The following is a 57,295-nucleotide window of genomic DNA, read 5'->3' as shown; positions in this document are numbered from 1 at the left end:
GGTACGGCATATCCGGACGCGGTGGCACAACACGCGAATTACGTTCCGTGGCGACGGGCACTATGCCCGGCCGGAGGCCATGGCGTGGTGCGAGACCAACGGCATCGACTACATCTTCGGTCTGTCCGGCACCAAGCCTCTCGCCAGAAAAGTCGACGAGGTCGCCGACGACATCCGCACCCGACGCGCCATCGAGAACCTGCCGGTTCTGCGTGGCTATACCGAGACGCGCCACAAGGCAAAGTCCTGGGATCGCGAACGGCGCACCGTCGCCCGTATTGAGGCGACGATGCTCGGCCTCGACATCCGTTTCGTCGTCACCAGCCTCGATGTCGGCTCGGCCGAGTGGATCTACGACAGCCTGTATTGCGCGCGCGGCCAAGCCGAGAATCTGATCAAGCTGCATAAGACGCAGCTCGCCTCCGACCGCACCAGCTGCCGTTCGGCGCTCGCCAACCAGGTCCGTCTCCTGCTCCATACGGCCGCTTATTGGCTGATGCTGACCGTGCGCGAGGCCATTCCCAAAGTCCGGGAATTGGCCGCTGCCGAGTTCGCGACGCTGCGTCTTCGGCTCTTGAAGCTCGCCGCCCGTGTGGTCGAGACCTCGAGCCGCATTCGCCTTGCGTTTGCCGCGGCATGTCCCGAAGCCGACCTGATCTGCGGCTTGCCCGGCGCGCTGCTGCCGCTCGGTCCTTGACCGGCGGGGCGTCCGCCCCCGTTCGCCCAACCCATCCCTCAAGCGCGTTGCAAAGTACCGGTCGTCAGGCGGCGAAAAGCCGAAGGCAATCCTGTGCGCCTCGTCAGACAAGATGTGCGGCCGCATCAATCGGGCCCAAAAGCCGCACTCTCACGAATAGGACGGGCTAAAGGCCAGAACCGAGAGGCATCTCCGTAGCTACTTTTGGAAGCGTTTGGTTCAGGAATTGCGTCGCTCCCATGCGAGCCTTATCGTGCCGAACAGATGCTCGACTGTCTCGCGATGCTGGCGCATCGCCTCTGTGTTTGCATCAAGGCGCTGCTGCACGGCCTCGAACAGACGCTCACGCTTGCGTGCTTCCAGAGTGCCGATCTTGTCCTTCAACTTCGCTGCCGGCACCCCCTCAAGGATAGCTTGAATCGCCTTATCTAGCTCGCGCTCAGTCCACTCCCGGCATCGTGACGCTGCGACCGCGCCCCGTCCCCGAGCTTCCGCATCTAGGAACCAGAGCCACGAAGGCGAGGTCTTGCCCTCCGGACAGGCTGACGCGATCGCGTTCGATGACCCCGGCGGCATCGGAGTGGTTTCCGGCGAACCACACCTGCTGCAGCCAATCCAGATGCTTGAAATTTCGCGCAAGGGCTGCCCCGCACATTCAGCGCGAGAGCAGGCCTTTGTCGGGCACTTGCTGCGCCCGTTGTCGGCATTGAGACTCAATGCCAGAAACCTGACACTACGCGCAGCTATGTAGTGCCTGCTGAGCCTGCGAATTCACTTCGGCACGCGATTTGCTCTGTTCACGGTGTGGGACCGGTCCGGAGGCTATAATGGCGGACACATCGGGGGCACGGTCGAACCTCCTTCACCAATCCGTACGGTCAGTCGATCTATGGCGATGCCGACAGGTTCGATGTCACCCGGCGGCACAACCCGCACCTGTCGTTCGGCCAGGGGCCGCATTTCTGCCTGGGCGCAGCGCTGGCGCGTCTGGAATTGGGCTGCGCCTTCCCCGCGCTGTTCGTGCGGCTGGAGCATCTGGCGCTGACCATCGCCGCGGAGGACGTCGTCTACATGCCGTCTTACGTCATTCGCTGCCCGCAGCGCCTGCCGGTCACCTTCCGCTCTTCCATCGCTTAGAGAGTGAAGTGCCACCATGTCCGAACAACAACCCTTGCCGACGCTGCCGATGTGGCGCGTCGATCACATCGAGCCCTCGCCCGAGATGTTGGCGCTACGCGCCAACGGTCCGATCCACCGCGTGCGCTTCCCCTCCGGGCACGAAGGCTGGTGGGTGACAGGCTATGACGAGGCCAAGGCGGTGCTGTCCGACGCGGCGTTCCGGCCCGCGGGAATGCCGCCGGCGGCATTCACCCCGGATTCGGTGATTCTCGGTTCGCCGGGGTCGCTGGTGTCGCACGAGGGGCGCGAGCATGCCCGGCTACGCGCGATCGTGGCGCCGGCCTTCAGTGACCGCAGGGTGAAGCTGCTCGTGCAGCAGGTCGACGCGATCGCCGCGCACTTGTTCGAGACGCTGGCGGCCCAGCCCCAGCCCGCCGACCTGCGGCGCCACCTCTCCTTTCCGCTTCCGGCCATGGTCATCAGCGCGCTGATGGGCGTGCTCTACGAGGATCACGCCTTTTTCGCCGGGCTGTCCGATGAGGTGATGACGCACCAGCATGAAAGCGGCCCGCGCAGCGCGTCCCGCCTGGCCTGGGAAGAACTGCGCGCCTACATTCGCGGCAAGATGCGCGACAAGCGCCAGGATCCGGACGACAACCTGCTGACGGATCTGCTCGCTGCGGTCGACCAGGGCAAGGCGAGCGAGGAAGAGGCGGTTGGCCTGGCGGCGGGCATGCTGGTGGCGGGGCACGAGAGCACCGTCGCACAGATCGAATTCGGCCTGCTAGCCATGTTCCGCCATCCGCAACAGCGCGAACGCCTGGTCGGCGATCCGTCCCTGGTCGACAAGGCGGTAGAGGAAATCCTGCGCATGTACCCGCCGGGCGCGGGCTGGGATGGCATCATGCGCTATCCGAGGACCGACGTGACCATCGCGGGCGAGCATATTCCCGCGGAGAGCAAGGTGCTGGTCGGCCTGCCGGCAACGTCGTTCGATCCGCACCATTTCGACGACCCGGAAATCTTCGATATCGAACGCCAGGAAAAGCCGCACCTGGCTTTTTCCTACGGGCCGCACGCGTGCATCGGCGTGGCGCTGGCCAGGCTGGAGCTCAAGGTGGTGTTCGGTTCGATCTTCCAGCGCCTTCCCGCGCTGCGCCTGGCCGTGGCGCCGGAACAACTGAAGTTGCGCAAGGAGATCATCACGGGCGGGTTCGAGCAGTTCCCGGTGCTCTGGTGATGTCGCGGACGCCACGGGCGATCTCGATCTTCTCCGCAATCTGCCGCGCGCCGGTCAGATCAGCCCGCCAACAGGTAAGCAGGATGGACGTGCAAGAAACCACGGCAGCATGCCGGGACGCCTTCGCCGAACTGGCGTCGCCAGCGTGCATCCACGACCCGTATCCGTTCATGCGATGGTTGCGCGAGCACGATCCGGTGCATCGCGCGGCGTCGGGCCTCTTTTTGTTGAGCCGCCACGCCGACATCTACTGGGCGTTCAAGGCCACGGGCGATGCGTTTCGGGGTCCGGCGCCCGGCGAACTGGCGCGCTATTTCTCGCGTGCGGCGACCAGCCCGTCACTCAATCTGTTGGCGTCCACGCTAGCGATGAAGGACCCACCGACGCATACGCGTCTGCGCCGGCTGATCTCGCGCGATTTCACCATGGGCCAGATCGACAACCTGCGGCCGAGCATCGCGCGCATCGTCGCAGCGCGCCTGGACGGCATAACGCCCGCGCTGGAGCGCGGGGAGGCGGTGGACCTGCATCGGGAATTCGCGCTGGCCTTGCCCATGCTGGTTTTCGCCGAACTGTTCGGCATGCCCCAAGACGACATGTTCGAGCTCGCTGCCGGCATCGGCGCCATTCTGGAAGGCCTGGGCCCGCACGCCAGCGATCCCCAGCTCGCCGCGGCGGACGCGGCCAGCGCCAGGGTGCGGGCCTACTTCGGCGACCTCATACAGCGCAAGCGCACCGATCCCCGCCGCGACATCGTGTCGATGCTGGTCGGCGCACATGACGACGATGCCGACACACTGTCGGATGCGGAGTTGATCAGCATGCTGTGGGGCATGCTGCTGGGCGGCTTCGTCACCACTGCTGCGAGCATCGACCATGCGGTCCTGGCGATGCTGGCGTATCCCGAACAGCGGCACTGGCTGCAGGGAGACGCCGTGGGGGTGAAGGCATTCGTCGAAGAAGTCCTGCGCTGCGACGCGCCCGTTATGTTCAGCTCCATCCCGCGTATCGCCCAGCGCGACATCGAACTGGGCGGCGTGGTGATTCCGAAGAACGCGGACGTGCGCGTGCTGATCGCGTCCGGCAATCGCGACCCGGACGCCTTCGCCGATCCCGATCGCTTCGATCCCGCGCGGTTCTACGGCACCAGTCCAGGCATGTCGACCGACGGGAAGATCATGCTGAGCTTCGGCCACGGCATTCACTTCTGCCTCGGTGCGCAACTGGCCCGGGTGCAGTTGGCCGAGAGCCTGCCGCGGATCCAGGCCCGCTTCCCCACGCTGGCATTTGCCGGGCAGCCGACCCGGGAGCCCTCGGCGTTCCTTCGGACGTTCCGCGCGCTGCCGGTGCGGCTGCATGCGCAGGGGAGCTGAGATGCGCGTCATGGTCGACCAGGATCTGTGCGGAACCAGCGGGCAGTGCGTGCTGACGCTGCCGGGCACCTTTCGCCAGCGCGAACCGGACGGCGTGGCCGAAGTGTGCGTGGCGACGGTCCCGCATGCGCTGCACGCCGCCGTGCGGCTCGCGGCCAGCCAGTGCCCGGTCGCCGCCATTCGGGTCATCGAAAGCGACGCTGGCGATGGCGAGCGCGCCAGCGCCGACCCTGCGCCTTCTCCATCGGAGGCCGAGCGGCATGCCGCGAAAGACCAGCACAATCTAGGATGACACGATGGGACGGTTTGAAGGCAAAGTGGCCGTGGTGACCGGCGCCGGCGCCGGCATCGGCAAGGCATGCGCCCTCGCCATCGCGCGCGAGGGCGGCAGAGTGGTGGTGGCCGACATTGATGGCTCGGCGGCTATCGCCTGCACCGCGCAGATCGCGGCCGAAGCGGGCCACGCGCTCGCCCTGGCGATCGACATCGCCGATGCGCAGGCGGTGGCAGCGCTGTTCGAGACGGCGGAGCGGCACTTCGGCGGGGTCGACCTGCTGGTGAACAACGCGAGCGCGATGCATCTGACCCCGCGCGACCGCGCGATCCTCGAGCTGGAGCTAGCGGTCTGGGATCAGACCATGGCGACCAATCTGCGTGGCACGTTGCTCTGCTGCCGGCAGGCCATCCCCCGGATGATCGCCCGCGGCGGTGGCGCGATCGTCAACATGTCGTCGTGCCAGGGGCTCAGTGGTGACACCGCACTGACGTCCTACGCTGCGTCGAAGGCGGCGATGAACATGCTGTCGGCCTCACTCGCCACCCAGTACGGTCATGCGCAGATCCGCTGCAACGCGGTTGCGCCGGGTCTCATCATGACCGAGCGTCTCCTCGCCAAGCTAGACGAGGGTATGCAACGGCATCTGCGCCGCCATCAGCTCCTGCCGCGCGTCGGCCGCCCCGAGGACGTGGCCGCGCTGGTGACGTTCCTGCTCTCCGACGATGCTTCGTTCATCACCGGCCAGGTCGTGTGCATCGACGGCGGCATGCTGGCGCATGTGCCGACGTACGCCGACGGTGGCAACAGCCGCGCCGCGCGGCCGGCCGGCGACACCGCCGAAGCGGCCGCAGCGCCATGCGGCTGACGGACATGCTGCTCAACCCGCTAGACCGTCGACGCCGCCTGCGGCACGACATCCCGGTCGTGCCCGGCGCTTTCCCGCTGGTCGGGCATCTCCCCGCCATCGCCAGAGGCCTGCCGCGCCTGCTGCGGCGCGCGGAACGGACGCTGGGTAGCTACTTCTGGCTGGATTTTGGCCCTGCCGGACACCTGATGACCTGCATGGATCTGGATGCGTTCGCACTGCTCCGACACAAGGACGTGTCCTCGGCGCTGATCGAAGAGATCGCGCCCGAATTGTTCGGCGGAACGTTGGTCGCACAGGACGGCGGGGCGCACCGGCAGGCGCGCGATGCGATCAAGGCGGCGTTCCTGCCCAAGGCGCTGACCCAGGCCGGCATCGGCGATCTGTTCGCGCCCATCATCCGGGCGCGCGTGCAGGCGTGGCGCGACCGCGGCGACGTAACCATCCTGCGCGAAACCGGCGATCTGATGCTCAAGCTCATCTTCAGCCTCATGGGAATCCCCGCGCACGACCTGCCGGGATGGCATCGCAAGTACCGGCAACTGCTGCAGCTGATCGTCGCGCCCCCGGTCGACCTGCCAGGATCGCCCTTGCGGCGCGGCCGCGCCGCCCGCGACTGGATCGACGCGCAGTTGCGCCAGTTCGTCCACGACGCGCGTTCGCATGCCGCGCGCACCGGGTTGATCAACGACATGGTGAGCGCCTTCGATCGCAGCCACGAGGCGCTCTCCGATGACGTCCTGATCGCTAATATCCGCTTGCTGCTGCTTGGCGGCCACGACACCACCGCCTCGACGATGGCCTGGATGGTGATCGAGCTGGCGCGGCAGCCTGGGCTGTGGGACGCGCTGGTCGAGGAGGCGCAATGCGTGGGCGCGGTGCCGACCCGGCACGCCTACCTGGCGCAGTGTCCCGTCGCCGAGGCGCTGTTCCGCGAGACGCTGCGCGTGCATCCGCCGACCACGGTCCTGCCGCGTCGCGCGCTGCAGGAATTGCAACTCGGTCAACGACGCATTCCCGCGGGCACCGATCTGTGCATCCCGCTGCTGCATTTCTCGACCTCAGCGCTGCTGCACGAGGCGCCTGATCAGTTCCGCCTGGCGCGGTGGCTGCAACGCACGGAGCCGATCCTGCCGGTGGACATGCTGCAGTTCGGTACCGGCCCACACGTCTGCATGGGCTACCACCTGGCATGGCTGGCACTGGTGCAGTTCTGTATCGCCTTGGCGCTGACCATGCACGAGGCCGGGGTGCGGCCGCGGCTGCTGAGCGGCGTCGAAAAAGGCCGGCGCTATTACCCGACCGCACATCCGTCCATGACAATCCGCATCGGATTCTCATGAGCTGGCATCGCATGCCCCGTGTGGCGAAGCATCGGCGCCGGCAACACCGCGGCGGCTCGCCGCTCGCCGTGGCCGTCTCTGTCAGGTACAAGGACATGAACAACATGCAGACCGGTTCCACGCCACACGACGACCGAACTGGCGTGTCCGCGCTTAGCGGATTGGGCGCGCAGGCGCTTGGCGCATCCAGCAAGCTACTACCGGAGACCTGGATGCAGGACGGCGCAAAGCGGGTCGGACAGGTGCTGGCGCGTCATCTCTGCGCCGAAGACGACGGTGAGACCGAGCTGATGGCGGCAATGCGCTACGCCACCTTGCATGGCGGGAAGCGCACCCGCGCCTTGCTCTGTCTGGCTGCCGGCGCACTCGCCGACACGCCGGCGCGCATGCTCGACGACGTCGGCGCCGCCATCGAGATGATGCACGCCTGTACCCTGGTCCACGACGACCTGCCCGCGATGGACGACGACGTGCTTCGCCGCGGCCTTCCGACCGTGCACGTCAAGTTCGGCGAAGCCACTGCGATCCTGGTCGGCGATGCCCTGCAGGCGCACGCCTTCCTGACCCTGGCGAGCCTGAATGCGCCGGGCGACAGCCGTATCGCGCTCGTGCGCGAACTGGCGCAGGCGGTGTCCGCCGAGGGTGCCGCAGGCGGGCAGGCCATAGATCTGTCGCTGGTTGGAAAGCACGTCGAGCTGGACAGGATCGTGGCGATGCACCGGATGAAGAGCGGAGCGCTAGTGCGCGCGTCCGTTCGCATGGGCGCGCTATGCGCTGTCGGCGTGAATGCCGCGCACGCTGCACTTTATTGTGCGCTCGATCACTACAGCGCCTGTTTCGGCCTGGCGTTGCAGGTGATCGACGACATTCTCGACGTGACAGCGGATACCGCGGCGCTGGGCAAGACCCCCGGCAAGGACGCGGCGGCGCAGAAGCCGACCTGCGCGTCGATCATGGGACTGCAGGAAGCACGCCAGTTCGCGCTGGATCTGTTGCGCGATGCCGGCGAGGCCATCGCGCCGCTGGGGCCGCGTGCGGAACGGTTGGCGCAACTCATACAGCGGGCCAACGCGTATCTGTTCAAGCACGCGCCACGCGCATGAGCGCGCCCGTCCGCATGGAGTCGCCCCTGTGCCGCTGCGATCGGCCGGCGGCAGAGTGCATCCTGCACTGTGTCCGAGTCCGCGGCGCCGATCGCAGCGGTTGCCCGCCGCGGCGCACGCGGCGCGCTGCGCGCAAGCCTATGCGGCGGACCGGCGACAGCATCGGGGCGCGTCGCCGCGCCAGAGCAGGGCGGCCGTCCGGCGCTGCCTATGCGACGGGCCTGCGGCGACATGCGCGGCGGCTGCCCGATCCCGGTTCTCTTCAACCGTCTGCAAAAGGAACATCCCGCGTGAACGCGCTGTCCGAACATATCCTTTCCGAATTGCGCCGCCTGCTGAGCGAAATGAGCGATGGCGGCAGCGTCGGTCCGTCCGTCTACGACACGGCGCGAGCGCTGCGCTTCCACGGCAACGTCACCGGTCGGCAGGACGCATACGCGTGGCTCATCGCGCAGCAACAGGCCGACGGCGGATGGGGAAGCGCGGACTTCCCGCTGTTCCGCCATGCGCCCACGTGGGCGGCGTTACTGGCATTGCAGCGTGCCGATCCTCTTCCCGGTGCTGCCGACGCAGTCCAGGCTGCAACGCGGTTCCTCCAGCGCCAGCCCGATCCCTACGCGCATGCGGTGCCAGAAGACGCGCCGATCGGCGCGGAGCTGATCCTGCCGCAGTTTTGCGGTGAGGCCGCATCCTTACTGGGTGGCGTGGCGTTTCCGCGCCATCCTGCGCTGTTCCCATTGCGGCAAGCGTGCCTGGTCAAGCTCGGGGCGGTGGCGATGTTGCCGAGCGGCCATCCGTTGCTACACTCCTGGGAAGCCTGGGGGACGTCGCCGACCACCGCATGCCCGGATGACGACGGCAGCATCGGCATCAGTCCGGCGGCCACCGCCGCGTGGCGTGCCCAGGCCGTGACACGGGGGAGTACGCCGCAGGTCGGGCGCGCCGATGCGTATCTGCAGATGGCATCGCGGGCGACGCGCAGCGGCATCGAAGGTGTCTTTCCCAACGTCTGGCCGATCAATGTGTTCGAGCCATGCTGGTCGCTGTACACCCTGCATCTGGCCGGGCTTTTCGCGCATCCCGCGCTCGCCGAGGCGGTCCGCGTGATCGTCGCGCAGCTCGACGCCCGTCTGGGCGTGCACGGTCTGGGCCCGGCCTTGCACTTCGCGGCTGATGCGGACGATACCGCCGTTGCGTTGTGCGTCCTGCACCTTGCAGGCCGTGACCCGGCGGTCGATGCGTTGCGCCATTTCGAAATCGGCGAGCTGTTCGCCACCTTCCCCGGCGAGCGCAATGCCTCGGTGTCGACCAACATCCATGCCCTGCATGCGCTGCGACTGTTGGGAAAGCCCGCCGCGGGCGCCAGCGCGTACGTCGAGGCCAATCGCAACCCGCACGGTCTATGGGACAACGAAAAATGGCACGTTTCGTGGCTGTATCCCACCGCGCATGCGGTCGCTGCGCTGGCGCAAGGCAAGCCCCAGTGGCGCGATGACCGCGCGCTGGCGGCGCTGCTGCAGGCGCAGCGCGACGACGGCGGCTGGGGCGCGGGTCGCGGGTCCACGTTCGAGGAAACCGCCTATGCGCTGTTTGCGTTGCACGTGATGGATGGGAGCGAAGAGGCGACAGGGCGCCGGCGCATCGCGCAGGTGGTGGCGCGTGCGCTGGAGTGGATGCTCGCCCGCCATGCGGCGCATGGATTGCCGCAGACGCCGCTGTGGATCGGCAAGGAACTGTATTGCCCCACTCGGGTCGTGCGCGTGGCCGAACTCGCCGGGTTGTGGCTGGCGCTTCGTTGGGGGCGGCGCGTCCTGGCCGAGGGGGCAGGAGCGGCGCCATGATCCAGACTGAACGCGCGCTGCAGCAGGTGCTGGAGTGGGGACGTTCCCTGACCGGGTTCGCCGACGAGCATGCCGTGGAAGCGGTCAGGGGCGGCCAGTACATCCTGCAGCGCATCCACCCGAGCCTGCGCGGCACCAGCGTCCGCACCGGTCGCGATCCGCAGGACGAAACGCTGATCGTGGCGTTCTATCGCGAACTGGCGCTGCTGTTCTGGCTCGACGATTGCAACGACCTTGGCCTGATCGCGCCGGAGCAGCTCGCCGCGGTGGAGCAAGCGCTGAGGCAGGGCGTGCCGTGCGCGCTCCCCGGATTCGAGGGTTGCGCTGTGCTCCGCGCTTCGCTGGCCACGCTCGCCTACGATCGTCGCGACTATGCTCAGCTTCTCGACGATACCCGGTGCTACTGCGCGGCGCTGCGCGCCGGACACGCGCAGGCGGCAGCGGCGGAACGCTGGTCCTACGCCGAGTACCTGCACAACGGCATCGATTCGATCGCCTACGCGAACGTGTTCTGTTGCCTGTCGTTGCTGTGGGGGCTGGATATGGCGACCTTGCGCGCGCGTCCGGCGTTTCGCCAGGTCCTGCGGCTCATCTCCGCGATAGGGCGTCTGCAGAACGATCTGCATGGATGCGACAAGGACAGGTCGGCCGGCGAGGCCGACAACGCGGTGATCTTGCTGCTGCAGCGCTATCCAGCTATGCCTGTGGTGGAGTTCCTCAACGACGAGCTGGCCGGCCATACGCGCATGCTGCACCGGGTGATGGCGGAAGAACGCTTTCCCGCGCCGTGGGGACCATTGATCGAGGCCATGGCGGCCATCCGCGTGCAGTACTACCAGACCTCGACCAGCCGTTACCGCAGCGACGCTGCGGGGGGAGGCCAGCGCGCGCCGGCCTGAACGCGCGGGAGGCGGCGGCGTGCGCGCGCTGCCGTCGGCCCGATCCGACGCAACGCCGTCGCCCGATGGAGCGAGCATGAGCGACAGCGACCTGAGACTGCACGTCCACGACCAGTTCGCCAACGGCCGGCGCTTCCGCATTCTCAACATCGTCGACGACGTCACTAAGGAATGCCTGGGCGCCATTCCGAAGACGTCAATCCGGGGCGGCGGGTGGCCCGCGAACTGAAGGCAGTCGTTGAGCGACGCGGCAAGCCAGGAATGATCGTGTCCGACCATGGCACCGAGTTCACCTGCAACGCCATGCTGGCCTGGAGCAAGGACACGGTCATCGACTGGCACTTCATCGCGCCGGGAAAGCCGATGCAGAACGGCTTCATCGAGAGATTCATATAGACGGCCGCGCGGATGCAAGGGCTTTCAGCAGCAGTTTGGATATCGGTCGGGTGCGTTCATGTATACGGCCTATCATTGCGACCGATAGCATGGCCGCTGGCCCTGATGAAGATCGCGGATCGAGGCCTCATCGACGGGTCGCGCTTGTTGCGCTTAAAACTCTTCTGTCAATCGGCCCTTTAATTGCGGATTATTGTCAACTCTCTTTTTGAAGCCATTCGGCAAGACGGTAGCGCTCGACCCGTCGGAGCGGGTCGGGTTGCGGAGACGGGGCGAGCGCGGCTGGGAGATCGATAGCCAGCTCGGTAGTCGTGGGCCGATTGGCCGTTACCTAAATCTCAATGTGATCAGCTGGCCGTCGCTGGGGTCATGGTCCTTTCCGAGGTCGCAGGCGCCTCATGATGATGTCCGGATCGGGTGCCTCATCGTTTGCAACGGCGTGCGGGCGAGCCCGCCACCAGCCGATTGACCGAGTCACCACGACCACCGTCCCAGCGGGACATCGCCGGGCTGGCGGACCAGGCCAGGAACTTGCAGAATAAGGTCAGGCCGGCGCGTGGCCCCAGTCGAACGACGTGCCATCCACCCAAATGCAGTGGAGGATCACAGCGATCTTGCCGGCAATGGCGACCTTTGCCTTTTTCAAACCGACCCGCTTCACGTGCTTCATTCCCCAGGCCTTGAGGGAAGACCATTGTTTGGTCCGATAGAGAAGGACCGTCGCTGCCTCGAATAGGTAGGTTCGGAGAAGCCTGTCGCCCCATCGGGATATCTTGCCACTAGTGTCAGTTTCACCAGATTGGTTGCGCCGAGGTGTGAGGCCGAGATAGGCGCCGACTGTCGAGGCCGATCGGAAGCGGGACGGGTCATCGATCGTATGGCGGAAGGTCAAGGCAGTAACCACGCCAACACCAGGAACCGTCATCGGGCGACGCGTCGTCTCGTTAGACTTTGCCAATCGGCGGACCTCGTCGTCGAATTTGCTTGGCTGCTGGCAGATATGCTCATGAATCGACAGGAGCGGCTCGACCACGTTGAGGAGTTGATGATCTTCGCCCAATAGCTCGCCGACCTGGTTACGAAACTGTTGGCCAATTGCGCGAGGGAATAGAATAGAACCCCACATTCCTTGATCAGACTGCGGACCTGGTTCTCAATATCCCGCCGCATGGACACAAGGCGAGATCGCGCGACAAGAATCGCTCGAACCTTCTGGCTCTCCTCGCTCTTGATCTTGACTTCTCGATACCATCCAACCCGCACGAGTTCGGCAAGGCCCCGAGCATCATTCCGATCGCTCTTGTTCCTGCGAACAGACAGTGCTGCGTGTGCATGCCTTGCATCGATGCAAACGACGGGCAGTTCAACCCTACGAGGCTCGTGCCAAAGCCAGCTTGCCATCGCGCCCGTCTCAAAGCCGATACGCTCCGCCAAATGGCGCATGCTTGCGAAGCAACTTGGACAGATCGCCGGGATCAGACTTGGCCTTCCCCTCAAAAATCGCTTGACCAGTCTCGTTGACCACGCAAACCGAAGTCTCTCTTTGCGAGACATCCAGGCCGACATATTGCCTCATGACAGCTCCTCCGAATCGCTTGATTGCGAGAGCTCGACGATAACGGAGCTTTTATGCCCAGGGCGCTGACCGCAATTGCGTCATCGTTTGCAAATATGACCCCCTGCATTGCCGCACTAAAAATGTTACCGGACAACTTCCCTGTCGGGTCTGGGGCGGAGCTGCCGAATCAGTTCGGTGGGTGGCGGCTATGGCAGGGCAGATCAGCATACGCGCAAAGCGAGATCACATCAGCGCTGGCCGAGCGTTATCGGTCGAGCGGGCGGTTCGAGAAGGGACGGATCCTAAACGAGCTGTGCGCCGTTACGGGCTGGCATCGCAAGCATGCGGTGCGCGCACTTCGGCGGCGCAAGACAGTTGGGCCGGGCGACGTCGAGGCGTCCGAAGAGCGCAAGCGTAGATATGGCGCGACGGTCAAGGACGCGATGACGGCGCTGTGGGAGGCGTCGGATCGGGTGTGCGGCAAGCGGCTCAAGGTGATGATCCCGACTTTGCTGCCTGCTCTCGAGCAACACGGCCGATTGCAGCTTGGCCAGTCGGACCGTGATCGTGTTCTGGCCATCGGCGCCGCCACCATCGATCGCCTGCTCGTCGATGTGAAGATCGCAGCGAGCGGCGGCAGGCGGCGCCGTGCCGGATTCTATTCGGCAATCCGGCGCGAGGCCCGATCCGCACATTCAATGACTGGAACAGCCCGGTGCCCGGCTTCTGCGAGGTCGATATGGTCGCCCACGGCGGTACGTCGGTGGCTGGCTCGTTCATCCAAACCCTGACGCTGGTCGATGTCGCCACCGGCTGGACGGAGCGAGTTCCGACTCGCAACGGCTTTGCGGTCACGTTTGGTGTGAGACATCGCCCAGCGCCTCGGCCAGCAGGGGGCCGGTCCAGCGCGCAAACCCTTGCGGTGGCGGCTTATCCAGCAGCTTCAGAATCCGCTTGTCGGTCGTCTTCGTATAGATCGGCTGCTTGCCAGGCCGCGGCTTGTCTTGCAGCCCTTCAAGGCCATGGTCGGCATAGCGATGCCGCCAAAGGCTGACAATCCGCGGCTGGACCCCAACTTCCTTGGCGATCGACCGGGTGCTGCGCCCATCCGCCGCCAACAGAACTATCCGCGCCCGCTTCAAATCGCGCTGCAACGTCACCGGTGAGCGACAGCACGCCTCAAGCACCTTGCGATCTTTCCTCGAAAGGTGGACTTCTCTTGCTTCGGGTATCATCCCGACCTTGAATCACGACTCACGTTCCAAGAAAAGTGGGTACTAGACTCTAACATTCGTCGAACGCGTCGTTAGGCCGCAAACAATTACGAGAGAGAATCGGAGCTATGCGGGATTTTGGGTGACGAGGCGATCAGGCGGCGTGGTTTTCCGGCACTTGGATGACCTCGATGCCGTTTTCGAATCTGACACCTGCGCTGACCTTCGGCAACTGATTTGTGCCTTTCAGCCGCCGCCAGGTCTTTGATGCGGCGCAGAGCAGCTTGAACACCATCAACTTGGCAGTCGTTGACGATAACGAACCTTTCGTGCGCACCGTTCTGTGCCGGACCGTCGCGAACACGCTTTCGATGGGATTCGTCGTCCGCAAGTGGTCCCAATGCTCGGCGGGGAATTCGTAGAACGCAAGCATTGCGTCGCGATCTTTCGTCAGGCACTCGACCGTCGTACTTCGCTCCGTATTTCTCGGCAAAGACATCGATCGCCACTTCGGCCGAAGCTCGGTTGGACGCCAAATAGACCTCGCGCAGATCCTTCTTCATGCTGGCCTGTACCGACACTGCGACTTTGTTCAAGATATTCGCGGTTTTGTGCACCCAGCACCGCTGATGTCGCGTGGCGGGAAAGACCTCGTCGAGCGCCTTCCAGAAGCCGAGCGCGCCGTCACCGACGGCGATTTCCGGGGCGATCTTCAGCCCACGGGTTTTCGCCTCGACGAGCAGTTCGTGCCAGCTCTGCGTGCTCTCGCGCACGCCGACCTGGAAGCCGATGAGTTCCTTCTTGCCTTCCGGCGTCGCGCCGATCAGCACCAGCATGCATTCGCTGTGGTCTTCCATGCGAGCCTGCAGGAAGACGCCGTCCGCCCACACGTATACGTACCGGCGCGCCGACAGATCGCGCTTCTGCCAACGCTCGTACTCGAGCTGCCACTCCGTCGTCAGTCTGGAAACCACCGCCGGAGAAAGATTCGGCGCATCCTTGCCCAAGAGCGCCGCCAGCGCCTCCTGGAAGTCGCCCGTCGAGATGCCTCGCAGGTACAGAACCGGCAAAAGTGCATCCAAGCTCTTCGTGCGCCGTGCCCACAACGGCAGGATCGCCGAGGTGAAGCGGATCCGCTCGCCATCGCTGGTCACCGCGCGATCGCGAATCTTTACCCGGGCGACTTCGACGGCGCCGATCCCCGTCTGGATCGTCCGCACTGGACCATGGCCGTGCCGCACGAGGCGGTCGCGGCCATCGGGAAGCTTCAAGCCCTTCATCGCGGCGAGAAACGCCTCGGCTTCCATCTCGACAGCCTGCGCAAGCAGCTGCCGAGCACCAGATCGCAAAATATTCGTCAGTGGATCGTCGATCTCATCGGGCTGACGCAGTGGGACAATGTTGCTATGCTCGTTCATGGCGTATCGCTCTCCTTGAGGTTCTGGCAGGCTCGACACCCGCCTCGATACGCCGCCTATCTCATTCCGTCATCACCCAGTTTCCCGCATAGCTCGGCTTATCGGGCCTGCTGATGGAATTGCTGCGGCATATCGCGCGCGGCGATGCGGTGACGCTCGTGCCCGTGCATGAGATCCTGACCACGCAGCAGGCGGCGGATATACTGAATGTTTCGCGTCCGTTCCTGATTTCACTTCTGGAACGAGGTGACATCAATTACACAACGGTGGGCCGTCATCGCAGGGTCAGGTCAGAAGACCTGTTTGCCTATAAACGCGTGCGGGACGAGAAACGCAGCAAGGCTCTCTCCGACCTAGCCGAACTGGACGCAGAGGACATGTAGAGCTTGTTTGCAGATCGATTTACCGCGCCTGCACTCTTGCGAGCACTCTCAAACGTAACTTGCTGCTGACCTTGGCGGAGGCGGGATTTTTCCGTCTTCGCTGGTCGGGTCCAATCCTCGACGAAACTCAAGCTGCCATCGAAGAAATCCTAAGCAAGAAAGGCCGCACTGATGCGGCCGAACGAGCGGCGAACCGGGTCACGCGCCAGCATGGAAGCTTCGAGGATGCCATGGTGACTGACTTTGATAACTTCATGTCCGCCGCAGGACTGCCAGATCCCGACGACGCTCATGTCATCGCTGCGGCCATCAAGACGCAGACCGCCATGATCGTCACAGAAACCCTGAAGGATTTTCCCGCAGCAACTCTCGCCGCATTGAACATGGAAGCGAAGTCGGCCGATCAATTCATCGCGGATACCATTGCACTCGATGAAGCCCGTGTCATCGCAGCGATCCGGCGGATGCGCGAACGCTTCAAGAAATCAGAGACAACAGCCGAAGCATTGCTGCTGTCGATGGAGGCCGCTGAGCTGCAGGAGACGGTGGACCTGCTGAGGCCTTACGTCGAATCTCTCTAGGTTAGTCCGAGTACTGGTACTTGGGCCAGAACTGGTACCAGCATCATGCTACCAGGCGGCGGAATTTCCGGCCTGCGGCCCGAAGCCAGATATGGTGATGAGCGAGCAAGAAAGTCGAACCATGTTGTTTCTCAATCAGCACACTGAATACCGCACCTCCTTGGATGCATCGGATGCGGAAATATTGAGCGTCGAAGCCGCTCGCGAAGTGGAGCGGTTTCTCCGGCATCGCGATGGCCACAAGGAAACTCCACTCGTCTCTCTGCCAGGCCTTGCTCGTGAGATCGGCGTAGCCTCGATTCATGTAAAAGACGAGGGCCATCGGCTCGGTCTTGGCAGTTTCAGAGCCTTGAGTAGATCCTATGCCGTGATCCGGCTGGTCTTGGAGGAAGCAACTCGGCGGCTCGGCCGAGCTGTTGACGTCTCGGAGCTTCAGACACCTGACGTGATCGCCGTGGCTCAAGAGATGACTGTATCCTGCGCCACGGATGGAAATCATGGCAGGTCAGTCGCGCAAGGTGCCCAACTCGTTGGCGCGAAATGTGCCATATTCGTCCACTCAGGCGTCAGCGACGAACGTATCGACGCAATCGCCCGTTTTGGTGCCCAGATGATCCGGGTTAACGGCAACTATGGCGACTCGATCGCCGAAGCATCCCGAGTTGCCGCACCACGATCTCCGATACCTCCTGGCCGGGCTATGAGCGTATCGCCAGCTTTGTGATGCAAGGATATACCGCTCTCTTGAGCGAAGCACTGCGCCAGCTCACCAAAATCCCGAGCCACGTGTTCGTCCAGGCCGGGGTTGGTGGAATCGCCGCAGCTGTAGCAGGACATCTTTCGGTTCTATTGGGCGAGAACCGGCCGTTCTTTACGGTTGTCGATCCCTCGCGAGCTCGCCGCGGCTGCGAAGACCGCCCCCGTCAATGGTCCGAACCTCGGCCGGCGTTCTCCGGACGCTGCCGTTTCTATCGACGTCTTGCGGCGAGGAACGGGCAGATCTTAGGGGACCTCTTATCGCTTCGGTGTCACTACTGCGGCTCTTTGGCGCGGAAACTCCGATTGCCCAAAGGGCTGGCCGCTACCCCAATGACAAAGTCTCGGTGACCGTGCATTCGAACAGATTTCCTATTCATCGGGCAGCGGACGCAAGAGCAAACGCTCAGCGAAATACAACGCTTTCGCTGCGGTCAACTACCACTGCTAGCAATTGATCGAACTAGGGATTTGTTCAATATTCGATGAAGCGGCTGCTGCGGTAACCTTTTCGAAGTCGCGTGAAGATCAAACGGGAGCCACTCGCTGCTACCCATAGATGATGACGGATCCAGCTAGCGGTCGCCGCTCGCGCTGGTCTGCCTGGTCGAGCGAACAGTGTGGCCTAGGGCTACGCAAGATGGGGCCATGACTGCAATGATCTTGTCGGAAAATGTCATTCCTCGCGCCGATGTCATTAAACGCGCAGTGCGCATCGGCGCAGAAATCCGAAATGTCAAACTGTCAGGCGATTTACCGGAGCAGACGATTGCCTCGATCAATGGGCTGCTGTTGGAGCACAAGGTCATCTTCTTTCGCGGCCAGCTCCACCTCGATGATGCGGAGCAGGAGAGCTTTGCCATTCGTTTCGGAGAGTTGACACCTCATCCAACGCTCGGTGCGATCAAGGGAACAGCGTCGATCATCGAGCTTGATTCCACCCGCGCAGGTAGCCGGGCGGATCTCTGGCACACTGATGGAACCTTCGTCGATGCCTACCCTAAGATCGCCGTGCTGCGAGGCATTGTGATGCCACCTTTCGGTGGCGATACGGTCTGGTCAAACACCGCCTCGGCCTACCTCGACCTAGCGCCGCCGCTCCAAGGGCTTGCAGACAGGCTATGGGCCGTTCACAGTAACGCCTTTGACTACGCAATACTTGCCCGCGTCAGCGAGCTCGACAAGAAGCACTTGGACGAAGTCTTCACTAAAACAATCTATCGGACTGAGCATCCCGTTGTGCGCGTGCACCCGGAGACTGGCGAACGCACGCTCGTGCTCGGCGCTCTGGTGCAAAACTTCGTTGGCCTGCCGAAATACGATGGCCAGAAGCTGTTCGATTTGTTTCAGTCTCATATCACTGCGCTCGAAAACACTGTGCGTTGGAGTTGGAGGGATGGTGATGTAGCGATCTGGGACAATCGCGCTACACAACATTATGCAGTGAATGACTACGGCGACCAACATCGCCTCGTTCATCGCGCAACCGTCGCCGGTGAGGTGCCAGTCAGCATCGATGGTCGGAGCAGCGTAACGCGCATAACGGGACCCAAGGAGCCGACCACTAAGCTGTCTAGATAGGCGACAACATTGGCTGCGACACGCACAAATGGAAACTCTGCGGTTATGCGCTCAATCGCTGTCTGCAATATTCGGCAGCTAGCCTGTCTTATTCGTAAGAGGCGCCCGAGAGGCTGGCGAGCGTGGTGTAAAGCGCTGATACGGCGTAGGATTCGGTTGTGAAGCCAACCCCATCACCTCCAACCGCGAACGCCACGCCCGCCATGACCGACGATACGATTCCGCCCTTCTCGTTTCCAGCCATTCACGCCAAGAAAGTCACAGCTGCCTTCGATGGTGGGCGCCTAACCTCGAACGGGGGCGTGATGCTTCTGGCGATGGCCGAGCGGCGTCTCGGCTTGGCCGACAATCTGGCCCGGGTGTTCCCGGATCGGCGCGATCCGACGCGGGTCGTGCACAGCCTTGTCGATATGTTCCGCGCGCGCATGTTCGCGATCTGCTGCGGCTACGAGGACGCCGACGACCTCGATCATCTGCGGTCCGATCCCGCATTCAAGCTGGCCTGCGGACGGCTGCCGGACACGGGCCGCGATCTGTGTTCCCAACCGACGCTGTCGCGGCTGGAGAATGCTCCGCGCCTGCGCGACGTGATCCGACTGACCTACATTTTGGTCGACGCATGGATGGATAGCTACCCGCGCGAGCCGGCATCCGTCACGCTCGACATCGATGATACCTGCGATGTCGTCCACGGCCATCAGCAGCTCTCGCTGTTCAACGCTCATTATGACGAACGCTGCTTCCTGCCGATCCACGTCTACGACACGGAGAAGAGCCGTCCCGTGGCGGTCGTGCTGAGGCCCGGCAAGACGCCGGGCGGCGTCGAGGTGCGTGCCCTTCTGCGCCGCCTGGTACGGCATATCCGGACGCGGTGGCACAACACGCGAATTACGTTCCGTGGCGACGGGCACTATGCCCGGCCGGAGGCCATGGCGTGGTGCGAGACCAACGGCATCGACTACATCTTCGGTCTGTCCGGCACCAAGCCTCTCGCCAGAAAAGTCGACGAGGTCGCCGACGACATCCGCACCCGACGCGCCATCGAGAACCTGCCGGTTCTGCGTGGCTATACCGAGACGCGCCACAAGGCAAAGTCCTGGGATCGCGAACGGCGCACCGTCGCCCGTATTGAGGCGACGATGCTCGGCCTCGACATCCGTTTCGTCGTCACCAGCCTCGATGTCGGCTCGGCCGAGTGGATCTACGACAGCCTGTATTGCGCGCGCGGCCAAGCCGAGAATCTGATCAAGCTGCATAAGACACAGCTCGCCTCCGACCGCACCAGCTGCCGTTCGGCGCTCGCCAACCAGGTCCGTCTCGTGCTCCATACGGCCGCTTATTGGCTGATGCTGACCGTGCGCGAGGCCATTCCCAAAGTCCGGGAATTGGCCGCTGCCGAGTTCGCGACGCTGCGTCTTCGGCTCTTGAAGCTCGCCGCCCGTGTGGTCGAGACCTCGAGCCGCATTCGCCTTGCGTTTGCCGCGGCATGTCCCGAAGCCGACCTGATCCGCTGCTTGCCCGGCGCGCTGCTCCCGCTCGGTCCGTAACCGACCGGGCCTGCGCCCGCTCACCCGCCCCACTCCTCCATCGCCTACAAAACAGCTTGATGTAGAACCCGGTGAGAAAAGGCCGGACGGTCACCCACGCCAGCCGCCAGCCCCCGTCAGACGTCAAGAACGACCGTGCTCTCGTGAATAGATCGGGCTAGGTTCCCGTCGCAATCAAAATATGAACCTGATGCGGCGCCTCTCAACATGAAAAGCAACAACTGTTCTTCGGAGGCCGCAAGAGGTTCAGCAGCTGCTCGTAGCGGTACAATAATCATTTGAGCGGCCGGGGAGTGTTCTCGTCGGCAGATGCTGAGTCTCGATCGGCGCCACATGGCGGGGGGCCTTTCCAGGAATGCTCCGGTCGTGAGTTTTTGAGCAATCCCATTCGATCTGTCCTTTCTTGGTTAGTGGCCGCGACATTATAGCTGGTTAGCCTGTCTTATTCGTAAGAGGCGCCCGAGAGGCTGGCGAGCGTGGTGTAAAGCGCTGATACGGCGTAGGATTCGGTTGTGAAGCCAACCCCATCACCTCCAACCGCGAACGCCACGCCCGCCATGACCGACGATACGATTCCGCCCTTCTCGTTTCCAGCCATTCACGCCAAGAAAGTCACAGCTGCCTTCGATGGTGGGCGCCTAACCTCGAACGGGGGCGTGATGCTTCTGGCGATGGCCGAGCGGCGTCTCGGCTTGGCCGACAATCTGGCCCGGGTGTTCCCGGATCGGCGCGATCCGACGCGGGTCGTGCACAGCCTGGTCGATATGTTCCGCGCGCGCATGTTCGCGATCTGCTGCGGCTACGAGGACGCCGACGACCTCGATCATCTGCGGTCCGATCCGGCATTCAAGCTGGCCTGCGGTCGCCTACCGGACACGGGCCGGGATCTGTGTTCCCAGCCGACGCTGTCGCGGCTGGAGAATGCTCCGCGCCTGCGCGACGTGATCCGACTGACCTACATTTTGGTCGACGCATGGATGGATAGCTACCCCCACGAGCCGGCATCCGTCACGCTCGACATCGATGATACCTGCGACGTCGTCCACGGCCATCAGCAGCTCTCGCTGTTCAACGCTCATTATGACGAACGCTGCTTTCTGCCGATCCACGTCTACGACACGGAGAAGAGCCGGCCCGTGGCCGTCGTGCTGCGGCCCGGCAAGACGCCGGGCGGCGTCGAGGTGCGTGCCCATCTGCGCCGCCTGGTACGGCATATCCGCACGCGATGGCACAACACGCGAATTACGTTCCGTGGCGACGGGCACTATGCCCGGCCGGAGGCCATGGCGTGGTGCGAGACCAACGGCATCGACTACATCTTCGGTCTGTCCGGCACCAAGCCTCTCGCCAGAAAAGTCGACGAGGTCGCCGACGACATCCGCACCCGACGCGCCATCGAGAACCTGCCGGTTCTGCGTGGCTATACCGAGACGCGCCACAAGGCAAAGTCCTGGGATCGCGAACGGCGCACCGTCGCCCGTATTGAGGCGACGATGCTCGGCCTCGACATCCGTTTCGTCGTCACCAGCCTCGATGTCGGCTCGGCCGAGTGGATCTACGACAGCCTGTATTGCGCGCGCGGCCAAGCAGAGAATCTGATCAAGCTGCATAAGACACAGCTCGCCTCCGACCGCACCAGCTGCCGTTCGGCGCTCGCCAACCAGGTCCGTCTCGTGCTCCATACGGCCGCTTATTGGCTGATGCTGACCGTGCGCGACGCCATTCCCAAAGCCCGGGAATTGGCCACTGCCGAGTTCGCGACGCTGCGTCTTCGTCTCTTGAAACTCGCTGCCCGTGTGGTCGAGACCACGAGCCGCATTCGCCTTGCGTTTGCCGCGGCATGTCCCGAAGCCGACCTGATCCGCGGCTTGCCCGGCGCGCTGCTCCCGCTCGGTCCGTAACCGACCGGGCCTGCGCCCGCTCACCCGCCCCACTCCTCCATCGCCTACAAAACAGCTTGATGTAGAACCCGGTGAGAAAAGGCCGGACGGTCACCCACGCCAGCCGCCAGCCCCCGTCAGACGTCAAGAACGACCGTGCTCTCGTGAATAGATCGGGTTAGCACCGCGCTTTCTGAACCGCCAGCTGCCCGTCGAGATTACGATTGGCAAGGTTTCGGTCCGCCTGGATGCGGACGTGTCGGCGGTGCGGATCGCGGAGATCGTGACTGCGATCGAGCGCGGCGCATGATCATTCCGGCGCAGGGACTGCGGATTGTGCTTGCTGTGCGTCCTGTTGACTTCCGGTGCGGGCACGACGCGCTGGCCGGTCTTGTGCAAAACACGCTTGGGCTCGATCCGCATTCGGGCCTGATCGTGGTTTTTCGTTCGAAGCGCGCCGACCGGCTGAAGATTTTGCTATGGGACGGCACGGGCCTCGTTTTGGTCTACAAGCGCCTTGGCCGCGATGGTCGTTTCGAGTGGCCGCAGATCAGCGACGGCGTCATGCATCTGACGCGCGTGCAGTTCAAACTGGAAGCGAGTGGGCGAACGGATTGTCGCGACGCCAGCTGCGGCGAACTGACTCAGACCCGACAACCTGTTTCGCGCGGGGCTTTGGGATGATAGCTTGCGGATGTGCCGCCGTCCCCCATTGATCCCGCCCGTCTTGCAGCGCTGCCCGCCGATTTGCGCGCGCTCTTCCGCGCGCAGGAAGCGATGATTGAAGCCGAGCGTCGTCGCGCAGACGATGAATGCTCGGCGCGCCTTCATGTCGAGAGTGAACTGGCTGCGTCCAAAGAGAGCGTCGAACGCCTCGAACTGCTCGTGAAGGAGTACGAGCGCGCACGTTTCGGTAAACGCTCGGAAAAGTTCAATCCCGATCAGATGCAACTGGTTCTCGAGGACATCGAGATTGCCATCGCCGAAGTCCAGGAACGCCAGGACGATCGTGCGCGCCGCGCCGGCACGGCGCCGTCCAGCCGCCGGACCAGGCGCGCTGCCCGTGCCTTTCCCGCGCACCTGCCGCGCATCGAGCAGGTGATCGAACCCGAGAACCTCGAGTGTCCCTGCGGCTGCGGCCGGATGGTCCAGATCGGCGAGGATCGCTCCCGCCGTCTCGATGTCATGGCCGCCCAGTATCGTGTGATCGAGACGGTGCGACCGCGCTACGCCTGCGCAAAGGGCTGCACCGGTGTTGCTCAGGCGCCGGCGCCCGCCCATCTCGTGGAGGGTGGCATCCCCACCGAGGCGCTGCTGGCGCAGGTGGCGGTCGCCAAGTTCAGCGAGCACATGCCACTCTATCGTCAGTCGCAGGTTCTGGCTCGGCATGGCATCTTCATCGATCGCGCCGTTCTGGCAGACTGGATGGGAACGGTCGCCTTCCACCTCGCGCCGCTGGTCGAGCGCATGAGCGTCGTGATGAAGCAATCGGGCCGCTTGTTCATAGACGAGACCAGGGCGCCTGTGCTCGATCCGGGCCGGGGCCGAACGAAGACCGGCTATCTGTGGGCTGTCCTGCGCGACGATCGCGGCCACGGCGGCGCTGATCCACCAATCGTGGTCTACCACTACGCGCCAGGACGCGGTGGTGACCATGCTGAGCGCATCCTCGAGGGCTTCGACGGCATCCTTCAGGTCGACGGATACCAGGGCTATCATCGGCTCGCACGGCCCAAGCGCAAAGGCGGCGTGCCGCTGCGGCTGGCCGCATGTTGGTCCCACTCAAGGCGCAAGATCATCGCAGCGACTCCGAAAGCCGGCTCACCCATCGCCGAAGCCGTTCTCGCGCGCATCGCCGCACTCTATGCGATCGAGAAGGAGATCCGTGGCGCCGACGCCCCGGCTCGGCAAACGACCCGTAACGAGCGATCACGGCCGCTCGTCGCTGAACTCGAGAGGTTTCTGCGCGAGCAAGCCGCTCGCCTGTCGCCGGGCAGCGAGATGGGCAAGGCGATCGCCTATCTCCTGAACCATTGGGATGGCCTCACCTTGTTTCTCGACGATGGTTGCGTTGAGATGGACACCAATCCCGTCGAAAATCAAATCAGGCCGCTGACTCTGACGCGTAAAAATAGTTTATTTGCTGGTCACGACGAAGGTGGTCGTTCATGGGCGCGCATAGCTTCGCTCATCGCCACCTGCAAAATCAACAGCGTGGAGCCCTACGTCTGGATGAAAGCGACGCTCAAAGCGATCGCAACCGGTCACCCGCAGTCCCGGATCGACGAGCTCCTGCCCTGGTCGTTCGGCCGCACCTCGTAATTCTCCGTCGTTGCCGCCTCCATACCCCCCGCCAACGATTTGCAAACACGTTGATCAACAGACTGCAATCCCCACGCCAAACCTTTGCGAATGGGACGCGAACGTCGCTTACCCTGCAACCGGGGTAGCTCGGTCTTTTGCCCAACCGCAGAGGATCGAGATGCCGACAGAGAGACTGTCCATGCGCCACATTCGCGAAGTTCTACGCCTGCACTACAGCGTCGGCATGTCGCAACGCGCCGTTGCCCGCAGCCTGGGCTTGGCCCAGGGCACGGTCAGCAAGTACGTCAACCGAGCCCGCCGCGCCGGTCTGACCTGGCCGTTGCCGCCGGAGCTGGATGACGACGTCCGGCTCGAGAACCGCCTGTATCCGCCGCCCTCCTGCGATGCGTTCCACTGGATCGCCGTGAGGATCGATGAGCGCAAGCCCCTACCCGCGTTCAATATCCTGGAGCGCCACCGTCTCAATCAGCGTCGATTTTCCGGTCCCCGTCTTGCGATGATATAGACGCGCGAAAATCATCTTCGGCTTAATGCGCGAATCGCGTCATGTTACTTGAGACACAAACCAATCGTCCCGCATCACTCGGCGACCCACGAGAGGGGCATGGGTGCCATTGAGAACGCTGCGCGACATATGCTCCTCGCCAACGAAGAGACATTCGTCCGCACCAGCAGTTCATCGTTCATCGGCACAATCATCGACAACTATGTGACCCGGAAGCGCCATTTCCCATCTCCACGCATCTCTGTCATTCGGCCTGCAATATTGGCTCTGACGCTATTTTGGTGCAGCTCCTTTCACTCTCGCCGATTAACCGGGCCTGGAGCAGATCGAACTGGACCGATCTGCCGCTGTCCGGGCGGGTCGTGCAGCTCCTGGTGATCGCTCGCCGCTTTCGCTGCGATGCCGTCCTGTGCGGACGCCACATCTTCACTGAGCGTTTCGCCGACAGGAATTGGCTCCATCGGCGCGACGCACGGCGAGGCTGGAGGATGCTCGCCTTCGATCCTGCGATTCCGCCACGCCTCGATCTTGGTATAGATCTTCTTGTTCAGGTTCGACACTGTGCTCGGGCTGACCCGGGTGCCCCACAGCGCCTCCGTAATGTCTTCGACCCGCCAAACCGAAATCCCGGCCAGATACATCTCGATCAGCGCCTCCTCGACCGAGCTCTCCCGCCTCCGGTAGCGCTCGATAATCGCCGTCTCGAAGGTTTGCCGCCGTAGCTTCGGAACCTTCAGATTGACGTCGCCCGCCTTGGTCTGCAGCGTTCGCTCGTAGCTGCCCGCCCGCGTGTCCTGCCGGGCCGGGCTGCGCTCATAACGCCCAGCACCGCACAGCTGGTCCGCTTCGGCCTCCAGCATGGCGTTCAGTGTCTCTTCCACCGTCCCGCGGACCATCTCGCCCAGGTGATCTCGAATCCGGGCCTCATCAATTTGGATCACCTGACCCATGGCATTCCCATCGTTCATTCAAAGCTCCTTCATTCTAGAGGAAGCCGTCAATCCTGAAAGTGCGAAAGACTCTGTACGTTATCCGTTCGCCAGCCCATCCTCCTTCAAAGGATTCCGTCGGCCAGAGCCATCGCGCCCCTGATGACCATCGGCCGAGACTTGCTCACGAAAGCGGAGGCCGTCACGGTCTCGGCGATCGAAGCTGGCGTACCAACCTCGGTCGAGGCACGCGAGATCATCGCCGAATTCCACCTGATCATCCGACGCAAGACCGAGGCGGGCCTCATCCCATGGATCGTGCGCGCCCGCGCCAGTCTCGTCGCCTCGTTCTCCAGCGGCGTCGCGAAGGATGAGGCGGCGGTACGGGCGGCAATCACTTCACCATGGTCCAACGGCCAGACTGAAGTTCAGATCACGCGCCTCAAGCTCGTCCGACGTCAAATGTACGGCCGCGGCAAAATCGATCTGCTTCAAGCCAGACTAATCGGTGCAGAATAGTCAGCGCTGTCCCAAACTTGCGTCAGAGCCAATTTTGCATGCCGAATGACAAGCAAGCCATCTACGCTCGCGAGCAAGTAGACAGCCGCGCCGGGGAATGCGCGGCAGCGGCATCTCAATGGTTATCAGCGCAATCATGGGCCATGCAAGAGCGGCGCCGACGTCAAGCCTCCTCTTCGTCCAGAGCCCGGACGAAGTTGCCGGGCGGTCCTCGCCGGACCTCGGCCTCAGTCAATCGGGCTCCAACGCCTGCGCTGCCTAGCTTTACACTTCCGGATCTGAAATGCGGGTCAGCATCCTCACGTGCGGTCCCGCCCGTTTGAAGATCGGCTCCCAAAACGCATAGGCGTTCTCGACGAAACTCTCGGTTACGGTGAACTTCGTGAGCGCCGCCCGATATGCGGCCTGTCGTCGGCAGCCCTGTCCCTCGACAAGGTGCCAGATGAATTGAGCGACCTGGCGCGTGTACGTGCTCGGACGACCTCGGTGGTTGGGTACGATCTCAAGTCGCATGGTTCCGGTGTCACGCGTCTCCGGTTCGGTGATATTGGCAAGCCAAATGAAAATTGATGGATCAATGCTCGCGGGATAGCCGTCGCGCTTAAGCTGCTGATTGATGATAGAGAATGCGCTGGCGGCTTCCCTGAAGCACTCGCTCAGGATGAAGTTCGCCTGATTCTGCAGCTTGCCGCTCCGAAGATCGTCGAGCAAACTGACCGCCTCGCCAGTGAGCCGCCGCATATGTCGCGGTTGCGACTGCCCCTCGCTGTCAGCTGGTTCCTTCTGCATAGTCAATTCGGCCGCATCCGCGCGAAAACCCGTTGCGGCTTCGTTGAGAACGGTCCAAAAATTGCCTTCAAGTCTGGAGCCGACGACGGTTTTCGACGCCGCTTCGCCTCCCACCCGTGTCTCTACGAGGCCCTTTGCATGGTCCAACGCAGCATTCAGGCTGGCTTTGATGTTTTCAGAAGCTCTGTCTTGAGATTCCTCGGCAACTTTCACCATCATCTCGGTGGTAGTGTCGGAATCTAGGAGTTCGTCCTTGCGCGGCGCCGCCGCATTCCGAGATTCAAGCCCCGCAACGGGACTTGGAGCCGTCGCTTGCCTTGCAAGGATTGTTTGATCAGACGTATTCGTGCCTGTGTGCTCCGATCGCGGATTGTAAGCAGCAATCCCGCGGGACAACACAAATAGGCCATCGTCAACGGCTCGGCTCGCCGCCGCGGTAAGCTCCACGAGCGAGCGTCGCGCGCAGCGCGTCTGCCTAGTACGCGGCTTTTTCGTTTCTTGCGTGTGGCTCATGATCTGACGACCCCTCGACAAGCTTCTTCAAGATCCAGCGCCACAGCTCACGAACTTCCTCCGAGGCTCTTCCCTCTTGTGCAAACTCAGTCACGCCTAATCCTGCCCCAAGCGCGTCCTGATGGTCATTGCGCTGTCCGACATAAGGAAGCGCGAGCACCCCGAGCGAATTGAGCGACGCTGCGGCTTCACTCACGCGGCAGCCCCGCGGTGGCGTCTGAGCGAGGACGAAAGCAAATCGGCGGTTGAGCCTACGAATAGCAACCAGCGTCGGTATCGCAGCTTCGATGTCGGCCGGACTCGGACGCACCGGGATCAGGCAAAGATCGGCCCTCGCGATGGCGTGCATGGCCAGTGCATTGTTCGTGGCGGCGGTATCGATAACCGTAAGCCAGATCCCCTCGGCTTCAAGGCTGACGAGCGCCCCTTCTATTTCGGCCGAATCAGCGACCCGAACGACCCGGGGATCGGGATGGCCGCGCCGCTCTTTCCATTTTGAAATCGTGCCTTGTGGATCCGCCTCGACAATTGCGACGCGCTCCCCGTTCCCCAACGCTGCGACTGCAATTTCGACCGCCAGCGTGCTCTTGCCGCTTCCGCCTTTTTGCGTGACCAGAGCAAGGACATACATCTCCTACGCGTCCCGGACGACAACGACATGAAACGCACGAGTCATCGACATTTAGCCTACCCTTCCCGATGGTGGGTCGCATCAAGAGCGAACGTGGAAATCGCAGCCAAATCGAGGCCCATCTGCGAAATACGTCGGCCAACGTCAGCCGGTCCAGTTAGGGGGCCGCGAGAATCACCACGACGTGGCTTTGTAAAATAGCCCATTATTCGGCCGTGTCACGGATCTTCGCAAAAGGATTGCTGAGCACTGTCGTACAAGCTTGAAAGCAGAGCCTGCTAGCCTCTCTGGAAGGGACACGGCAAGAAGCGGCTGTCGCAGTTGCAGCAAGATGCTGCCGCCTACCAGATTGGAGAGGTGATCTGGCTGCCAGCTCGAACTATCGAGCTAACCTCAACTTGGAGACAAGCTACGCAATATTTTTCGTGCCCTGCAGGAGGACTCTGGGATGAAGTGCAACAAGCAATTGTCGCTCGCGGGCATCAATGCGTTCGGAACGATCGCTTTCGGCAGCGAAAGTTCATCTGCTGATTTGCCTGCGGCACTTGTCGTCAAAGCACCGGCTCCCGTTTATCCTCGCTTCAGCTGGGCTGGAGGTTACATCGGAGGCAGTGTAGGCGCGGGTTGGGGTACCAGCCAGACCGACCTCGCTGTGGGCAATACATTCATTGGCGCCCCCGTCAACCAGACTGTAAACCAGCTCATCGGCGGCACGGCCGATTTGAATGCGCCATTGCCGCAGGTGCAGATGAACCGGCGGCGTACAAGCCGGTTACAACTTCCATTCCGGCTTGATGGTCTACGGCGTGGAAGGCGATTTTTTATGGAGTGGCATCAAGGGGCGCACTGGCTTTATTGATAGGTCGAGCGCGGAATATGATGAAGTCGCATCGCTATTCAAAGTGTCCGCGCTCCTGCCGAAGTTCTCGATCTCGGCAACCACCAAGCGCAAGTGGAGTTGGTCGGGCGGAGTTGGTAGTCCAGCAGATCCAACAGCCGAGACAAAGCGGTCACATCAGGAGAGACGCTTTTTGCCTCCTCGAAGAGCGGCAAAAAGCTATGTTTCGTACGAAGGTCAAAGTGTTCGTGTCGGGCTAGCGACAACCGTCGCGAAACCAACATCGAACACAGAAACCCAAGACCAATTCACTCGTGAGCGCTGGCTCAGTTCCCGCACAGCAGCAGCCATCCATGCAGTGGGCGCCCTCTCTGAAGAACTGTTGTTCGGTAGCGGCGCGGAAAATCTGGAAGTCTCACGTCATGCGCAAGGCATCGATTACTACCGTTCTGGTGCTCGTCTCATCCAATGCTATCGCACACGACGATTTGATGATGACAGCCAAACAGATTTTCAAACCGATCCCTTATGCTATCCCCACGCTAAACGACAATCCCATGACGACCGAGAAAGTGGAGCTTGGCAAGATGCTGTTCTTCGATCCTCGTCTGTCGGCGAGTGGGATCATTAGCTGCAATACGTGCCACAATCTTGGCACCGGCGGCGTAGACGCGGGTCCAACCTCAGTTGGTCACGGCTGGCAACGGGGAGCGCGTCGGGCGCCAACCGTCTACAATTCGGTGTTCAATGTCGCGCAGTTCTGGGACGGACGCGCGCCGGATCTTAAGGCACAAGCCAAGGGGCCCGTTCAGGCGAGCGCCGAAATGAATGCGACCGCGGATCACGTGACGAGCACGCTGAATTCGATGGAAGATTATGTTGGCAAGTTCAAGCGGGCGTTCCCGCGTGATACACCGCCGGTCACCTTCGACAATTTCGCGAAGGTGCTCGAGGCGTTCGAAGCGACGCTCACGACACCAGCAGCTCCGTTCGACCAATACCTAAACGGCGATGGCAACGCGCTGGATGATCAGCAAAAGGCGGGATTGCAGCTGTTTATGGACAAAGGCTGCGCCTCCTGTCACAACGGCATCAACATTGGCGGGCAGGATTTTGTCCCGTTCGGCGTGATGGAACCAAACATCAAACTGCGTCCGGCGGCCGACCAGGGGCGTTTCGCTGTCACGAAGGCCTCTAGCGACCAATACGTGTTCCGCGTGGCCCCTTTGCGCAACGTTGCCTTGCGGGCTCCCTACTTCCATTCGGGTCAGGTTTGGACGCTCCAGGAAGCCGTAGGAATTATGAGTGAGGTCCAGCTCGGCGCCAAGCTCAGCGAGAGGGAGAATAACGATATCGTTGCGTTTCTTTATTCATTGAGCGGCCGTCTACCCAAAATCGAATATCCGATACTGCCAACTCGCACAAAGGAGACGCCGCCACCGTCCTTAGACAGATAGTGTCCTGTTCAGTTTCCTGAGAGCCTGACCGAAAGAGGTGAGCGGTTTTGGCCCTGGCCTGTAATTCCTTCGGATTTGCAAAGCTTCGAGGCAGGACACCATGCAGTGGACCAAAGCCGCTCGTATCGAGTATCAGTGCAGTGGACTGCGTAACGCAAGCGATCTGACCGACACCGAGTCGTCGCTGATAGCCCGCTCGATTTCGCTGCTTAGCCAGCCGTAGGCAATAACTGAACTGTTAGGTTGAGGAAGGCGAGCGGATCTACGTTGTTCATCTTCGCTGGCTGCAGCCGTGTTGCGATCGTCGCCCAGGTTCGTCCCCCGCCGTCGCTGCGAGCGAAGAGGCGATTCTCTGAGCTATGCGGGAAACTGGGTGATGACGGAATGAGATAGGCGGCGTATCGAGGCGGGTGTCGAGCCTGCCAGAACCTCAAGGAGAGCGATACGCCATGAACGAGCATAGCAACATTGTCCCACTGCGTCAGCCCGATGAGATCGACGATCCACTGACGAATATTTTGCGATCTGGTGCTCGGCAGCTGCTTGCGCAGGCTGTCGAGATGGAAGCCGAGGCGTTTCTCGCCGCGATGAAGGGCTTGAAGCTTCCCGATGGCCGCGACCGCCTCGTGCGGCACGGCCATGGTCCAGTGCGGACGATCCAGACGGGGATCGGCGCCGTCGAAGTCGCCCGGGTAAAGAGTCGCGATCGCGCGGTGACCAGCGATGGCGAGCGGATCCGCTTCACCTCGGCGATCCTGCCGTTGTGGGCACGGCGCACGAAGAGCTTGGATGCACTTTTGCCGGTTCTGTACCTGCGAGGCATCTCGACGGGCGACTTCCAGGAGGCGCTGGCGGCGCTCTTGGGCAAGGATGCGCCGAATCTTTCTCCGGCGGTGGTTTCCAGACTGACGACGGAGTGGCAGCTCGAGTACGAGCGTTGGCAGAAGCGCGATCTGTCGGCGCGCCGGTACGTATACGTGTGGGCGGACGGCGTCTTCCTGCAGGCTCGCATGGAAGACCACAGCGAATGCATGCTGGTGCTGATCGGCGCGACGCCGGAAGGCAAGAAGGAACTCATCGGCTTCCAGGTCGGCGTGCGCGAGAGCACGCAGAGCTGGCACGAACTGCTCGTCGAGGCGAAAACCCGTGGGCTGAAGATCGCCCCGGAAATCGCCGTCGGTGACGGCGCGCTCGGCTTCTGGAAGGCGCTCGACGAGGTCTTTCCCGCCACGCGACATCAGCGGTGCTGGGTGCACAAAACCGCGAATATCTTGAACAAAGTCGCAGTGTCGGTACAGGCCAGCATGAAGAAGGATCTGCGCGAGGTCTATTTGGCGTCCAACCGAGCTTCGGCCGAAGTGGCGATCGATGTCTTTGCCGAGAAATACGGAGCGAAGTACGACGGTCGAGTGCCTGACGAAAGATCGCGACGCAATGCTTGCGTTCTACGAATTCCCCGCCGAGCATTGGGACCACTTGCGGACGACGAATCCCATCGAAAGCGTGTTCGCGACGGTCCGGCACAGAACGGTGCGCACGAAAGGTTCGTTATCGTCAACGACTGCCAAGTTGATGGTGTTCAAGCTGCTCTGCGCCGCATCAAAGACCTGGCGGCGGCTGAAAGGCACAAATCAGTTGCCGAAGGTCAGCGCAGGTGTCAGATTCGAATACGGCATCGAGGTCATCCAAGTGCCGGAAAACCACGCCGCCTGATCGCCTCGTCACCCAAAATCCCGCATAGCTCCGATAACCTGGAGACAGTGTGATCTCAGTAGGCTTCTTCTGCTCGTCCTTGAGCACGCGCAGCTTGACGTCGCCGTTAACTTGCGACGCGAGTATCTGACGAAGCTGGTTGGCCGCCGCCTTCTCGTTCGCGGAAGGCAGCCGGTCTGCCCCTAGCTCCTGGGCGTAGGCTGGCATGGTCACGGTGATTCTAATGGGAGCTATGTGGGCACCATTCGAAGCGAACGCAACAGTCAAAATAGACGCAACAAATGAAATAAACGTAACCGGCAAAGGTTCCCGGCCGCTTTTAGGATCTTTCATTTCAACAGTCCGCCTGCTCTTTGGACGAAACTGTTGAACCTATCCGTTACGACAGTAAGGGGAAAAATCGGATAGGATTGTTGAAACGATGTATTTTCAGGACGTGGAAGACAATCGCGCTGACGCGAACGAGAACCACAAGACAACCCAGCCGACGGCGTTTGACGCAAGATCGAGACGCCTCTTATTGCCGTTCGCCTTCCATGGCGGTTGAACGCCTCGAAGGCACGTTGGCTTCAATCAGTCCCGCTGCTTCGTGCGTGCTTAATTTGTTCAAGCCGAACCATATGAAGGAGCGCATTTTGCTGGACAAAGGAAATGCCGCCCGAACTTGCCCTCAGCCAAGCCTGGGAGAACACACGAGGGGTAACTGAAGGAGCGGGGAGACGAAGAGATCGATCGCTCACCAAGAAGCCCAAGCTCGTAAGAGAAGTTAGGCAATCCTTCTTCTCTACTCGCGCGCATAACTAACTGCGCGACGTTTGGCGTCGATTGCAGCGTCTCGCTCGCAGTTTTTATGCAGAGAAAGGCAACTGATCGCAGCTATCTTCCGATTACGATCGCTGGCGAGATCGTTGGCCATCCACCGCGGTCACCACCCGTGATGGCTGGTTCAGAATTTCGAAATCAATCCAGACTAATTGCCCGCTCGTCACCGACCCAAAAAAGCAGGTCAACGCCCGGTTGGCTCATATCGATAAACGCCTCGAGCCGCGCTGACCGATACCGCGCTGAAGCGAGCACTCATTAAGGGACAACATGAGCAAAGTTGGGACGAGGAGCGGCGGTCGATCAAGAGGTATCCGCATGGGATTGCGCGGCCAAATGGCGCTGCTTGGGATTTCCGGTGTGCTTGTTACCGGGGCAATCTGCGCCGCTGCTCTGAACTACGCAAGTATCGTTCAAAACGAATCGAGCGATGCCAACCGATTCAGAATCCGCGTCACATCATTGTCACAGGGATTTCTGCAGTCGCGTCAAATTGCAAGCGACTTCCTGCGCAAACCCAGTGAAGTGTCGATCAAGAGCCATGACGAGAAATATGAGCGGCAGCTCGCGGACCTGAGTAGCGTCGAGACGTTTGCGGCAGCGTTGTCCGGCGATGATCCGCTGAAGGAGGCGACCTCCATGCGCACGGTCATCAATCTCTATGAAACGCGCTTTCACAACGTCGTCGCGTGCCAACGCAACCTTGGCTTCAATGAAGATGACGGTTTCCAAGGCAAGCTGCGCAGGGCCGTTCACAGCGTGGAGCAGCGGCTGGCTGAGCTGAACCAGCCACGGCTCACGATCTTGATGTTAATGATGCGCCGGCATGAAAAGGATTTCATTTTGCGCGCCGAAGACAGGTACGGCGACAAACTGGTAGATCAAGAGGCGGAATTCGAAGCCACGCTCGCACAGGGCAGCCTGCCAGCCGACGTGAAATCTCAGATCCTCGAACTAGTACCCGGAATCAGAGCTGAGTGATACGGCGGCCTTTGAAACGGCGTTGACGGACCTTTTTCTTGGTCCAGACGAAGGGCTCGGCTCTGTCGTTGTATGCGTTGACGTAGGCATCGATGTGTTCCTGAAGCTGCTTGAGGCTCGTGAAGGAGGTGCCGCTGAGCGACTGCCCCTGCAAGATGGAAAACCATACTTCGACCTGATTGAGCCATGACGCACTTGTCGGCGTGAAATGAAATTGCACGTTGGGGTGGGCCTTGAGCCAGTCCTCGTTCTTTTTATGGGTGTTGAGGTTGTCGAGGATGACGTGAAGCTTGCGGTTCGGAAAAGCCGCGGTGACGCTGTTCATGAAATCGAGAAACTCGACGCGGCGCCGGCGTTTTGAATGGGTCGCGATGATCTTTCCGGTGGCGACTTCGAGCGCCGCAAACAATGTTGTGGTGCCATGCCGCTTGTAATCGTGGCTTTGGCCGGTCAAGGCGCGGCCATTGGGCAACTTCAGATAACCCTGCGCTCGCTCCAAAGCCTGGATCGAGGGCTTCTCGTCCACGCACAGCACAATGGCCTTCGCCGGCGGCGCGACATAGAGGCCGACAACATCGGCGGCTTTGGCCGTAAAGTTCGGGTCGTTGCTCTCGCACCAGGACTTGCGAGCCACCAGGTCAATCTTGTGGCTGCGCAGGAACCGCCAGACATATTGGACATCGACATCGCCCAGCGCCTCGGCCAGCAGGGGGCCGGTCCAGCGCGCAAACCCTTGCGGTGGCGGCTTATCCAGCAGCTTCAGAATCCGCTTGTCGGTCGTCTTCGTATAGATCGGCTGCTTGCCAGGCCGCGGCTTGTCTTGCAGCCCTTCAAGGCCATGGTCGGCATAGCGATGCCGCCAAAGGCTGACAATCCGCGGCTGGACCCCAACTTCCTTGGCGATCGACCGGGTGCTGCGCCCATCCGCCGCCAACAGAACTATCCGCGCCCGCTTCAAATCGCGCTGCAACGTCACCGGTGAGCGACAGCACGCCTCAAGCACCTTGCGATCTTTCCTCGAAAGGTGGACTTCTCTTGCTTCGGGTATCATCCCGACCTTGAATCACGACTCACGTTCCAAGAAAAGTGGGTACTAGGGTCTGTACCTAAATAGCGCCACGTGATTCTCTTGCCTACGTGTTGATTCGGGGGCGAGAGAATGCGCGCTGGTTTGTTTTGGCTGAACGACAGGCAATGGGCGCGTATCGAACCGCATCTGCCGAGGGGACTGACGGGGCCGGATCGGGACGACGACCGACGCATCGTCAGCGGCATCATTCACATGCTGCAATCGGGTGCACGATGGCGTGATTGTCCACGTGAATACGGCCCTTACACGACGATCTACAATCGCTTCAATCGCTGGGCCAAGCGAGGACGATGGTGCGCAATCTTCGAAGCGCTGGCCAAGCCTGGCGAAGACGGCGTCGTACTGTCGCTCGACTCGACCTCGATTAAAGCTCACCGGTGTGCCTCCGGCGGAAAAGGGGGGAGCACAATCAAGCAATCGGCCGCTCGCGCGGAGGCCGCACGACAAAAATCCATGCGCTGAGCGATCCGCTCTGCCGGCCGGTCGTCCTGCATCTGACTCCAGGCCAGGATGCCGATATCGCTGCGGCTCCCGATGTCCTGGCGCTCGCGCCACCCATGAGCGTGCTCCTCGCCGACAAAGGGTATGATGGCGACAAGCTTCGCGGCGAAATCATTCGTCGTGGCGCCAAGCCCGTAATCCCCAATAAATCTAACCGTGTCGTCATCCATCGCTTCAACAAACGCGCCTACAAAGGACGAAATGTCATCGAACGCTGCTTTTGCAGGCTCAAGGACTTCCGGCGCATCGCCACGCGATATGACAAGCTCGCCCGTAATTTTTTGGCCGCTGTTCATCTCGCCGCTCTCGTCGCATATTGGCTCAATTGAGTCTGGACCCTAATCCGCGCATACAAGTCGAGTTTTGTCTCGTTCATGGTTACTCAGCTGCTCCCAAATCTCCTTACGTCGCTTGATGTAAAACCTCTCGCACCTAGCCAACCACCGGACATTTACGGAGAGCGAAGCTGTCTCTTTCCGGTGGACAGCCTTTGGTTGCGATAGTAACTTGGTCGTTTTTCAGGATGTGAGATTTTCTTATGCGCGATTGGCAACTGCCGTTTTCTCGCGTGTGCTCGGATTGCACCTCAAAGCGCGAACGAAGATCCTACCGCCGATTACTGTCATGCGCTGCGATTTTGAGCGGTGCGTGATGCTGCTCTACATTTACACGGTCATAATGATCGAGTCGTGGCTCGATTTCTGGCTCACGTCAGCCCAACGTCTCGCCCCAGCATGCTGCCCGTGCTGGGGTCTCTCTTTCGGAGACTGACTTGGAGTCCTGGCAGCCTGTCGGTCGTGATTGAAGCAAGACAGTCCGTCACCCTTTCGCCAGCTATCGCGAGCGCACCCAGTGCCTTTTATGACTAACCCGCACACCGCAAGCAGCGCGGGCGCGCTGGCGAAAGTCTCACAGGCATGCCACCCGAACCGGTTGGCACACACGCGGCTCTCCTAGAAGAGCGCGTATGCGTGCAGCGATCTTCCGCGCCTCCTTCGGCCCGAGGTTGGGTTTCAAGCTGTCGAGTATGCCTAGCACTGCCTGAGCCTCCTCGGCATTAAACGAGTTATCAGCCGTCGAGGCAGGTCACCCGTATCGTCCCACTCTTCGATTTCAGGCGAAAATGAAACGGAAACCTCATTAACGGTGTCGGTCCCAACGATTGCAATCGCTTCCTGCCCGAGCGGAGATTCGGCGTTCGGAATGATCGAGTAGTAAAGCCCGACATTGTCGGAACGGAACTTGAGGGTGCCGTTGCCGACACGGGCCAGCGGCCGTGAGACGTCGTGCGCCCACAGCGCTGCCACGTCTGGGTCTTCCTGGAGGTGTGAGTCAAAAGCGCCGCGCGCGAAGCGCTCCTCGAAGGCACCCGCAATGATCGCGGGCTGATTCCACGAGATCGCGTAGCCGGTGATAGCTTGCTCACCCATTGCGAGAAGCCGCTTTCATTCGTCGCCCACGCTTGTCGATCTCAAGCTTTCGCGCAAAGTAAATCGCAGAGTCAGACCGCTCAACATGTCGCTTCTCGCCAGGCAACTTGACGAGGCGGCGACGTTTGGGGCGAGCGGAGTTTGCATCTGTCTTCTCAAGGGCGCGATTATCAAACATACCCCGCCTCCCTGGCTTCGCGCACAAATCGCGGAATCTGCCCGTCACGCGGGTCTCCGAGGAATCCAAGCGAGAGTGGGGTCAGCGACGTCCAGGCGACGTCCTCGGCCTCGAACTGGTTACGCAAATCATCATAATCCGCGCGTGCCGACGCCAGCACATCAAGAGCTTTCGCGACGGCAGCAACACGCCGCGCGTATTCCGGCTTGGCGATCTGACAGACAGCCTGGCTCGCCGGAGTTTTCGCATCGCTCAACCTACGTCCAACGATTTCAATAGCGATCTCGACGTCGGCCAGCTTTGCGCGAATATCCGTCGCCTGCTTGCCCAACATCGGGGCGCTGTCGGCCTCATCGCCCAACAATTCAGCTATGCGCGGCGAAACGCGCGGGCCTTTATCACCGGCCGCGTCGATCTGCTTCTGTACATCGCGCAATTCGCCGTTGACTTTGGATTGCAGCGCGTGAAGATCGGCCCTCTTCTGTACCAGGGCGGCAAATTCCGGGCTTGCTTCCGCCAGTGACGGAATGCGGTATTCTGCCGTGTCTTTCTTCTTAAGCAATGCCATCAAAACAAATCCTTCATCAAATTCACGAACGCCTCACCCTTCACCAGGCCAGCGATGCGATGCGGTGCCTGTTGGTGAGAAGCGAGCGTGCCGGGCAACACGAAACGAATTACGATGCCTTCTGGCGTATGTACCGATAGCTCGCGCCAGCCGTGGACGAACTCAAAGCGGTGGCCGCGAACGTCCTCGACGGCGTCGGACGCCCCGCCGATAGCGATCTCGGATTTCACTTCCAGGTACTCCAGCGCCGATCGCGGGATAGAGTCCGGAGCATCGGCCGAGAGCATCGCACCGCCGGGAGTCATTGCGCTATAGGCGCGAGCATGGTCCACGGCTTCATGAAGTTTCGGCGCCGACATCAGCGTTGACAGTAGAGTGCAGACGTCGCGCTGCCCTAGTACCCGGAATCAGAGCTGAGTGATACGGCGGCCTTTGAAACGGCGTTGACGGACCTTTTTCTTGGTCCAGACGAAGGGCTCGGCTCTGTCGTTGTATGCGTTGACGTAGGCATCGATGTGTTCCTGAAGCTGCTTGAGGCTCGTGAAGGAGGTGCCGCTGAGCGACTGCCCCTGCAAGATGGAAAACCATACTTCGACCTGATTGAGCCATGACGCACTTGTCGGCGTGAAATGAAATTGCACGTTGGGGTGGGCCTTGAGCCAGTCCTCGTTCTTTTTATGGGTGTTGAGGTTGTCGAGGATGACGTGAAGCTTGCGGTTCGGAAAAGCCGCGGTGACGCTGTTCATGAAATCGAGAAACTCGACGCGGCGCCGGCGTTTTGAATGGGTCGCGATGATCTTTCCGGTGGCGACTTCGAGCGCCGCAAACAATGTTGTGGTGCCATGCCGCTTGTAATCGTGGCTTTGGCCGGTCAAGGCGCGGCCATTGGGCAACTTCAGATAACCCTGCGCTCGCTCCAAAGCCTGGATCGAGGGCTTCTCGTCCACGCACAGCACAATGGCCTTCGCCGGCGGCGCGACATAGAGGCCGACAACATCGGCGGCTTTGGCCGTAAAGTTCGGGTCGTTGCTCTCGCACCAGGACTTGCGAGCCACCAGGTCAATCTTGTGGCTGCGCAGGAACCGCCAGACATATTGGACATCGACATCGCCCAGCGCCTCGGCCAGCAGGGGGCCGGTCCAGCGCGCAAACCCTTGCGGTGGCGGCTTATCCAGCAGCTTCAGAATCCGCTTGTCGGTCGTCTTCGTATAGATCGGCTGCTTGCCAGGCCGCGGCTTGTCTTGCAGCCCTTCAAGGCCATGGTCGGCATAGCGATGCCGCCAAAGGCTGACAATCCGCGGCTGGACCCCAACTTCCTTGGCGATCGACCGGGTGCTGCGCCCATCCGCCGCCAACAGAACTATCCGCGCCCGCTTCAAATCGCGCTGCAACGTCACCGGTGAGCGACAGCACGCCTCAAGCACCTTGCGATCTTTCCTCGAAAGGTGGACTTCTCTTGCTTCGGGTATCATCCCGACCTTGAATCACGACTCACGTTCCAAGAAAAGTGGGTACTAGTTCTGGGGCAACGCCCGGCGCGCCAACGGGAAGCTGTCCGGCCTCCTGTAGCCGCCGGCTGATGCCGTTGGTGCGGCTTCGCGGAAAGCCGATATGTGTCTCGATTGCGTCGAGCACGCGATTGAGTGTGGCCGTGGTGGCCCTATCATCCTTTCAGGATTGGGAATTGCGATTGGTGGGCTAAATAAAAAGCCGACAGGCGGCCTCACGGCTCAAGGCCGGAAAAAAGGACGCCGGTTTAGGCCGGCGCCGAAGTGCGCGTCACGTCGAGATGTTCAGCAACACCTACAACTCAATACGGTCCGAGTTCAGGGCGGGGACGCCTCTACCTGTTGGCGGTTAGTTCAAAAAAAGTCACACCGAGCCGGCGCCCGTCCCGCCACACGACCGAGCAATTGAAATCGAGTTCCAGGCTCGGAATGTGCAGACCGAAGGCGGCGAATGGTGCGTCCGGAGTTTGGACGACTGCCGAAGAAGCCGTGAGGTGGCGGACCTTGCAGCGCATGGGAGCACCGTCAACCAAGATCTGCTCCGCACGGACATTGCATCGCCGCTCGTTCGCCACCGTCTCGCCGTTCCCCTGCTATAGCGAGGTAGGTATTGATCGGCGATTCCAGCCTCAAATGAGGCTGGACCATGGTTTCATTGCTAGGCCGCTAGCTTTTTCTCCAGCGAGGCCACCGCCGCCAAGGCCAGATCCTGCGCCTTGACTGCCCTGCGCTCTTCGGCCTTGCCATTGCCCCAGCCGTTTGCAGCGGCAATCTCGCGTGCGGTTAGGCCGTCGAGAGAATCCTCCAGCACCGGAAAGTGTTCGCCAAGGTTCGCTCTGATCTTCGGCGCGTCCAGGGCGGCGATAAGGGCGTCCTCGGGTCCGCTGGCAGGGCCGACGAAGCTGCCGGGTGTCGCGGTGACGTTGCGGTGCTGGCGATAACCCATGAACTCAGTGCCACGGGCGATGCCGGTCGGGCACCGTTCGGCAGGCGCCAGGCCGGCATTGCTGCGAGCCGCGGCAAACGTCGCGCGAGAGCCCAGCCCGGCGCGATCTATCTCCACCCGGCGGTTGTCATTGCAGGCACATAGGCTTTGCGCCCAATGGGCCCCGCGCATCCGTCGATAGTCCTCGCCCTCGCTGCCCCGCTCGCGATATGTCGACGCCACAGGAAACCCACCACTACCGATAATGGAAAGGTGCCGCTGATTGTCCGCCTCCCGCTCCTCATCGGACTTGCGGCGCCCGCCCTTCACCTGTCGGAACAACTCCGCAGCGTCGTGCCAACGGTTGTCGCCACCTAGCCATTGCGTGACCTGGCCGCGAGCATCGAGGCGCAAGCGTGCCCGCATCGGCGTATCAAGCTCAGCGGCAGTGATAGGGCCATAGCCACCGCGGGCGCGGATCGCGTTTTTTGCGGCAAGCCGCACCATTTCGTCGGTCTTCTGAGAGTTCACCCAGTGCCCCAGCCTGATGCCTCAGTTGCTGCTGCAGGCGTAGCGCCGTCAAGCCGCCGATGAGGCCGAGCCCGAGGACGCCGGTCGCGAGCACGACGGCAACAAGGCGCATGGCGATAGACGAGGGGAAACTCGGAATCCCGGACGGAACGGCCCAACGACGCCAGCGGGGCGGCGCCCTCGATGCCTCTGCCATATCCGGGTCAGTCGCCACCACCGCCAGCACCCTGAACTTATGGGGGCCGGTCAATGTCGCTCATTGAGGCCCCTTCCAGGCACCAACCTTAGGCGAGTGGAATACCCAAAATCGTCAATTTGATCGTCTATTTGTGGCCGGTTAATTAGCAAATGGTTTTTTTAAACCGTCAGATTTTGTGCTTTTCACTTTCTGTCCGCCACGGATGATTCCAAAAGGCACGGCGTTGCGACAACAGATGGTTTAGGTTTCTTTGCCAGATTGCGCACCTCGTGCTTCGAAGGGGTTTGCCATGGCATTTTCGAGGATAACGGCGGCAATTTTGGGCCTCTGCCTTGCGGGGGTGAATGCCGCTAGCGCCGAAACACGCAGGCTCGACATCGTCGGGACCGGAGACGGCATCGATGTCCTGCGCGTCATCGCCGCGAGCTTCATGCAGCAGGAAGGATCGCCACAGATCGAGGTCCCGCCGAGCATCGGTTCTGGCGGAGGCATCGCGGCCGTGGGGTCCGGCAAGGCGATCTTAGGGCGCGTCGCACGCCGCCTGACCGACGCCGAAGCGGCGTCCGGCATCGTCTACAAGGAGATCGCCCGCCTGCCCTCGGCTTTCATCGTCCATCCCGGCTGTGGAGTGAGTGCCGTCACAAGCGATCAGCTCGTTGCGATCTATTCGGGCCGCCTCGCGAATTGGAAGGAGCTTGGCGGCGCCGATATGCGCATCCGCGTCGTGCGGCGCGAGGACCAGGACAGCACTCTCACCGTGCTACGGGCCAGCATGCCCGGCTGGCATGATCTCGAGATCACCGAGAAATCGAAGACGGCGACGACCACACAGGAAGCGATCGAGACGGTTCGCGATGTTCAAGGCGCGATCGGCTTCGGCCCCTTCTCGCGGCCGTTGGAACAGGGGCTCACAGTGCTTCGCGTGAACGGCCACTATCCGACCGACGCGGATTATCCCTCGAGCGCGGTGCTGGCGCTGATCTATTTAAGCACGTTGCAGGATCCGGACGCCTTGGCCTTTCTACGCTTTGCCGATACCCAGAAGGCGGCCGACGTCATCACCAGCCTCGGTAGTCTGCCCGTCAAGCCGTGAGCCGCCGGCGCTGCTAAGCTCGGCATCGGCTCACAGACCGGGGCGATGAGGCTGCTCCCGGCTTCGCCATAGACGGGTGATCTTGTCCATCAGCGATGGGGTTTGAGAGCTCGGCAGGAAAGGATCGGCGTAGCATTGCGCATTGGCCGAGCGTGCCTTGTTCTTCACGATATCGACGAGACCAACGGGGCCGGCGACGTAGACCGTATCCTCCAGCCCGAGCAGGGGCAGGTAGTGCGATGGGCGCCCAGGCCTGATCGGTAGGGTAGATCCGACCTCCGTCGTCGCAATGACGTCGCGGACACCGTCGTCGATCAGCCACTGCAACGAGGGAAGCATATAGAGGTTATCGGCATCCCGGCTGCCGGCGACGACCGCCATCTCGCGGTTGCGCTGGGTCGAGCGCGCCGAGCGGGCCAGCGCCCAGATCGGGGCCCAGCCTGCTCCGCCGGCGACCAGCACCAGCGGCCCCTGGCCCTGTCGTAGATAGGCCTGTCCGAAGGGGCCTTGCACATGTGCCGCATGGCCGGGCCTGATGGCCTTGCCGATCTGCCCCGACACCGTGCCGTCAGGCAGGCGCCGGATGTGGAAGACGAGTTCGACTTGCTTGAAGGAGCCATCGAGTCTGAAGGTCGGGCTGAACTCGCGCGCAGGATAGCCGGAAAACTTGACGCGCACATATTGGCCCGGCCGAAACTCGAGCGGCGCTGAGGTCGTCAGCACGACTTCGGCGATCTCTGGCGAGAGCTCGTTGATCTCGGTAACGGCGCACGCCCGCTTCATCGGTAGCGGCAATTCTTCGAATTCGATCTCCGCATCGCCTGCGACCGCGGCCTGGCAGGCGAGCACAGTGCGGCCATGGCCCGAGCCGCCGTCATCGACCGAGCCCGAAACGACCGTCACCCGGCAGCTCTGACATTGTCCCGATCTGCAGTCGTGTGGAATGAGGATCGAGCCGCCGAGCGCCGCGTCGATCAGGCTTTCGCCGGCGCGGGCTTCGACGAGCTTGCCGTTGAGGACGAGCCGACAATGAGTCTTCATCGCGAGGCCTCTGGGCGTCGCGAATTTCTGCGAGCAGGCCGCTGCTCGCCGCGCCGGAATGCGATGCGCGGTTGAGGGCGAAGCGATGCTTCAGCGCAGCCGCGCCGTAGTGGCCTCCGGTCGAGCACATCGCTCCCCATGAGACGCCTAGTTCTGCGTGACGACACGCACCGGGCGGTTATGGCTCGCATGCCGCGTCTGTGCATGGTCGAAGACAGCGACCCACATGTAGAGATCGTGGGCTGGCACGAAGGCTTTGTCATATCTGCCATCGCTTTTCATGTTGCGCGTCAGCTCGAGCGTCCAATGTCCGTTGCTCCATTTTGAAACCCCGGTGACATTGGCCCGCTCTCCTTCGTTGTCGCCGGCAATAATCACGCCGGGCAGGATCGTGCCAACGGGAATCCTCGCGTCGGCCTCTGGAGTGTAGGGTTCGCTCTCCCCGTCGAACATGTACTAGCGGCCGTTCTCGTCGTCGCTGCTGTCGGGATTAAGATCGAATTTGCTGAGGGCTGCGACCTGCGCCTTCCAATCCTTGGGAAGCCGCAGAACCGTGACGGGCCCCTTGTCGTTCCTGTGGATGAACTTGAAGTTATACGAATAAAGAGCGCGACCAGGCTTGTTCCAATAGCCGCCTTGGTAGCGGGCATCGTAATTTTGCTCGTCCAAGGTCGGGGCGTAGGGCGGGCCGATATATTGGCTGTCGACACGCCCGAGCATGCCCCCGCGCGACGCCTTCCACTGCCACATGTCTATGTAGCTGGCATCCGTCGTGTAGTGGAAGCCCCGGCCGTTGATCGGCATCGGCTTGCCGGGCAGCGGATTGGCGCCCAGATCCGTCGCGCCTGCGCCGCCGAGCGATGGATTATCCGAGAAAATGACCGCCAGTTTATCCTCGTAGAAGTCGACGGCGTCTTGCAGGCCCGCACGCTCGTCGAGGACGTGCCAGCCGTCCTCTTTCTTGATGATCGGAATGCGGCGCAGGGAGCGCGTGGGATCCTCCCAGCGGAAGGCGAAATAGATCTTCTGCCCGTCGTGCAGGGCGCGCACCTCCACGAGCGATTCGCCCGATCCGCCGAGATTGGCACCCTGCTGCGTGCGGATGAAGACGGGGCGCGCGCGCGACCAGGCGGGATCGCCCATGGCGCCGTCCAGCTTGGGCGCGTCGCTCACCCGCGCGACGACGAGCGTATCGCGCGTCGCCCAGTCGAGCCCGGCGACGCCGCACGCGACTGCCACCCCGATTGCAGCGGCGACGAGAAGAGGCCTCGGCCGCACGGCCTTCGTGATCGCGAGCGGCGCCGGCCGAAACACGCGGAAAATCTGCTGCCAGCCGGCATAGAGAAAATGCGCGACGACATGCGCGAAGATATAGACGAGCGCGACGAAGGCGGCGGTCGAGTGGAGATAGGCCAACCAGCCGCCATAGCCGAGATACATCATCACGCCCGTCCCCGTGAGGAAGATCACGAGCGCATAGACGAACCGGTGCAGGATGATGTTGACGGCTCCCCATTTGAGGCGAGCCGGAGCGCGCATCGCGAGGATCCGCGTCTTCTTGGGGCTGTTGCGCTCGACGAGGCCGCTGCGCGCGAGGTAGGCGACGTAGGCCGTCCCGCAGAAGAAGACGGCGAGTCCCGCGAGGAAGTGCCAGGAAAAGATCTCGCCCTGCGGCAGGACCGGAGCGAGCCATTTCGAGAAGGGGGCGCGCAGCGCGTCCGCTGCGATGCGTATGCCGGTAACGAGGCTTACGACGAACGCGAGCGCGGTCGCCCAATGGAGCGTTATCGTCCCGACATCCGTGCGTGGCGGGCTTTCGCCAGTCTTTGTTTGAGCGAGGCTTCTCTTGGTCAAGGCGTCGGCGTTCGTTCGAGCGGTGACATTGTCCATTGATAAAGCCTACCCACGGTAAATCGGCAGAGCTACAGCGCCCGCTTTCTCCCAGAAAAGCGGACAGCTGCGAACAAGCTATCTCCGCGATATCATAAGCAAGTTATCAAGTCTGGCGAGATTGCTCGTTTCGCGACAATTCGTCCCCGGTCGGCCGTCCCTTGGACATTCGAGAAGGCGTGAGCACCACGAGGTTTCTGCTGGTGGGCAGTTTTGCTCCCCCTCGGTGACACCCTGCTGGTCGAAGGCGATCAGGCGGCTGTTGGCGATGGCAACGCGGTGGGTGTAGCGCGACAGATCGGCGAGCATGGCCTCGGGCCCGCCGAACGGCCGCTTTGCGTGGACGACCCACTCCGCTTGCGCAGTGGCGCCAGAAAGGCTGCGAGGCATTGAGATTTGGCGAGATGGGCGTGGTCGCCGAAGAAGCTAAGGCGGCGGATCGCTAAACCACGTCCATCATAAACTCGGCGGAAACCGTTGGGGGACGTAGGTAGCCTTCGGTGAGCCGATCCTCCCAGCCGCTTGAATTTGTATAACAATTTCAATTATATACGAGATCGCGGTTTGTTCTGAATGGCGGGCCATTTGCGGTGGTAAGTTGTCCCATGCGTCCTATCGATCGTCTGTCCTCCTGCCTCGTCCTGTTCCTTGCAATCGCAGCCGTTCCGGTCGCTCCCGTGCGCGCGGCCGAAACCTGCCCGTTCATCAGCGCCCAGGAGCTCGCCCGTGCGATGCCGGCGCTCAAATGGTCGCTGATTTCAAATCAGGACGGTCGCGGCTGCCTCTACCAGGCCGGGCGCGGTGACACGATGATGTTGACCGTGTTCCGCAATCCCGACAAGGACCGCGCCAGGGAATTGTACGCGACCTTCGTCAAGACGCTCGGCGAGCGCATGCCGCTGAACGCAGTCGCCGGGATCGGCGAGGAAGGCCAGGGCGGCACGAGCGCCGCCGGCGCGCAGCGCCAGGAGGCCTCGGTCGTCGCCTTGTCCGGCGACTACATCCTGCAGATCAGCGTCTATCCGATCGGCCGGCGTGCCGACGATGCGCTGCTCGGGCCGATCACGGAAGCCGCGCGCGTTGCCATCGGCAACGTCAGCAAGAGCAGCGAGCGGTTCGGCAATTGCGAGTGGCTCACGGCCGCGGATGCCGACGGGTTTCTCGACAAGGGCACGCTGACGGTCCAGCGGACCGGCGCGGGCAGCTGCATGATGTTCGATCGCGAGGCCAACACCATGACCGTCGCGATGATCGCGATCTCGCGCGACACCGTCATCAGCATGATGAAGCGCGCGGGCCCGTGCCAACACGTGGCGATACCCGAGCTCGGCAGTGAAGCGTTCGGCGAGCATTCCTGCACCAAGGGCAACGGCAACGCCGTCAACATCTATGTCTGGAAGAACGGCAGGCAGGCTTCGATCCTGTTCGCGCCGGTCAAGCCGCATCCGGAGTCCGGCTCGGTCGAGCGCCTGAAGGCGGTCGCCGGGCGAGTCTATGGAAAACTGTAACGGCGCCGCGCGACAGCACCGGCGCCCGTGGCTCGGCCGGATAGAGCGTTAGACGACGAATCCGGCATTACGTCATTAGGTGATAGTGCATTTAAGAACTGGCCGTGGCGCGCCATTTCCGCTTCGTTCGCGATGCCGCCAACCAATTGTGGCCTTTGCTGCGCTTGCCTTGGCCTACGGGATCCTTGCCACAACGTTGGGCCGGTTTTTCTCGAGCCAGGCGACGGCCTCGGGTCCATCGACGACGCACTCGAAGGTTTCCCAGGTCGGGTCCTCCAGGGATTCCGATTGCAGTCGCTTCGCCGCATACTCAACGAGGTCGTGCAAGCCTTCGTATCCACGTCGGTGCTCGAGGGATTCTGCAATCGCCGTGCTGGTCCATCCTCGTCGAGCCAAATCGATGATGCTCGGAGCATCAGCCTCGTTGAACCACGGTGTGGCATCGAACTCGATACAGCGGACATTGTCGGCGGTATGGCACGTGGCGTGAATCATTGGATTCCTCCCTCTAGGCTTTGACAAGGTCCCCCAACAAGTTGGCCGCGACCATCAGCTTGGCGAGCGTCAGGCCGCCGGCGGCAATCTCCTCGACCGCGCGGCGGATGCGCGTCGCCTCGGGATGAGCCGCAAGCCAGGTCTCCACAGCCTGCTGGCCGGATTGGCCGGTTGCCAGCATATCCGCGGTCAGGCGTCTTTCGGCCGCCGCGATCAGTTCGACGGCGCGGTCGATGGCCAGGCGTTCGAAATGATCGCTGACCGGCACGCTGCGCGCGGCGGCGATGATGCGGTCGAGACGGAAATTGGCCTCAGTGGCAAAGAACGTCGCAGTGGCATCGCGGATGCTGCGGCTGGTGCGCTCGGCGACCGTCACGATGTCAGGCGCCGAGACCAGGGCGTCGAGGTCCGCCAATTCGCCGGCGAGGCCGGTCGGGACGCCGGCATCGGTCAGCTCCTGCCGGCGCTTGCCGCGCGCGGCTTGCAGGTCCGGCGGCAGGGCGTCGTCGAGGGAGGCTGCGATCTCGCGGACGGCAGGGCCAAACCGGGCGTTGATCGCGCTCAGCCCATCCTTGAAATCGACATTGCGCACATACCAGACCATGCGGGAGAGCAGGAGATCCTGGATCGTCGCGTAGAGGCTGAGCTGCAACTGCCCGTCGATACGTGTGTCGAGCGCGTCGATCGCGTCGTTGAGTCGCCTGAGCTCGTAGATCGCGTCCACCGCCACCTGCGCCATGACGATGGTCGAGATATCGGCGTCGGTCTCGTCGGTCAGGCGCACGATGCAGGCCGGGCCCCCGCGGTTGATCACGGCATTGACGAGACTGGTCGCGATGATCTCGCGTCGGAGGCGATGGTGCTCGACCGCGGTCGGGAATTTCTCGAGAACCTCGCGCGGAAAATACAGTGACAGTCTGCGGGCGAGATAAGGATCATCCGGCACGCCGGTGAGGAGCAGGTCTTCGTAGAGTGTCAGCTTGGCGTAGGCGAGCAATACGGCGAGCTCCGGCCGTGTCAGGGCCTGGCCGCGCCTCGTGCGCTCGGCGATCGCTGCATCGTCGGGCAGGAATTCCACGGCACGGCTGAGCAGGTGACGCTGCTCGAGCGACTGCATCAGGCGGGTGAGGAAGCCGGTCTCGGCCACGCCCTTGCGTTCGGCAAGCGAGAGCGCCAGCGTCTGGAGGTAGTTGTTGCGCAGCACCAGCGTGCCGACTTCATCGGTCATCGCGGCGAGCAGGGTGTTGCGGTCAGCCGGGCTGAGGCGTCCCTCGCGCTCGGGGCGCGCCAATGCAATCTTGATGTTGACCTCGACGTCGGAGGTATTCACGCCGGCGGAATTGTCGATCGCGTCGGTGTTGAGCTTGACGCCCGTCTGCGCCGCTTCGATGCGGCCGCGCTGGGTGACGCCGAGATTGGCGCCTTCGCCGATCACCCTGGCGCGAACCTCGGTCCCGGTGATGCGGATCGGATCATTGGCGCGGTCGCCGGCCTGATCGTCGCTCTCCGCCGACGCCCGGATGTAGGTGCCGATGCCGCCGAACCACAGCAAGTCCGCGCGCGCCTTCAGGATCGCCGTCATCACCTCGAACGGTGTGGCCTGCTCCTTGTCGAGATCGAGCAGGGTGCGCACTTCCGGTGCCAGTGGGATCGCCTTGAGCGTGCGCGAGAACACGCCGCCGCCCTGCGAGATCAGCGTCTTGTTGTAGTCCTGCCAGCTCGATCGCGGCAGGTCGAACAGGCGCTTGCGTTCGGCGAAGCTGATCGAGGGATCAGGCGAGGGATCGATGAAGATGTCGCGGTGATCGAATGCCGCCACGAGCTTTGTCGCCGGCGAGAGCAGCATGCCATTGCCGAAAACGTCGCCGGACATGTCGCCGATGCCGATCACGGTGAAAGGCATGGTCTGAATGTCGGTGCCGAGCTCGCGGAAGTGGCGCTTGACCGCTTCCCAGGCGCCGCGCGCCGTGATCCCCATCTTCTTGTGGTCGTAGCCCTGGCTGCCGCCGGAGGCGAAGGCATCGCCGAGCCAATGGTTCTTCTCGGCCGAAATCGCATTGGCGATGTCGGAGAAGGTGGCGGTGCCCTTGTCGGCGGCGACGACGAGGTAGGGGTCGTCGCCGTCATGCCGCACGGTCAAGTCGGGCGGCACGACGACGTCGCCGTCGAGATTGTCGGTGAGTTCGAGCAGCGAGCGAACGAAGATGCGATAGGCTTCGGTGCCCTCCGCGAGCCACGCCTCGCGATCGGAGGGCGGCGGCAGCCGCTTGGGCACGAAGCCGCCCTTGGCGCCGACCGGCACGATCACGGCGTTCTTGACCTGCTGCGCTTTCACCAGGCCGAGGATCTCGGTGCGGAAATCCTGCGGCCGATCGGACCAGCGCAAGCCACCGCGCGCAACCTTGCCGAAGCGCAGGTGAATGCCTTCGACGCGGGTTGAATAGACAAAAATCTCATAGAGTGGTCGGGGAGGGGGCAGGTCCTCGATCTTGCGCGCGTCGAACTTGAAGGAGATCACCGGACGCGGATGTCCGTCCCGGCCGACCTGCCATAAATTGGTGCGGATGGTCGACTGCACCAGATTGGTGAAGCGGCGCAGGATGCGGTCTTCATCGAGCGAGGCGACGGATTTGAGCTGCTCCTCGATCTCGGCAAGCAGAGTTGTCTCGCGCGCCGAACGCTCGCGATCGGTCAGGACGAGGCGCGGATCGCGGCGGGCCTGGAACAGCGCGACGAGGTTGGCTGTGATCGCGGCGTTCTTGCGCAAGGTCTCCCACATATAGTCCTGGGTGAACGGAGCGCGGATCTGGTGCAAATAGCGCGACAGCGCCCGGATGGTCGAGACTTCCCGCCAGCCCAGGGCCGTGCGCAGGATCAGGGCGTTGTATCCGTCGGATTCGGCGCGATCGGTGACCACCGCCATGATTGAGGCTTCCAGGCGATGGCTGAATTCCCGGTTGATCTCGATCGGCTGGCCGTCGCTGGTCTCGATCGTCATGTCGTGCAGCCATACCGGCTCGGGCCTGTTGCCGGGCACGATCTGATAGGTGCGTTCGTCGACCACGCGCAGGCCGTGATTTTCGATCACCGGCACGCGATAGGACAGCGACAGCGGCGCGGCATCCGAGAACACCTTCAGGCCGAAGCGCCTGGGATCGTCCTCCTCGAAGCGGTGAACCGAAATCGTCACCGGGCGGGCCGGGGTGAGCTTCTCGATGGTGGCGATATCGGCGATCGCCTGTTCCGCCCTGGACACCTCGGTATAGCCGCCGGTAAAGGCCTGGGCATAGCGATTGGCGAGCATGCGCGCCCGCATGCCATCGGTCGACGCAGCCAGCGCGGCCTTCAGCTTGTCGGCCCAGGTCGCGGCAATGGCGCTGATCCCGGCTTCCAGCGCGGCGCGCTCGACGGCGGGAGTCTTACCTTCATAACGTCCGATGATGTAGTGGACGCGCGCCAATGCTCCTTCGGGGAAGGATACGTAGGAGGCCGACAGCGTCCCCCGGTAGGCCTGCGCCAGGAAGTTGGCGACGCGCGTGCGCACGTCGGTGTCGTATTTGTCGCGTGGAATGAAGACCAGGATGGAGACGAAGCGATCGAACTTGTCGACCCGGGCCAGCGCCCGGACGCGGGGGCGCTCATAGAGGATCAAAATCTCCATGACGAAATTGAAGAGGGTGTCGACATCGACCTGGAATAGCTCGTCGCGCGGATATTCCTCGAGCATATGCATCAAGGCCTTGCCCGAATGGCTGTTCGGGTCGAAGCCGGCGCGCTGGAGCACCCGTGTCACCTTGTGGCGGATATAGGGGATCTGTCGTGCCGAGCGCGTATACGCGCCCGAGGTGAACAGGCCGACGACACGCAATTCGCCCTCGAACCGGCCGTCGGGCGCATAGAGCTTGATGCCGACATAATCCATCCGGATGCGGCGATGAACCCGGCTGTTCACATTGGCCTTGATGACGATCAGCAGGGTCGGCTCGCGCATGAACTCGCGAATTTCCGATGTCATCACCACCATTTCGTTGCCGCGGCGCAGGACCTTCGCATCGGGATCGCGCAGGATGCCGAGGCCCTCGGCGGTCGTGATGTCGTCCGACCCATCGCTGTCGGGCGAGAAGCGATATTCGCGCACGCCGAGAAAGGTGAAATTGTCGGCGCATAGCCATTGCAGGAACTGGTTGGCCTCGGCGACCTCGTCGATCGGCAGCGGCGGCGGATTGGACGAGAAAGTCTTGATCGCGTCCTCGACCCGGTCGCGCATGGCGCGCCAGTCGACGACGCAGGCGCGCACGTCGCTCAACGTCCTGGTGAGGCCGTCAATCAGCCTGTCGCGGTCGGCGTCGGCGTCCAGGCGGGTGATGTGGAGGTGAATCAGGCTCTCTCGCGCGCCCTTTGCTCCCTCCGGGAGGGCTTCACCGTAGAAGTGCAGCAGCTTGCCCTGGTCATCGCGCTCCACCGCGATGATGGGATGAGCGACGAGGGTGACTTCGATGCCCTGCTCGGCGATTTCCGCCATAGTGGAATCGAACAGGAAGGGCATGTTGTCGTTGAGAATTTCGAGCACGGAAATCTCGCGCCCATCCGGCATCATCGGATTGACGATGCGGATATCGGCACGACCGGCCGTGCGCCGCTGCACGTGCTCCCAGGCTTGCTCCGCCAGGAGGGCAAGCGAGGAGGCATCGTAGTTGGCGAGATCCTCGCTATTGGTGTAGCCGAACAGAAGCTCGGCAAAGGTCCGGGGCGCCTTGCCCGGCTGCACGCTTTGCGCCGCGTCGTGGATCAGAGTTGCCCGGGCCTTGTCGTCGCGCCATGCCATAGCGTCCTCCATATCCCGGCCGACGAACCGCAAGTGCGGTCAGGCGTTGTTTTTGGAGTGCGTCTCTTCGCGCGCCATCGTCTCGACCGTATTTCAATCGCGTCGGTCTTGCGGCCTTCACGATACTAGCATCCCGAAGCCGCCATGGCGCGCAGAGTTATGAGGCGTGCTTAAGGCCGAAATCGGCGGCGAGCATCGCTGCGCTGCGAGCGCTTGCAAAATCACAAGGAGTTTCAATTGTGTAGGAGTTCGTGGCTTGGTTCTGGATGGCGCGGTCGCCCAGTACTCATCTGCGAACCCGGCCTCGTTTCGGCTGGCCAACACCGCCTTTTCGAGCAAATCTCTACTGCCCGTGATCCCGATCGAGGTGTCGTCGATTCGTCGGAGATCGGGTGGTCGGCTGACGGCAGGCCGGCGGAGCCGACCTGCCGAAACCGAGAAGCCCGCCGCGGCGGTGTTGCCGCCGCGAGAACGGGCGCGATCCTTATTACTTTTTGTCGCCCATGTGGTGCGGCGACGACCACCGGACGCGCCGTCCTTCGAAACGCCGACCGTCTCCTTCTTGCCCATGTGGTGGGGGACCTCGGTCTTTGGACCACCGCTGTAATGATGGCCGTTCTTTTCCTTGTCGGTGGTCTGCGCCATCGCCGGCACCGCCAACAGGGAAACGATGCCGATCGCAGCCAAGAGCTTCTTCGTGATCATGTCCATTCTCCCGGATTATGGAAACTCCATCATGAAGCCTAGCCGGGCTTTCCGCTTTGAGGAATCGCAAGCAATGAACACTTGATAATCCTGTCGCGACCGCGGCTTTGGTTGACCTGAATCAACTCGCATCAGGCGGCGATCGTCACAATCCATCTAAACGCCAGATCTCAGGAGGACTAACGATGCGAAGCCCCCCGCTTGCGGCAGCTTTGCTGCTCACGATCCTCGGCAATCCCTCGTTCGCGCAATCGCCTGCCGAGCACCAGGGGCATCATCCTGACCAGAAGGAGGCGCCGGCAGCCAAGGCGCCCGCGGCTCCGGAGCCGCCGCGCGGCACCGGACCGTCCCAGGGCATGACCAGCGGCGGCATGATGAACATGATGGGCGGCAACATGCCGATGTCGGACATGATGCGGATGATGGGCATGATGCGACAGTCCGGCGACGGCATGGAGATGATCGATCGCGTGGAGGGGCGGATCGCTTTCCTCCGGACCGAGCTCAAGATCACGGACGCCCAGGCGCCGGCCTGGAACGCGTTTGCAGACGCGCTGCGCGCGAATGCCAAGGCCCTCGGCGAGCTGCGGACCTCGATGATGTCACAGGCCGGCTCCGAGCCTTTGGTAGACCGGCTGACCTGGCAGGAGAAATGGCTGTCCGCGCGGCTCGAAGCTACCCGCGCGATGAAATCCGCGTTGACCAATCTCGTCGGCAGCTTTTCCGATGAGCAGAAGAAGACCGCCGACGAGCTGCTCGCGCCGCAGATGGGCATGATGCCGGCGATGCGGGGCGGAGGCATGATGGGCATGGGAATGCAGCCCGGCAAGCCGATGCAGTGAGGCCCTGCGGGACTCGTGCCGTTGATCTGCGTCAACAATGATGGCAGCCGCGCCTCTAAGCTATCAAGCGCCATAGGAGCGTGCAGATGTCGGTGCAGGATCATTCCGGGTATCGAGAGCGCCCTCGAGAGGGCTTGTCGGTCAAGGCCAAGGCCGGCCTGGTCCTGGTGGGATTTCTGGTCATCGCGGGCGCACTCCTGTTCACCGAGCACAGGGCCCACGTGCTCGGATTGTTGATCTGGCTTCCGCTTCTCGCCTGTCCGCTGATGCACCTCTTCATGCATGGCGGACACGGTCACCACCATGGCGGTGGCCGCCCCAACGATCCAAGGAGCGCGTGATGCACGACACCGCGCCCGCCTACGGTCTCTGGAGCCTCGTCATCGTCAATTCGGTGGTCTTCATCCTGTTCGCCTACAGCTTCTTCAAGCCGCAGACCGCCCGCGACTGGCGCTCCTTCGGCGCCTTCAGCGCATTTTTGGTGGCGCTGTTCGTGGAGATGTACGGCTTCCCGCTCACCATTTACTTCCTTTCGGGATGGCTGCAGTCGCACTACCCGAACGTCGATTGGTTCTCCCATGACGCCGGGCACTTGCTCGAGATGATGTTCGGCTGGAAGACCAATCCGCACGCCGGACCGTTCCACATCCTGAGCTTCATCTTCATCGGCGCGGGCTTCGTCCTGATTTCCGCGGCCTGGAGGGTGCTGTACGATGCCCAGCAGACCCGAAGCCTCGCCACAAGCGGGCCTTACAGCTACGTTCGCCACCCCCAATACGTCGGCTTCATCATGGTGATGTTCGGCTTCCTGCTGCAATGGCCGACGATCCTGACGCTCGCGATGTTCCCGGTGCTGACCGTGATGTACGTCAGGCTGGCTCACACGGAGGAGCAGGATGCCCGAGCAGAATTCGGAGACGCCTATGTCAGATATGCGGCCGATGTGCCGGGATTCATTCCGAAGTTGAGCCGGGTCTTTGGCACTGAGTCCACTGGAGGATATCGGCATGGTTAGCCGGCGGGCGGTCGGCGCTCTGCTCGGAGGCCTCTGGCTGGCCGGTTGCTTGATCGGCATAGCGACCGCTGCGGACACCGACCTCTCAAAAACGGCAGGAGGAGTGACGGTCTACCTGGGCATCGTGCCGGCCGAGATCGTGAAGGGCCTCCCGTCGGGCTCCACCACCGAACGACCGATGCACGGGCGCACCCCAAAGGGGCCGCATGAATATCACGTCGTTGCCGCCGTCTTTGATGCAGCAAGCGGCGCGCGTATTTCTGATGCCGTCGTGACTGCGGAAGTATCAGGATTGGGCTTGTCCGGCGCCAAGAAGAAGCTTGAGCCAATGCAGATCTCGGGCACCACGACCTATGGCGGCTTCTTCGACCTTCCCGGATTTGATCTCTACACCGTGAAGCTCACTGTCGAGCGCACCGGCGCGAGTCCGGCTGCCCTGCAATTCAAGTACGACCATCGCCGGTAGACCGGTCCTTATGGTGCGGAAAAGGGCTGACCGCCTCTGTTTCGATTGGTTACACCGATGTTTGATCTTGTCCTTTCGCAGCTTGACAATCGCGATGACGTGGAGGTCATCGAGCGCAAGGGAGCCGGTCACCCGGACACGATCTGCGATGCCCTTGCCGAGACGCTGTCCCGCAATCTCTGTCGCGAGTACCTGCGCAGATTCGGCCATGTGCTGCACTACAATGTCGACAAAGCGCTACTGTGCGGCGGCAGGGCAATGCCTACCTTCAACGGCGGAAAGGTGACCGATCCGATCAGAATCCTCCTGGCAGGACGGGCCGTTACCAACGTCGGAAACGAAGCGATTCCAGTCGAGGACATTGCCATCGAGGGCTCAAGGGCCTGGCTGAAGGCCAATCTCCATGCGCTGGACGCCGATCGTCACGTCCGTATCGAGGCCCTGGTTCATCAGGGCTCGCAGGACCTGCAATCGCTGTTCTCTCGGGGGAGCGCAAGGCAAATTCCGCTTGCCAACGATACGTCTTTCGGAGTTGGTCACGCACCGCTCAGTGCGCTCGAACGCCTCGTGCTCGCAATCGAACAGGGAATTCACGGCCGCGATCGCGCGCGTGACCATCCGGCTTGGGGTGAAGACATCAAAATCATGGCTGTCCGAAGCGGAGAGGGCGTCAAGCTGACAATCGCCTGCGCCATGATCGGGCGGTTTCTTAACGACATGGACAGCTATCTGCAACAAAAGGCGGCGCTCGCCGAGTACGTCCGTGAACGCGCAAGCGAGCACGGATTTAGGGATTGCGAGGTGGCCGTCAACGCTGCTGATGATGCGGCGTCCGATAGCATCTATCTGACCGTGACCGGCACCTCAGCGGAGGCTGGCGACGACGGGCAGGTCGGTCGGGGCAATCGCGTCAATGGCCTGATCACACCTTGGCGGCCGATGAGCTTGGAGGCTGCCGCCGGCAAGAACCCCGTTAGCCACGTCGGCAAGATCTACAACATCTTGGCAAAGCGAGTAGCTGAGACATTGGTCAGCGCCATTCCGGAGGTCTCCGCAGCGCAGTGCCTCATCGTCAGCCGGATCGGTGCGCCGGTGTCCATGCCGGATCTCGTTCATCTCAGGCTGGCGACGAAGGACGGCGTTCCCCCGGAGGAGCTAAGAGAGCGAGGTGCGGAGATTGTATCGGATCACCTTGGCAGGATCCCGGAACTGGTCGGCGAGCTCGTCGCCGGAGCAACTCATGTCTACTGAGCGTCTGTTTTGAGAAAACCGAGCGAATTCAGCGAGCTGCCTGATCTAAATCAATCCAGGGGAGCCTCAAAGGCGGAGAGTGACTGCTTACACTGTTTGAGACGCAATGACCCAATCCGTCTTCACAGCCACGGCTCTGACCAAGACCTACGTCTCCGGCGAGGTGGCGGTCCATGCCCTCAACAATGTCGATCTTGAGATCGCTGAGCGAGAAGTTGTCGTGCTGCTCGGCCCCTCCGGCAGCGGCAAGACGACCCTGCTCAACATCATGGGCGGTCTCGACCGGCCGAGCAGCGGCAGGCTGTTCTTCCGGGATATCGACCTGACCGATCTCGAAGACCGCGAGCTCACGAAGTATCGCCGCGACCACGTCGGTTTCGTCTTCCAGTTCTACAATCTGGTGCCGAGCCTCACCGCCTACGAAAACGTGGCGTTGGTCACCGAGGTGGCCAAAAATCCGATGCGGCCGGCCGACGCCCTCGCTCTGGTCGGGCTCGAGGAGCGGATGCATCACTTTCCGGCGCAGCTATCCGGTGGCGAGCAGCAGCGCGTGGCCATAGCCCGCGCGATCGCGAAACGCCCGGCGGTGCTGCTCTGCGACGAGCCGACCGGGGCGCTGGATTCGAAGACCGGCATTCGCGTGATCGAAGCGCTGCTCGGCGTCAACCGACAGCTCGGCACCACGACAATTATCATCACGCACAACGCCAGCATCCAGCAAGTCGCCGACAGGGTGCTGTTCTTCGCCGACGGCCGCATCTCCAGGATCCAGAGGAACGAGACCCGTCGCGAAGCGGCCGAACTCATCTGGTGACCGCATGAAGGCACTCGACATCAAGCTGTTCCGGGACGTCAGGCGGATGTGGGCGCAGGTCCTCGCCATCGCGCTGGTCGTCGGAGGCGGCGTCGCCACACTGGTGCTCGCCGTCGGCTCGCATCGTTCTCTGGAAGAGACGCGGATCGCGTACTACGAACGCTACGGCTTCGGCGACGTGTTCGCCCAGGCGAAGCGCGCACCCAGGGCGCTCGCCGACACAATCGCGGACATTCCCGGTGTCGCCGCCGTCGACACGCGCATCGCGAAGCTCGCGCTGCTCGACATCCCCGGATTTTCCGAACCGGCCAGCGGGCAGTTCGTATC

44 protein-coding genes and 14 pseudogenes (2 of these 58 cut by a window edge) are annotated in these 57,295 nt (G+C 62.2%); 38 read left to right on the top strand and 20 right to left on the bottom strand.

Annotated elements, in window-relative coordinates:
* Positions 1-697 carry the 3' portion of an IS1380 family transposase gene (locus ACFLEY_RS38505; RefSeq protein ID WP_396604376.1) on the top strand. The gene continues 647 nt to the left of window position 1, outside the view, so only the last 697 of its 1,344 coding nucleotides appear in the window; its start codon lies off the left edge, out of view; the stop codon is at positions 695-697.
* Positions 698-916: 219 nt separating this feature from the next.
* Here ACFLEY_RS38505 and ACFLEY_RS38500 read toward each other — a convergent pair whose 3' ends face one another.
* Entirely contained in the window at positions 917-1,081 is a 165-nt protein-coding gene (locus ACFLEY_RS38500; protein WP_171901083.1) for a hypothetical protein, read from the bottom strand.
* Between the two features lie 501 nt (positions 1,082-1,582).
* On the opposite strand from ACFLEY_RS38500, the pseudogene ACFLEY_RS38495 reads away from it, so the two are divergent.
* From ACFLEY_RS38495 to ACFLEY_RS38445, 11 genes and pseudogenes are all read left to right on the top strand, one after another.
* Positions 1,583-1,669, top strand: a pseudogene (locus ACFLEY_RS38495) (cytochrome P450); the annotation flags it as partial.
* Between the two features lie 21 nt (positions 1,670-1,690).
* Complete coding sequence (locus ACFLEY_RS38490) at positions 1,691-1,834, top strand: cytochrome P450 (protein ID WP_249163423.1); 144 nt, start codon at positions 1,691-1,693, stop codon at positions 1,832-1,834.
* A 16-nt stretch (positions 1,835-1,850) separates the two neighbouring features.
* The gene (locus tag ACFLEY_RS38485; RefSeq protein WP_060908996.1) at positions 1,851-3,056 is read left to right on the top strand and encodes a cytochrome P450; all 1,206 of its coding nucleotides are present in this window, start codon (positions 1,851-1,853) and stop codon (positions 3,054-3,056) included.
* 83 nt (positions 3,057-3,139) lie between these two features.
* The gene (locus ACFLEY_RS38480) at positions 3,140-4,429 is read left to right on the top strand and encodes a cytochrome P450 (RefSeq protein WP_060908995.1); all 1,290 of its coding nucleotides are present in this window, start codon (positions 3,140-3,142) and stop codon (positions 4,427-4,429) included.
* Between the two features lies 1 nt (position 4,430).
* Entirely contained in the window at positions 4,431-4,721 is a 291-nt protein-coding gene (locus ACFLEY_RS38475; RefSeq protein ID WP_060908994.1) for a ferredoxin, read from the top strand.
* Between the two features lie 4 nt (positions 4,722-4,725).
* Complete coding sequence (locus ACFLEY_RS38470; RefSeq protein WP_060908993.1) at positions 4,726-5,571, top strand: SDR family oxidoreductase; 846 nt, start codon at positions 4,726-4,728, stop codon at positions 5,569-5,571.
* 5 nt (positions 5,572-5,576) lie between these two features.
* Positions 5,577-6,914, top strand: coding sequence for a cytochrome P450 (locus ACFLEY_RS38465; RefSeq protein WP_060912718.1), 1,338 nt, complete (start codon positions 5,577-5,579; stop codon positions 6,912-6,914).
* A 104-nt stretch (positions 6,915-7,018) separates the two neighbouring features.
* The gene (locus tag ACFLEY_RS38460; RefSeq protein ID WP_060912717.1) at positions 7,019-8,017 is read left to right on the top strand and encodes a polyprenyl synthetase family protein; all 999 of its coding nucleotides are present in this window, start codon (positions 7,019-7,021) and stop codon (positions 8,015-8,017) included.
* Positions 8,018-8,307: 290 nt separating this feature from the next.
* Positions 8,308-9,858 carry a hypothetical protein gene (locus ACFLEY_RS38455; RefSeq protein WP_060908991.1) on the top strand — a complete coding sequence of 517 codons (1,551 nt, stop codon included), beginning with the start codon at positions 8,308-8,310 and terminating at the stop codon, positions 9,856-9,858.
* Positions 9,855-10,757, top strand: a complete 903-nt coding sequence (locus ACFLEY_RS38450; RefSeq protein WP_060908990.1) for a hypothetical protein — start codon at positions 9,855-9,857, stop codon at positions 10,755-10,757. Before ACFLEY_RS38455 ends, ACFLEY_RS38450 begins: the two co-directional genes overlap by 4 nt.
* Before the next feature lie 103 nt (positions 10,758-10,860).
* A pseudogene (locus tag ACFLEY_RS38445) lies at positions 10,861-11,147 on the top strand (DDE-type integrase/transposase/recombinase); the annotation flags it as partial.
* Between the two features lie 550 nt (positions 11,148-11,697).
* Here the strand turns inward: ACFLEY_RS38445 and ACFLEY_RS38440 are convergent.
* Positions 11,698-12,729 (bottom strand): annotated as a pseudogene (locus ACFLEY_RS38440) (IS110 family transposase).
* A 23-nt stretch (positions 12,730-12,752) separates the two neighbouring features.
* Here ACFLEY_RS38440 and ACFLEY_RS38435 point away from each other — a divergent pair.
* Positions 12,753-13,502 (top strand): hypothetical protein, encoded by a 750-nt coding sequence (locus ACFLEY_RS38435; protein WP_396604375.1) that lies wholly within the window; start codon positions 12,753-12,755, stop codon positions 13,500-13,502.
* A 66-nt stretch (positions 13,503-13,568) separates the two neighbouring features.
* On the opposite strand, the pseudogene ACFLEY_RS38430 reads toward ACFLEY_RS38435, so the two are convergent.
* Together ACFLEY_RS38430 and ACFLEY_RS38425 are read right to left on the bottom strand one after the other, a co-directional pair.
* Positions 13,569-13,946, bottom strand: a pseudogene (locus ACFLEY_RS38430) (helix-turn-helix domain-containing protein); the annotation flags it as partial.
* A 133-nt stretch (positions 13,947-14,079) separates the two neighbouring features.
* Positions 14,080-15,392, bottom strand: a pseudogene (locus tag ACFLEY_RS38425) (IS256 family transposase).
* Between the two features lie 49 nt (positions 15,393-15,441).
* Here ACFLEY_RS38425 and ACFLEY_RS38420 point away from each other — a divergent pair.
* From ACFLEY_RS38420 to ACFLEY_RS38380, 9 genes and pseudogenes are all read left to right on the top strand, one after another.
* A pseudogene (locus ACFLEY_RS38420) lies at positions 15,442-15,726 on the top strand (helix-turn-helix domain-containing protein); the annotation flags it as partial.
* 59 nt (positions 15,727-15,785) lie between these two features.
* Entirely contained in the window at positions 15,786-16,307 is a 522-nt protein-coding gene (locus ACFLEY_RS38415; RefSeq protein WP_304567202.1) for a PIN domain-containing protein, read from the top strand.
* A 121-nt stretch (positions 16,308-16,428) separates the two neighbouring features.
* A pseudogene (locus tag ACFLEY_RS38410) lies at positions 16,429-17,204 on the top strand (diaminopropionate ammonia-lyase); the annotation flags it as partial.
* 507 nt (positions 17,205-17,711) lie between these two features.
* The gene (locus ACFLEY_RS38405) at positions 17,712-18,644 is read left to right on the top strand and encodes a TauD/TfdA family dioxygenase (protein WP_060908985.1); all 933 of its coding nucleotides are present in this window, start codon (positions 17,712-17,714) and stop codon (positions 18,642-18,644) included.
* A 203-nt stretch (positions 18,645-18,847) separates the two neighbouring features.
* On the top strand, positions 18,848-20,191 hold the full coding sequence (locus ACFLEY_RS38400) for an IS1380-like element ISBdi2 family transposase (protein WP_060910091.1): 1,344 nt from the start codon (positions 18,848-18,850) through the stop codon (positions 20,189-20,191).
* A gap of 557 nt (positions 20,192-20,748) precedes the next feature.
* Positions 20,749-22,092 carry an IS1380-like element ISBdi2 family transposase gene (locus tag ACFLEY_RS38395; protein WP_039183842.1) on the top strand — a complete coding sequence of 448 codons (1,344 nt, stop codon included), beginning with the start codon at positions 20,749-20,751 and terminating at the stop codon, positions 22,090-22,092.
* Positions 22,093-22,377: 285 nt separating this feature from the next.
* Positions 22,378-22,755: an IS66 family insertion sequence element accessory protein TnpB gene (gene tnpB, locus ACFLEY_RS38390; protein ID WP_396604374.1), complete on the top strand. Its 378-nt coding sequence runs from the start codon at positions 22,378-22,380 to the stop codon at positions 22,753-22,755.
* A 93-nt stretch (positions 22,756-22,848) separates the two neighbouring features.
* Positions 22,849-24,393 (top strand): IS66 family transposase, encoded by a 1,545-nt coding sequence (gene tnpC, locus ACFLEY_RS38385; protein ID WP_224517700.1) that lies wholly within the window; start codon positions 22,849-22,851, stop codon positions 24,391-24,393.
* A 181-nt stretch (positions 24,394-24,574) separates the two neighbouring features.
* Positions 24,575-24,901: a sigma factor-like helix-turn-helix DNA-binding protein gene (locus ACFLEY_RS38380; protein ID WP_060908983.1), complete on the top strand. Its 327-nt coding sequence runs from the start codon at positions 24,575-24,577 to the stop codon at positions 24,899-24,901.
* A 485-nt stretch (positions 24,902-25,386) separates the two neighbouring features.
* Here ACFLEY_RS38380 and ACFLEY_RS38375 read toward each other — a convergent pair.
* A pseudogene (locus tag ACFLEY_RS38375) lies at positions 25,387-25,851 on the bottom strand (transposase); the annotation flags it as partial.
* A 102-nt stretch (positions 25,852-25,953) separates the two neighbouring features.
* Here ACFLEY_RS38375 and ACFLEY_RS38370 point away from each other — a divergent pair.
* Positions 25,954-26,349, top strand: a pseudogene (locus ACFLEY_RS38370) (ISL3 family transposase); the annotation flags it as partial.
* Between the two features lie 264 nt (positions 26,350-26,613).
* Here ACFLEY_RS38370 and ACFLEY_RS38365 read toward each other — a convergent pair.
* A complete protein-coding gene (locus ACFLEY_RS38365) occupies positions 26,614-27,651 on the bottom strand; it encodes a hypothetical protein (RefSeq protein WP_060908981.1) in 1,038 nt (345 codons plus the stop codon).
* On the bottom strand, positions 27,614-28,282 hold the full coding sequence (locus tag ACFLEY_RS38360; RefSeq protein ID WP_060908980.1) for an AAA family ATPase: 669 nt from the start codon (positions 28,280-28,282) through the stop codon (positions 27,614-27,616). The genes ACFLEY_RS38365 and ACFLEY_RS38360 overlap by 38 nt, the downstream gene beginning before the upstream one ends.
* Positions 28,283-28,730: 448 nt before the next feature.
* On the opposite strand from ACFLEY_RS38360, the gene ACFLEY_RS38355 reads away from it, so the two are divergent.
* The 3 genes and pseudogenes from ACFLEY_RS38355 to ACFLEY_RS38345 all read left to right on the top strand — a co-directional run.
* The gene (locus ACFLEY_RS38355; protein ID WP_249163545.1) at positions 28,731-29,141 is read left to right on the top strand and encodes a hypothetical protein; all 411 of its coding nucleotides are present in this window, start codon (positions 28,731-28,733) and stop codon (positions 29,139-29,141) included.
* Between the two features lie 401 nt (positions 29,142-29,542).
* Complete coding sequence (locus tag ACFLEY_RS38350) at positions 29,543-30,577, top strand: cytochrome-c peroxidase (RefSeq protein WP_060912716.1); 1,035 nt, start codon at positions 29,543-29,545, stop codon at positions 30,575-30,577.
* A gap of 100 nt (positions 30,578-30,677) precedes the next feature.
* Positions 30,678-30,779: pseudogene (locus ACFLEY_RS38345) on the top strand (IS5/IS1182 family transposase); the annotation flags it as partial.
* Here ACFLEY_RS38345 and ACFLEY_RS38340 read toward each other — a convergent pair.
* Positions 30,773-30,930, bottom strand: a pseudogene (locus ACFLEY_RS38340) (IS66 family transposase); the annotation flags it as partial. The pseudogenes ACFLEY_RS38345 and ACFLEY_RS38340 sit on opposite strands and share 7 nt — an antisense overlap.
* Before the next feature lie 47 nt (positions 30,931-30,977).
* Between ACFLEY_RS38340 and ACFLEY_RS38335 the strand changes: the two are divergent.
* Positions 30,978-32,290, top strand: a pseudogene (locus ACFLEY_RS38335) (IS256 family transposase).
* A 1,140-nt stretch (positions 32,291-33,430) separates the two neighbouring features.
* Positions 33,431-34,093 (top strand): hypothetical protein, encoded by a 663-nt coding sequence (locus tag ACFLEY_RS38330; protein ID WP_211434611.1) that lies wholly within the window; start codon positions 33,431-33,433, stop codon positions 34,091-34,093.
* On the opposite strand, the gene ACFLEY_RS38325 is transcribed toward ACFLEY_RS38330, so the two are convergent.
* Positions 34,080-35,144: an IS630-like element ISRj1 family transposase gene (locus tag ACFLEY_RS38325; protein ID WP_026192128.1), complete on the bottom strand. Its 1,065-nt coding sequence runs from the start codon at positions 35,142-35,144 to the stop codon at positions 34,080-34,082. The genes ACFLEY_RS38330 and ACFLEY_RS38325 overlap by 14 nt on opposite strands.
* A gap of 108 nt (positions 35,145-35,252) precedes the next feature.
* On the opposite strand from ACFLEY_RS38325, the gene ACFLEY_RS38320 reads away from it, so the two are divergent.
* Positions 35,253-36,013, top strand: a protein-coding gene (locus ACFLEY_RS38320; protein ID WP_110115998.1) for an IS5 family transposase whose coding sequence is annotated in 2 segments (ribosomal slippage) — positions 35,253-35,592 and positions 35,592-36,013 — 762 coding nt in all. Because the reading frame shifts where the segments join, the coding sequence is not laid out codon by codon here.
* A 702-nt stretch (positions 36,014-36,715) separates the two neighbouring features.
* Here ACFLEY_RS38320 and ACFLEY_RS38315 read toward each other — a convergent pair.
* The 5 genes from ACFLEY_RS38315 to ACFLEY_RS38295 all read right to left on the bottom strand — a co-directional run bounded on the left by ACFLEY_RS38315 (position 36,716) and on the right by ACFLEY_RS38295 (position 40,824).
* Positions 36,716-37,114 (bottom strand): HK97 family phage prohead protease, encoded by a 399-nt coding sequence (locus ACFLEY_RS38315; RefSeq protein ID WP_082755503.1) that lies wholly within the window; start codon positions 37,112-37,114, stop codon positions 36,716-36,718.
* Positions 37,115-37,284: 170 nt separating this feature from the next.
* Positions 37,285-37,860, bottom strand: coding sequence for a hypothetical protein (locus ACFLEY_RS38310; protein ID WP_396604373.1), 576 nt, complete (start codon positions 37,858-37,860; stop codon positions 37,285-37,287).
* The gene (locus ACFLEY_RS38305; RefSeq protein WP_396604372.1) at positions 37,860-38,219 is read right to left on the bottom strand and encodes a hypothetical protein; all 360 of its coding nucleotides are present in this window, start codon (positions 38,217-38,219) and stop codon (positions 37,860-37,862) included. The genes ACFLEY_RS38310 and ACFLEY_RS38305 overlap by 1 nt, the downstream gene beginning before the upstream one ends.
* A 48-nt stretch (positions 38,220-38,267) precedes the next feature.
* Entirely contained in the window at positions 38,268-39,332 is a 1,065-nt protein-coding gene (locus ACFLEY_RS38300; RefSeq protein WP_026192128.1) for an IS630-like element ISRj1 family transposase, read from the bottom strand.
* Between the two features lie 694 nt (positions 39,333-40,026).
* The gene (locus ACFLEY_RS38295) at positions 40,027-40,824 is read right to left on the bottom strand and encodes a hypothetical protein (RefSeq protein WP_060908974.1); all 798 of its coding nucleotides are present in this window, start codon (positions 40,822-40,824) and stop codon (positions 40,027-40,029) included.
* Positions 40,825-41,312: 488 nt separating this feature from the next.
* Between ACFLEY_RS38295 and ACFLEY_RS38290 the strand changes: the two genes are divergently transcribed.
* Positions 41,313-42,116: a substrate-binding domain-containing protein gene (locus ACFLEY_RS38290; RefSeq protein WP_060908973.1), complete on the top strand. Its 804-nt coding sequence runs from the start codon at positions 41,313-41,315 to the stop codon at positions 42,114-42,116.
* A gap of 30 nt (positions 42,117-42,146) precedes the next feature.
* On the opposite strand, the gene ACFLEY_RS38285 is transcribed toward ACFLEY_RS38290, so the two are convergent.
* The 3 genes and pseudogenes from ACFLEY_RS38285 to ACFLEY_RS38275 form a co-directional block, all read right to left on the bottom strand.
* Positions 42,147-43,157, bottom strand: a complete 1,011-nt coding sequence (locus ACFLEY_RS38285) for a 2Fe-2S iron-sulfur cluster-binding protein (protein ID WP_028175477.1) — start codon at positions 43,155-43,157, stop codon at positions 42,147-42,149.
* A 147-nt stretch (positions 43,158-43,304) separates the two neighbouring features.
* Positions 43,305-45,047: pseudogene (locus tag ACFLEY_RS38280) on the bottom strand (ethylbenzene dehydrogenase-related protein).
* A 225-nt stretch (positions 45,048-45,272) separates the two neighbouring features.
* A pseudogene (locus ACFLEY_RS38275) lies at positions 45,273-45,520 on the bottom strand (transposase); the annotation flags it as partial.
* A 132-nt stretch (positions 45,521-45,652) separates the two neighbouring features.
* Between ACFLEY_RS38275 and ACFLEY_RS38270 the strand changes: the two are divergent.
* Positions 45,653-46,555 carry a hypothetical protein gene (locus ACFLEY_RS38270; protein WP_060908972.1) on the top strand — a complete coding sequence of 301 codons (903 nt, stop codon included), beginning with the start codon at positions 45,653-45,655 and terminating at the stop codon, positions 46,553-46,555.
* Positions 46,556-46,729: 174 nt separating this feature from the next.
* Here ACFLEY_RS38270 and ACFLEY_RS38265 read toward each other — a convergent pair whose 3' ends face one another.
* The 3 genes from ACFLEY_RS38265 to ACFLEY_RS38255 form a co-directional block, all read right to left on the bottom strand.
* Entirely contained in the window at positions 46,730-47,050 is a 321-nt protein-coding gene (locus tag ACFLEY_RS38265; protein WP_038966087.1) for a hypothetical protein, read from the bottom strand.
* 13 nt (positions 47,051-47,063) lie between these two features.
* A complete protein-coding gene (locus tag ACFLEY_RS38260) occupies positions 47,064-51,887 on the bottom strand; it encodes an NAD-glutamate dehydrogenase (protein ID WP_211433664.1) in 4,824 nt (1,607 codons plus the stop codon).
* 105 nt (positions 51,888-51,992) lie between these two features.
* Positions 51,993-52,580: a hypothetical protein gene (locus tag ACFLEY_RS38255; protein ID WP_249162956.1), complete on the bottom strand. Its 588-nt coding sequence runs from the start codon at positions 52,578-52,580 to the stop codon at positions 51,993-51,995.
* Between the two features lie 185 nt (positions 52,581-52,765).
* On the opposite strand from ACFLEY_RS38255, the gene ACFLEY_RS38250 reads away from it, so the two are divergent.
* The 7 genes from ACFLEY_RS38250 to ACFLEY_RS38220 form a co-directional block, all read left to right on the top strand.
* On the top strand, positions 52,766-53,422 hold the full coding sequence (locus ACFLEY_RS38250) for a Spy/CpxP family protein refolding chaperone (protein ID WP_060908970.1): 657 nt from the start codon (positions 52,766-52,768) through the stop codon (positions 53,420-53,422).
* Between the two features lie 86 nt (positions 53,423-53,508).
* On the top strand, positions 53,509-53,763 hold the full coding sequence (locus tag ACFLEY_RS38245) for a DUF2933 domain-containing protein (RefSeq protein WP_060908969.1): 255 nt from the start codon (positions 53,509-53,511) through the stop codon (positions 53,761-53,763).
* Positions 53,763-54,437 carry an isoprenylcysteine carboxylmethyltransferase family protein gene (locus tag ACFLEY_RS38240; protein ID WP_060908968.1) on the top strand — a complete coding sequence of 225 codons (675 nt, stop codon included), beginning with the start codon at positions 53,763-53,765 and terminating at the stop codon, positions 54,435-54,437. Before ACFLEY_RS38245 ends, ACFLEY_RS38240 begins: the two co-directional genes overlap by 1 nt.
* Before the next feature lie 103 nt (positions 54,438-54,540).
* Positions 54,541-54,903, top strand: coding sequence for a hypothetical protein (locus ACFLEY_RS38235; RefSeq protein ID WP_244660559.1), 363 nt, complete (start codon positions 54,541-54,543; stop codon positions 54,901-54,903).
* Between the two features lie 57 nt (positions 54,904-54,960).
* Positions 54,961-56,154: a methionine adenosyltransferase gene (locus tag ACFLEY_RS38230; protein ID WP_060908967.1), complete on the top strand. Its 1,194-nt coding sequence runs from the start codon at positions 54,961-54,963 to the stop codon at positions 56,152-56,154.
* Positions 56,155-56,260: 106 nt separating this feature from the next.
* Positions 56,261-56,968, top strand: coding sequence for an ABC transporter ATP-binding protein (locus ACFLEY_RS38225; RefSeq protein WP_060908966.1), 708 nt, complete (start codon positions 56,261-56,263; stop codon positions 56,966-56,968).
* Positions 56,969-56,972: 4 nt separating this feature from the next.
* Positions 56,973-57,295, top strand: partial view of an ABC transporter permease gene (locus ACFLEY_RS38220; protein ID WP_211433665.1) — the start only. 2,041 nt of this gene lie beyond the right edge of the window; only the first 323 of its 2,364 coding nucleotides appear in the window; its start codon is at positions 56,973-56,975; the stop codon falls past the right edge of the window.

It is taken from the genome of Bradyrhizobium sp. YCK136 (assembly GCF_044570075.1).
Taxonomy (GTDB): Bacteria; Pseudomonadota; Alphaproteobacteria; order Rhizobiales; family Xanthobacteraceae; genus Bradyrhizobium; species Bradyrhizobium diazoefficiens.
Note: the sequence above shows the minus strand (reverse complement) of the source record. Positions and strands in the feature narration are given on the sequence as shown.

What these genes read in the sequence shown, in the direction of transcription:
- ACFLEY_RS38305 (WP_396604372.1), bottom strand. Translation starts at nt 38,219, where the DNA reads ATGTCGGCGCCGAAACTTCATGAAGCCGTGGACCATGCTCGCGCCTAT.
- ACFLEY_RS38350 (WP_060912716.1), top strand. Translation starts at nt 29,543, where the DNA reads ATGCGCAAGGCATCGATTACTACCGTTCTGGTGCTCGTCTCATCCAAT.
- ACFLEY_RS38240 (WP_060908968.1), top strand. Translation starts at nt 53,763, where the DNA reads ATGCACGACACCGCGCCCGCCTACGGTCTCTGGAGCCTCGTCATCGTC.
- ACFLEY_RS38400 (WP_060910091.1), top strand. Translation starts at nt 18,848, where the DNA reads ATGACCGACGATACGATTCCGCCCTTCTCGTTTCCAGCCATTCACGCC.
- ACFLEY_RS38300 (WP_026192128.1), bottom strand. Translation starts at nt 39,332, where the DNA reads ATGATACCCGAAGCAAGAGAAGTCCACCTTTCGAGGAAAGATCGCAAG.
- ACFLEY_RS38330 (WP_211434611.1), top strand. Translation starts at nt 33,431, where the DNA reads ATGGGATTGCGCGGCCAAATGGCGCTGCTTGGGATTTCCGGTGTGCTT.
- ACFLEY_RS38250 (WP_060908970.1), top strand. Translation starts at nt 52,766, where the DNA reads ATGCGAAGCCCCCCGCTTGCGGCAGCTTTGCTGCTCACGATCCTCGGC.
- ACFLEY_RS38395 (WP_039183842.1), top strand. Translation starts at nt 20,749, where the DNA reads ATGACCGACGATACGATTCCGCCCTTCTCGTTTCCAGCCATTCACGCC.
- ACFLEY_RS38265 (WP_038966087.1), bottom strand. Translation starts at nt 47,050, where the DNA reads ATGATTCACGCCACGTGCCATACCGCCGACAATGTCCGCTGTATCGAG.
- ACFLEY_RS38360 (WP_060908980.1), bottom strand. Translation starts at nt 28,282, where the DNA reads ATGTATGTCCTTGCTCTGGTCACGCAAAAAGGCGGAAGCGGCAAGAGC.
- ACFLEY_RS38290 (WP_060908973.1), top strand. Translation starts at nt 41,313, where the DNA reads ATGGCATTTTCGAGGATAACGGCGGCAATTTTGGGCCTCTGCCTTGCG.
- ACFLEY_RS38485 (WP_060908996.1), top strand. Translation starts at nt 1,851, where the DNA reads ATGTCCGAACAACAACCCTTGCCGACGCTGCCGATGTGGCGCGTCGAT.
- ACFLEY_RS38310 (WP_396604373.1), bottom strand. Translation starts at nt 37,860, where the DNA reads ATGGCATTGCTTAAGAAGAAAGACACGGCAGAATACCGCATTCCGTCA.
- ACFLEY_RS38325 (WP_026192128.1), bottom strand. Translation starts at nt 35,144, where the DNA reads ATGATACCCGAAGCAAGAGAAGTCCACCTTTCGAGGAAAGATCGCAAG.
- ACFLEY_RS38380 (WP_060908983.1), top strand. Translation starts at nt 24,575, where the DNA reads ATGCGCCACATTCGCGAAGTTCTACGCCTGCACTACAGCGTCGGCATG.
- ACFLEY_RS38365 (WP_060908981.1), bottom strand. Translation starts at nt 27,651, where the DNA reads ATGAGCCACACGCAAGAAACGAAAAAGCCGCGTACTAGGCAGACGCGC.
- ACFLEY_RS38460 (WP_060912717.1), top strand. Translation starts at nt 7,019, where the DNA reads ATGCAGACCGGTTCCACGCCACACGACGACCGAACTGGCGTGTCCGCG.
- ACFLEY_RS38245 (WP_060908969.1), top strand. Translation starts at nt 53,509, where the DNA reads ATGTCGGTGCAGGATCATTCCGGGTATCGAGAGCGCCCTCGAGAGGGC.
- ACFLEY_RS38270 (WP_060908972.1), top strand. Translation starts at nt 45,653, where the DNA reads ATGCGTCCTATCGATCGTCTGTCCTCCTGCCTCGTCCTGTTCCTTGCA.
- ACFLEY_RS38355 (WP_249163545.1), top strand. Translation starts at nt 28,731, where the DNA reads ATGAAGTGCAACAAGCAATTGTCGCTCGCGGGCATCAATGCGTTCGGA.
- ACFLEY_RS38470 (WP_060908993.1), top strand. Translation starts at nt 4,726, where the DNA reads ATGGGACGGTTTGAAGGCAAAGTGGCCGTGGTGACCGGCGCCGGCGCC.
- ACFLEY_RS38405 (WP_060908985.1), top strand. Translation starts at nt 17,712, where the DNA reads ATGACTGCAATGATCTTGTCGGAAAATGTCATTCCTCGCGCCGATGTC.
- ACFLEY_RS38230 (WP_060908967.1), top strand. Translation starts at nt 54,961, where the DNA reads ATGTTTGATCTTGTCCTTTCGCAGCTTGACAATCGCGATGACGTGGAG.
- ACFLEY_RS38450 (WP_060908990.1), top strand. Translation starts at nt 9,855, where the DNA reads ATGATCCAGACTGAACGCGCGCTGCAGCAGGTGCTGGAGTGGGGACGT.
- ACFLEY_RS38255 (WP_249162956.1), bottom strand. Translation starts at nt 52,580, where the DNA reads ATGATCACGAAGAAGCTCTTGGCTGCGATCGGCATCGTTTCCCTGTTG.
- ACFLEY_RS38225 (WP_060908966.1), top strand. Translation starts at nt 56,261, where the DNA reads ATGACCCAATCCGTCTTCACAGCCACGGCTCTGACCAAGACCTACGTC.
- ACFLEY_RS38315 (WP_082755503.1), bottom strand. Translation starts at nt 37,114, where the DNA reads ATGGGTGAGCAAGCTATCACCGGCTACGCGATCTCGTGGAATCAGCCC.
- ACFLEY_RS38480 (WP_060908995.1), top strand. Translation starts at nt 3,140, where the DNA reads ATGGACGTGCAAGAAACCACGGCAGCATGCCGGGACGCCTTCGCCGAA.
- ACFLEY_RS38260 (WP_211433664.1), bottom strand. Translation starts at nt 51,887, where the DNA reads ATGGAGGACGCTATGGCATGGCGCGACGACAAGGCCCGGGCAACTCTG.
- ACFLEY_RS38285 (WP_028175477.1), bottom strand. Translation starts at nt 43,157, where the DNA reads ATGAAGACTCATTGTCGGCTCGTCCTCAACGGCAAGCTCGTCGAAGCC.
- ACFLEY_RS38465 (WP_060912718.1), top strand. Translation starts at nt 5,577, where the DNA reads ATGCTGCTCAACCCGCTAGACCGTCGACGCCGCCTGCGGCACGACATC.
- tnpB (WP_396604374.1), top strand. Translation starts at nt 22,378, where the DNA reads ATGATCATTCCGGCGCAGGGACTGCGGATTGTGCTTGCTGTGCGTCCT.
- tnpC (WP_224517700.1), top strand. Translation starts at nt 22,849, where the DNA reads ATGATTGAAGCCGAGCGTCGTCGCGCAGACGATGAATGCTCGGCGCGC.
- ACFLEY_RS38475 (WP_060908994.1), top strand. Translation starts at nt 4,431, where the DNA reads ATGCGCGTCATGGTCGACCAGGATCTGTGCGGAACCAGCGGGCAGTGC.